The following is a 57671-nucleotide window of genomic DNA, read 5'->3' on the forward strand; positions in this document are numbered from 1 at the left end:
GTGGTCACCATGACGCCGCTGCCGACGCCGGCCCGGTCGCTCGGCACGTCCGCGAGGACGATGCGGAAGAGCACCGGCAACTGGAGGGCCTGGCCGACGCCGGCCAGGACGAGGCCGGGGGCGAGGGCCGGGATGCCGGTGTCCGGCCAGCCGCGGGCGACGGTCAGCAGGAAGACGCCGATGCCCAGGCCCTGGATCAGCGCGCCGACCGTGATCACCCGGCTGCCGTACCGGCCCACCAGGCGCGGGCCGGCCAGCGAGACCGCGAAGAACGCCACCGCCATGGGGACGAGGGCGAGCCCGGCGGCCACCGGCCCGTAGTCCATGCCCTGCTGGAGGGCGACCGCGATGACGAACATGAAGCCACCGAAGCCGATCGAGAAGGGCACCACCAGCACGAGGCCGCGGCTCAGGCCGGGCAGCGCGAACAGGCTCGGCGGTACCAGCGGCACCTCGCCGGCCCGGTCGGCCCGGCGTTCGACGGCGTAGAAGACGGCGGCGACCACGGGGAACGAGCCGAGCAGCAGCCACGTCCACAGCGGCCAGCCGGCCGCCCGGCCCTCGGTCAGCGGCAGCAGTAGGGTGATCAGGGAGAGGGCGAGCAGCAGGGTGCCGGGGATGTCCACGGTGGTGGGCCGGTCCGAGCGGGTCTCGGGCACCGTACGCACGGCCAGGGCGAGGCCGATCAGCGCGACCGGCACGTTCACCAGGAACACCATGCGCCAACCGGTGCCCCAGAGGTCGGCGGCGACCAGGACGCCGCCCAGGATCTGCCCGGCCACCATGGACAGCCCCGCCGTCGCCCCGTACAGGCCGATCGCGCGGGCGCGGCGCTGGCCGGCGGTGGTGGCGTGGATGGTGGCCAGCACCTGCGGCAGCATGAACGCGGCGGCGGCGCCCTGTGCCACCCGGGCCGCCACCAGGCTCCACGCGCTGGGGGCGAGGCCGCAGGCCAGCGAGGTGATACCGAAGGCCGCCATGCCCGCGATGAAGAGCCTGCGGCGGCCGAACATGTCGCCGAGCCGTCCGCCGAGCACCAGGAGCACCGCGTAGGCGACGCCGTATCCGGCGACGACGAGTTCGAGGACGGCGGGGCCGGCGTGCAGGTCGTGGTCCATCGCCGGCAGGGCGACGTTGACGATGAAGAAGTCGATCAGCGGCAGGGCCGCGCCGAGCAGCACGGTGAACAGCCCGAGCCCGCTGAGCGCGGCCGGGCCTGCGCCGGGGCCCGTGCCGGCCGGCCGTGGCGGGTCGGCCGTGGCGGACGCGGACGCGGAGGCGGAGGCGGGAACGGGGGAGATGAGGTTGGCGGATCGCACTCGGGTCAGGTTCACGGGTACGACGATCGCGCGGCCCGTAGCCAGGTACCAGAGTCTCCTTATCCTGGTATCGACAGTACCTGGAAAGTGGATCTCCCATCCCGCACCCTGGAGACATGATGACGACCGGGCGGGCCGAGCACCACGACGTACGGCGCGGCGAACTCGCGGCCTTCCTGCGGAGCAGGCGCGAGCGCGTCGTGCCCGAGCAGGTGGGGCTGCCGCGCGGCCGTCGGCGGCGCACTCCGGGGCTGCGCCGCGAGGAGGTGGCGCAGCTCTCGGCGGTGGGCGTGACCTGGTACACGTGGCTTGAGCAGGGACGCGACATCCACGTCTCGGCGCAGGTGCTCGACGCCATCGCGCGGGCGCTGCTGCTCGACCCCAACGAGCGCGAGCACCTGTTCACGCTCGCGGGGGTGGCCGACCCGGCGCCGGGGACCGAGTGCGCCACCGTCTCCGACCCGATCCGGACGTTGCTGCGGCAGCTCGAACCCATCCCGGCGTGCGTGCAGAACAGCCGCTACGACCTGCTGGCGTACAACCGTACGTACGGCAATCTCCTGTGTGACCTGGACTCCCTGGCCCCGCAGGAGCGCAACTGCATGTGGTTGGCCTTCACGCACCCGGGCTGGGAGCGGGGGCTGGTGGACCGGGAGGAGGTGATCCGGGCGATGGCGGCCAAGTTCCGTTCGGCGATGGCCGAGCACATCGCGGAGCCGGCCTGGAAGCACATGCTCGGGCGGCTCCAGGAGGCGTCACCCGAGTTCCGGGAGATCTGGGAGCGGCACGAGGTGATGCGCACGACGCCGGGCCGCACCAAGCGCTTCCTCAACACCCACGTGGGGCTGCTGCACCTCGACTACCAGATCATGTGGCTCGGCCCACGCCAGGGCCCGCGCATGATCACGTACGTGCCGGCCGACGCGGAGTCCCGGGCGCGGCTGGAGCGGCTCCACGAGCTGACGCTCGCGCGACAGGTCGCGACGGCCTGACCGGACGGATCGGCCCGACCGGCCTGTTCGCCCTCGGTGGCCCAAGCGGCCCGGGCCGCCCGGATGGCGGTGGCGCGGGGGAACCCGCGCGGTCGTCGGGCACGGACGCGGGCACCGCCGGCGGACCGGGGTCGGCGGGCGGGATGGTCGGGCGCCGCGGTGCCGCGCGCCGATGGGGGACAATAAGAGGTCTGCCATCCGCTGCCCGAGTACCCGCAGCGCCCCCGGCACCCTGAGCACCACGAGAACCGGAAGGACGCGTCCTAGATGACCGCCGAGACCCAGCCGCTGTACGTCGGTACGCACGCGGTGGTGCCCCCGGTGATCCTCGCCCCCATGGCGGGTATCACCAACGCGCCCTTCCGCACCCTGTGCCGGGAGTTCTCCGGCGGCAAGGGCCTGTTCGTCAGCGAGATGATCACCACGCGGGCGCTGGTCGAGCGGGACGCGAAGACGATGCGGCTGATCCACTTCGACGGCACCGAGAAGCCGCGGTCCATCCAGTTGTACGGCGTGGACCCGGCGACCGTCGGCAAGGCGGTCCGGATGATCGTGGACGAGGGGCTGGCCGACCACATCGACCTGAACTTCGGCTGCCCGGTGCCGAAGGTGACGCGCAAGGGCGGCGGCTCGGCGCTGCCGTACAAGCGCAACCTGTTGCGGGCGATCCTGCGCGAGGCCGTCGCCGGGGCCGGCGAGCTGCCGGTGACCATGAAGATGCGCAAGGGCATCGACGACGACCACCTGACCTACCTGGACGCCGGGCGGATCGCGGTGCAGGAGGGGGTGCGGGCCGTCGCGCTGCACGGCCGCACCGCCGCGCAGCACTACGGCGGCGAGGCCGACTGGTCGGCCATCGCGCGGCTCAAGGAGGCGGTGCCGGAGATCCCGGTGCTGGGCAACGGGGACATCTGGTCGGCGGATGACGCGCTGCGGATGATGCGGAAGACCGGCTGCGACGGGGTCGTCGTGGGGCGCGGCTGCCTGGGGCGGCCATGGCTGTTCGGCGACCTGGTGGCCGCCTTCGCCCAGCCGACGACACCCGGTGCCACCTTGGGCGGCGACGGCGCCGCGCAGGCGCCTTCCGAGGCCGGCGGCGGCGCCGCGTGGGCGGCCCTGACGCGGGGCCCGCGGGGGTCGGCCGCGCCCACGTTGCGCGAGGTCACGCGGGTGATGCTGCGCCATGCGGAGCTGCTGGGGGAGTGGCTTGAGGACGAGTCGCGCGGCGTCATCGACTTCCGTAAGCACGTGGCCTGGTACACCAAGGGCTTCTCGATCGGCTCGGAGCTGCGGAGGCGGCTCGCCGTCGCCTCCTCGCTGGCCGAGTTGGCCGCTCTGATGAGCGAAATGGACCTCGACCAGCCCTGGCCTGCGGGTGCGGACGGTCCCCGGGGCCGTACGTCTGGCCGAAACCGCGTGGTTCTGCCGGACGGGTGGCTCAATGATCCCTACGACCGGGCCGAAATCGGGGCCGAGGCCGAATTGGATACCTCCGGTGGCTGACGAGCCCCGGTTTGGGGGCGTGATTCTCGCCACGTGTGATCGGTAGTTTGCTCAAATGAGCATGCTCATTTGAAGATCCATTTACCCTTCTGAGCGCGCACACCTCTCCAATGCGTGGCACTGAGTGCCACCCCTGCTGTCTTCGACAGTCATACGGATGGCGGCTCTCCGCTTGTGGCTCCTCGCTGCCCGTGTCCAGAATCGATCCACGCGGGAGTCTTGTGTTCGGAACCTGAACGCGGAACCACGGCTTTCGGCATCCCGATGGATCACAGGTCTCGTGGTGTGGATCACTTTCGATCTCGTGGCGGCCGGCCAGTTACGGCCGAATGTCCGCCGAGTGGACGTACCCATGCACCTTCGATCTGGGTACGCTCCCCGCCGTCAGGGCAGCCGTCCTCCGGGCCCACATCCCGGGGGTACCTCAGCGAGGTGTCGAGAACCGTGTCGGAAAACAACGATCCCCAAGCACAGCCTGCTTCCCAGAAGTTCGTCTACGACTTCACCGAGGGCAACAGGGACCTGAAGGATCTGCTGGGCGGCAAGGGCGCGAACCTGGCCGAGATGACGAATCTCGGGCTGCCCGTCCCGCCCGGGTTCACCATCACCACCGAGGCGTGCAAGGTCTACCTCGACAGTGGCGAGGAGCCGGCGGCGCTGCGCGACGAGGTGAGTGCGCACCTGGCCGCCCTCGAGACCACCATGGGCAAGAAGCTGGGTCAGGCGGACGACCCGCTTCTGGTCTCCGTGCGCTCCGGCGCGAAGTTCTCGATGCCCGGGATGATGGACACCGTCCTCAACATCGGGCTCTCCGACGACTCCGTCGTGGGCCTCGCCGCGCAGGCCGGCGACGAGCGGTTCGCGTGGGACTCCTACCGCCGCCTCATCCAGATGTTCGGCAAGACCGTCCTCGGCGTGGACGGCGAGCTGTTCGAGGAGGCGCTGGAGAGCGCCAAGCACGCCAAGGGCGTCACCGTGGACGTCGACCTGGACGCCGGCGACCTCCGGAAGCTGGTGGACGAGTTCAAGGGCATCGTCGCCAAGGAGACCGGCCGCGACTTCCCGCAGGACGCCCGCGAGCAGATGGACCTGGCCGTGCGCGCGGTCTTCGACTCGTGGAACACCGACCGGGCCAAGCTCTACCGCCGCCAGGAGCGCATCCCCGGCGACCTCGGCACCGCCGTCAACGTCTGCTCCATGGTCTTCGGCAACCTGGGCCCCGACTCCGGCACCGGCGTCGCCTTCACCCGCGACCCCGCCAGCGGCCAGCAGGGCGTCTACGGCGACTACCTGCAGAACGCGCAGGGCGAGGACGTCGTGGCCGGCATCCGCAACACCGTGCCGCTCGCCGACCTGGAGGGCATCGACAAGCCCTCGTACGACGAGCTGATGCGGATCATGGAGACGCTGGAGACGCACTACAAGGACCTGTGCGACATCGAGTTCACCATCGAGCGCGGCAAGCTGTGGATGCTCCAGACCCGGGTCGGCAAGCGCACCGCGGGCGCCGCCTTCCGCATCGCCACCCAGCTCGTTGACCAGGGCCTGATCGACGAGGCCGAGGCGCTGCAGCGGGTCAACGGCGCCCAGCTCGCGCAGCTCATGTTCCCCCGCTTCGACGAGAGCGCCGCCGTGGAGAAGATCGGCCGGGGCATCGCCGCCTCGCCCGGCGCCGCCGTCGGCAAGGCCGTCTTCGACTCGTACACGGCCGTCAAGTGGTCGCGCTCGGGCGAGAAGGTCATCCTCATCCGCCGCGAGACCAACCCGGACGACCTCAACGGCATGATCGCCGCCGAGGGCATCCTCACCTCGCGCGGCGGCAAGACCTCGCACGCCGCCGTCGTCGCCCGCGGCATGGGCAAGACCTGTGTGTGCGGCGCCGAGGAGCTCGAGGTGGACACCAAGCGCCGGTGCCTGACCACCAAGGACGGCACGGTGGTGCAGGAGGGCGACGTCGTCTCCATCGACGGCTCGTCCGGCAAGGTCTACCTCGGCGAGGTGCCGGTCGTGCCCTCGCCCGTGGTCGAGTACTTCGAGGGCCGCATGCACGCCGGCGCCGACGACGCCGACGAGCTGGTCAAGGCCGTGCACCGGATCATGGCGTACGCGGACCGGGTGCGCCGGCTGCGGGTGCGGGCCAACGCGGACAACGCCGAGGACGCCGCCCGCGCCCGTCGCTTCGGCGCGCAGGGCATCGGCCTGTGCCGCACCGAGCACATGTTCCTCGGCGAGCGCCGCGAGATGGTCGAGCGGCTGATCCTCGCCGACACCGAGGCCGACCGCGACGCCGCGCTCGGCGGCCTGCTGCCGTTGCAGAAGGCCGACTTCACCGAGCTGTTCGAGGCGATGGACGGGCTGCCGGTGACGGTGCGGCTGCTCGACCCGCCGCTGCACGAGTTCCTGCCCGACATCACCGAGCTGTCGGTGCGCGTCGCGCTGGCCGAGGCCCGGCAGGACGCCAACGAGAATGACCTGCGCCTGCTCCAGGCCGTGCACAAGCTGCACGAGCAGAACCCGATGCTGGGCCTGCGCGGCGTGCGCCTGGGCCTGGTGATCCCCGGCCTGTTCGCGATGCAGGTACGGGCCATCGCCGAGGCCGCGGCCGAGCGCAAGAACGCCAAGGGCGACCCGCGCGCGGAGATCATGATCCCGCTGGTGGGCACCGTCCAGGAGCTGGAGATCGTGCGCGAGGAGGCCGAGCGGGTCATCGCCGAGGTGGAGCAGGCGCACGGGGTGAACCTCAGGCTGACCCTGGGCACCATGATCGAGCTGCCCCGGGCCGCGCTGACCGCGGGCCAGATCGCCGAGTCGGCCGACTTCTTCTCGTTCGGCACCAACGACCTCACGCAGACCGTGTGGGGCTTCTCCCGGGACGACGTGGAGGCCAGCTTCTTCACCGCGTACCTGGAGAAGGGCATCTTCGGCGTCAGCCCGTTCGAGACGATCGACCGCGACGGCGTGGGCTCGCTGGTGCGCTCCGCCGCCGAGGCCGGTCGCGCCACCCGCCCCGACCTCAAGCTCGGCGTGTGCGGCGAGCACGGCGGCGACCCCGACTCGGTGCACTTCTTCCACGAGGTGGGCCTGGACTACGTCTCCTGCTCCCCGTTCCGCATCCCGGTCGCCCGGCTTGAGGCCGGCCGGGCCGCCGCGGAGTCCGTCGGCAGCGACAGCCGCTGACCCCCTGAGCGGGCCCGTTCCGCGGGCCCAAGCCGTCGGCGGCCGGTGCACGAACACCGGCCGTCGACGGTCACCAGCGACGAGCACACGCACCACAACGTCCTCGCGGGCCAGGCCAGGCGAGGGCCACATACCACCGGAAGCCGTCCCCGTCGTAGCGGGGAACGCGTCGGGGACACCCACCCTCACCCCCCGGCGCTCGCTCTCCTCGCCGTAGGCGGACTACGGCGGGGGCACGGCTCCGGCATACGAAAGGGGGCGGCGCCTTGTGCGAGGCGCCGCCCCCTACTACTCCCCCCACGGGAGCCGTTGCCGCCGACCAGATGTGCGGCGGCAACTGATGCTCAACGGCCTTGCGGCGCCCGTTACCCCCCACGGGAACGAGCAATCCGGCCTGAGCACCCACCGGGAAAATGCCCCTGCCTTTTCCCACGTCCCAGCATTCCGGTTGGACATGTTGGAGCGCGACCCGTTTCAACTCTGGCCAAAAGGGCGTGGTAACTGCTCGTGTTGGGGTGCATACTCAGGGATTGGGGGAACTACGGATGCCACATGTGGGGGTTTAGTGCTGCGCGTCCATTTCACAAGCGTGGACCTGGCACGGCTGCGGATGGCCGCTCGCCCGGACGCACTCTGGGAAACTATTTTAAGTTTCCATCGACTTCGCGAGAAACAAGCGGAGAACATCTTCGGCGAATGGCGCTCGCAAACGCGGGCGCGGCTCCATTCCGAGCCCCGGTTGCTGGCACCCCTGGTGCCGCAGCGGGGCTATTTTCCCGACTTCCTGACGCCGTCCGAGGGCGTCATCGGCGTCGAGGAGGCGATGGAGGCGGTGCGGGCCACGCCGGCCGAGAGGTTACGTACCGAGATATCCCGGCTCCCGGCGGGCCGCGCCCTGCCGGCGTGGATGCGCCCGATGGCCGACGGCGAGGGCACCGACCGGGCCCTGGCCCGCCTCGTGGACACGCTGCGGGACTACCACCGGGCCGCCATCGCGCCGTACTGGCCGCACCTGCACGCCCGCATCGAGGCCGACCGCGCCGCCCGCGGCCGGGCCCTGCTGGACGGCGGCGTGGACGGGCTGCTGACCTCGCTGCCCGCCACCATGCGCTGGCGCCCGCCGGTGCTCGAAGTGGACTACCCCGTGGACCGGGACCTGTACCTGGACGGGCGTGGCCTGCTGTTGCTGCCCTCGTTCTTCTGCCGGCGCACGCCGGTCACCTTCCACAACCCGGCGCTCACCCCGGTGCTCGTCTACCCGCTCGACCACGCCGCGGGCCCTGCCCTGGTCACGCCCGCGCGCTCGCTGGTCAAGCTCGTCGGCTCCACCAGGTCGGCCGTGCTCCAGGGGATAGGCGCCGGCTGCACCACCAGCGAACTCGCCCGCCGGGTCGGCGTGTCGCTCGCCTCCGCCAGCCAGCACGCCACCGTACTGCGCGACGCCGGGCTGCTGGTGACGCTGCGACAGGGCAGCGCCGTGCTGCACACCCTGACCCCGCTGGGCATCGCCCTGCTGCGCGGCGGCAGCCCCGGGGAGCGGCCACCAGGGCCGGGGCCCGGCGGGCCCGGGGCCGGCGGGTCATGGGCCGGCCGGCCCGCCGCCGGGCACGCGACGGACCGACCCGAGCCCAGACCGGTGGCTACGAGCGGAACGGGCCCGTCACCTCGTACGTGATGCCGCCGGACGAGCTGCCCGTCGTGCCGCGCTGGCTGGAGAAGTAGAGCCGCTGCCCGTTGGGCGAGAAGGCCGGGCCGGTGATCTCCGAGCCCGACTGGCCGTTGATCCGCAGGAACGGCGCCACCACGTCGTCCGGCGTGATGATGCAGATCTCCATGTTGCCGCCGTCCTCGGCGATGAACAGGTCGCCGGACGAGGAGCCGGTGACGTTGTCCACGCCGGAGAGCGGGGCGGAGCCGCTGACCAGCGAGTCGTCGTAGGCCAACTCGTAGGTGTTGGTGGTCAGGTTGAGCTGCCACACGCGGTTGTCGCCCTTGGTGGTGAACCAGACGGTGTCGTTCGCGTAGTGGCAGCCCTCGCCGCCGTTGAACCGCTTGGCACCCGAGACCTGATCGCGCGTCACGGTCGGCGCCCCGTCCGGGTCGGGCACGTTGGCCCAGGTGAACGAGCCGGAGGTGGCCGTGCCCGCCTTCAGCACCTGGAGCGTGCCCGAGGACAGGTTGCCCCAGGTGGAGGGGACGAAGCGGTAGAAGCAGCCGTTGGACTCGTCCTCGGTCAGGTAGATCACCTTGCGCACCGGGTCGGCCGCCGCGGCCTCGTGCTTGAAGCGGCCCATCGCGTCGCGCCGGGTCGCCGCGTTCACGCCCCACGGGTCGGTCTCGTACACGTAACCCAGGCTGACCTCCTCGCAGGAGAGCCAGGTGTTCCACGGGGTCTTGCCGCCGGCGCAGTTCTGCCGGGTGTTGGACAGCACGCGGTGCGCGCCGGTGATGGTGCCGGAGGAGTTGAACTTCACGGCGCCCACGCCACCGTTCGGGCTTATCTCCGAGTTGGAGACGTAGATCCAGCCGGTGCCGTCCGCGAAGCAGGCGCCGCCGTCGGGGGCGTTGTGCCAGGTGTACGAGGTGCCGGCGACGGTCTGGCCGGAGCGGGCGATGATCCGGCTGGTGAAGCCGCTGGGCAACTGGATGCCCCGGGCGTCGGCGGCGCCGAGCGCCCCGTACGGGCCGGGGCCGGGCTGGGCCGGGGCGGCGTAGGCGGCCCCGCGCATCAGGGTGCCGCCGAAGGTCGCTACTGAGGTGCCGATGACTGCGCCGCGCAGGAAGGTGCGTCGTTCCACGGTCCACTCCAGAAAGGTGAAGACAACCGGCGGCCGGGTGGCCTGCCGGGCGGACTCCGCCCAGGTCACAGGGCGTCGCACCGGGCGGTGCCCGCAAGCCGCGGAGACTATAGGGCCGGTTTTGACGGGGCAGCAACAACTGGTGGCGCGGGGTGGGTGCCGCGATGGCTGAAGTTCGCCCGGCCTTCCCCGTCCCACCCCTTCCGGCGGCGCCACCGCGCCTCCCACCGCTCACGGCCCGCGATACGGCCTGGTGAGAGCGGTGCGCCGGGGCCGGTCCGGGGCGCGCGGCCCGCGCCGGACGGCGTCGGCGGCCGGGCCATGCCCTGTCCCAGCGGCGCGGCGCCCGGTCGGCGCGGCGCGAAGTCCGGGGGGCGCGGCGGTCGTTCGCGGGGGCGCGTGAGCGGCCGTCGCACCCCTCGCCGGCTGACTATCGCCCCTCGCGCTGGCCGAACCACCCCACCCCGGGCCGGCCGAACCACCGCACGCCCGACGCGGCCGCCGACGCGGGGCGTGGGCTGGTGAGGCGGGTGCGGAGCCGGCAGATGACGGCGTCGGTCTCGCGGTGCACGGCGTGGGCCACCACGCCACCGCGCCGGTTGTGCAGCAGCCGGTGCCACGGCCGGGCGGGCTCCACCTCGGGGATCAGCACGGTGATCCGCCAGTCCGGCCGGTCGGCACTCACCTCCCGTACGTAGGCGGCGACCGGCCGGCCCACCTCGCGCCGGGCCCAGTCCAGGGCCCCCAGCGGTACGCCGGGGCGCCACAACTCCCAGTCGCGACGCAGCGCCTCGACCGCCCGCCGGTCCTCGGCGTCGCCGTGGTGGACGGTCACCGCGACCACCTCGTCGCCCAGCGAGACGGCCGCGGCCAGTGCCTCGCTGGTCAGCGCCGACAGGCCGGAGACCGGCACCACGACCAGCGAGGGGGCGCGGTGCGGCGGATCGGGAATCCGGCCGAGGCCGAGCTGCCGCCCGATCCGCTCGTACGCGCGGCGCACCGCCTCGAAGGCGAGCACGATCAGCGGCAGCGCGACCACGACGAACCAGGCGCCGTCCGCGAACTTGGTCGCGGTGACCACGACCGCGCTCACGCCGGTCAACAGCGCGCCGAGGCCGTTCAGGACCATCCGCGCCCGGCGGCCGCGTATCCCGGGCCGGCGGTGCCAGTGCAGCACCATCCCGGCCTGCGCGAGGGTGAAGCCCACGAAGACGCCGATGGCGAACAGCGGCACCAGCGTGTTGGTGTCGCCGCCCGAGCCGACCAACAACAGCGCGGCGACGGCGGCCAGGGTGAGCACCCCGTACCGGTGCACCTGGCGGTCGGCCCGCAGGCCGAAGACGTGCGGCAGGTAGTTGTCCCTGGCCAGCAGCTTGAGCAGGACCGGGAGGCCGCCGAATGAGGTGTTGGCGGAGAGCGCCAGCAGGGTCATGGTGGCGAACTGCACGACGTAGAAGCCGAATCCGTGGCCCAGCGAGGCGTCCGTGAGCTGGGCGAGGACGGTCACGCCCGCCACCGGTCGCAGCTCGAACCGGGCGATCAGCACCGACAGGCCGATCAGCATCGCCCCGAGCACCACCCCGAGCACGACCTCGGCCCGCTGGGCCCGCCGCGCGGCGGGCGCGCGGAAGGACGGTACGGCGTTAGCGATGGCCTCGACGCCGGTCAGCGCGGAGCAGCCGGACGCGAACGCCTTGAGCAACAGCAGGACGCCGACGGTGGTCGCGTCGTCGGCGAGCACCGCCGCGTGCCCGGCGGACGCCTCCGTGGACAGCGGGGCGTCCCGGAGGAGACCGGCGGTGATCACGGTGAGCACGGCGCACACGAAGATCGCAGTCGGCACCAGGAAGGCGCGCGCCGAGTCCACGACGCCGCGCAGGTTCACGCCGGTGACCAGCGCCAACACCCCGAGGCACAGCCACAGCCGGTCGTCGTGCAACCCGGGGTAGGCCGAGGTCAGCGCGGCGACACCGGCGGTCACGGCGACCGCGGCGTTCAGGACGTAGTCCAGGACGAGCGAGGCGGCGGCCACCAGCGAGGCGCGCCGGCCCAGATGACGCCTGGCCACCGCGTACGCCCCGCCGCCGTCCGGGAAGGCCGCGATGACCTGCCGGTAGGAGGCGACGAGCACGGCCAGCAGGGCCGCGATGGCCAGGGTGACGGGCACGGTGTACCCGAGCCCGCGCGCCCCCGCGGCGGCCAGCACCAGGACGATGGCCTCCGGTCCGTACGCCACCGAAGCCATGGCGTCCAGCGACAGGGCGGCCAGGCCGGTCAGCGCGGTGAGGCGGTGCCGGTCGGCGGGGTCGGCCCCGGCGTCGTCCTCGGCCCGGAAGGTTTCGGCGGCCGGCGCGGGCGCGGTGGTACTCGGGGGGCTGACGGCGGCGCGAGCCGCGCCGGGCGCCCCCGTCCTCCTGGCGTCACTGAACATGGCTGGTCTACCTCCGCTGGTGCCGTCGATGGGCGGGCACCAGCGTGAGTGCGGTCTCTCCCGCGCGCGCCCCGTCCTGGCACGCCCTTGTCGCCGCGCGCCCCGATCCTCACGCGACCTTGACGCCCGCGCTGACCAGGCACGATGTGGCCGATGGCGACGCTCCGCGCGGCCGGGGTCAGCGGCGCGTCAAGGTGCGCCGCGCGCGCGTCAGCACCCCGTCAACACCCCGCTCCACTCGCCCGCCACCGCCCTACGGTCGCCGTATGCGAAGGCGACGAGAGGGCGACGGGCCGCCGGGCGAGGGGCCCACCACGCGCCGGCGACGAGGGGGCGCGGGGGTGGTGCGGCAGCGCACGGCGAGCGGGGGGAGCCCGCGCCCGCGCGCGCCGGTGGCCTCCGGCGCGGCTGCCCCGGCGACGCCCGCCCCGGCCCCTGGCCGTCCGGGCGTGCCCCACGCGGGGCGGGACCCGCGGCGGCCAACCCCCGTGCCGCGCCCGGCCGCCGCGCCGGCCGGGGGCGGGGCGCCGCCCGCGCGGCACGTGACCCGGGGCGCGCACTGGCGCGGCGAACTGCGGTTCGCCGTGGGGCTGGCCCTCCCGCTCCTCGCCGCGCTGCTGCTCGTCGACCTCGCCAACGGAACGCTGGACGCGGCGCGCGGCCTGTGCTGGACGGGCCTGTCCCTGCTGCTCCTGGCCGTCCTGGTGCCGCCTCGGGTCACCGCGGGCGAGGGCTGGCTGGCCACGCGCGGGGTGTGGCGCACCCGGTCGGTCCGTACCGATCTGCTGGTGACGGTGCGCCTGGTGGGCGGGGTGACGCCGCGTCTGTTGCTGCGCGACGCGCGCGGGGCGACGGTCTGGGTCGACCCGCGCGCGCTGGTCACCGACCCGGCGCTGTGGCTCCAGGTGGAGCGCGGCGCGCGCACGGCACAGCGCCGGCGCGTGTTGCGCGGCGGTGCCTGGCTGCTGGCCGAGTTGGGGCGGCGTGCCGCCGAGCACCGGCCGCGCGCACCCGGGCCGGGGAGCGCGCGGCCCTGACACCGCGCCGCCGCGGTCGGGGGCGCGGTGCCGGGCGCGTACGGGGCGGGCCGGGCCGGTGGCCGGGGAGTCAGTCGCGGTCGACGTGTTCGCCGACGACCTTCCCGGTCACCGCGTCCACGGCGAAGGTGGTCTTGTTCCAGTCGCGCGGCGTGACGACGTCCACGGACCAGACGAGGGCCCCGGCGTCGTCGTCGCCGAGTTCGACGGAGGTGACCGTGCCCGGCTTGGCGTCGGTGGCGGCCTTGGCCGCCTGTTCGGGCGTGCGCCGGGCCTTGCTGAGCTGGGCCGCCAACTCCCGCTTGTCGTCGCCGTCCTGGTCGGCCTCGGCCGTGGTGTCCAGCACCTTGCCGGAGCCGGCGTCGACGCGTACCCGGTGCGCGGTGCCGTCCTTGGTGGCGACCTTGGCGATCCACTCGGCGCGCCGCGCCCGCGGGCTCGCCGTCCCGCTCGGGCCGGCCGCGCGGGCGTCGGCCGCGCCCGCGTCGCCCGGGGCGTCGTCCGTCCCCTTGTCGTCGCGGTCGCCGCCCGTGCCCTTGAGCTCCAGGTCGACCAGGCGTCCGCCGGGCACCTTGGCCACCGCCGTCCTGGCCGCCTTGGCGTGGTCGACCCGGGCGAGCGGGAGCAGCGCCTTGCGTTCGGCCTGGTCGTCGGTGAGCCGGCCGGAGGCCGACGGGCTGTCGCCCGGCTGGCTCGGGCTCGATGGGGCCTTGGACGCCTTCGTGGCGCTGGCCGTCGGGGACGCCTGGTCGCCGCCGTCGCCGTCGCCGCCGTCGTCTCCGCAGCCGGCCAGCAGCGCGACGCAGGCCGCCAGGCAGGTCGCGGTCAGGGCGAGGCGGGCGGGCCGGGGGCGCCGGTCCGGGGTGGGCAGGGGGCTGTACGCACGACTCATGTGTTCACCCCTCACCGGTCGTCGGCCCGAACAGTCGGCCCGCGCGCGGATTCGCCCGATCGGACGCCGAAGGCACCCGGCGCGCGCCGGCGCGCACACGCTCGCGGCGCCGCCATGGACCATGGCGGCGCCGCGTGCCGTGCTGGCTGTGCTGGTTGTTCCGGTGGTGCTGGTTGTTCTGGTGGTGCTGTTGCCACTACCCGTGCCTGGTGTCCGTGCCGCTCAGCCGCTTGTCAGCCGGCCCGCCGCGCGGGGTGTCGGGTCAACACGGGGTGTCAGGTCAGCATCGGGTGTCAGGTCACCTTCAGCGTCACGTCGTCCACGACGAAGCTGGTCTGCAGGTAGGCGTCCTCCACCGAGGTGAACGTCACCGTGATCCGCTGGCCCGCGTACTGGCTCAGGTCCACCGAACGCTCCTGGTAGCCGCTGGCCGCGTCGGTGTTGTCCAGCGTCTCCACCGTGGTGCCGTTGACCTTGATGGTGAACTGGTCGTACGGCGTGTTCTCCGTCTCGTCGGTGTCCACGTGCAGCCAGTAGCCCAGCGTCGCCGACGTGCAGCCGGTGGGCACGGTCACCGTCTGGCTGATGGTGTCGCTGGTGGCGTTGCCGTAGCCGCCGAGCCAGGCGTACCGGGTGCCGGTGTGCGCGGTCTGGCCCGCCTGCGAGCCGATCGCCCCGGTGGAGCCGGTCCACGGCGCGCTGCCGTTCTCGAAGCCGCCGTTGACGATGAGCTGCTCGTCGCAGCCCGGGGTGCCGCTGCCGACGGTCAGCGTGTAGGTGGCGCTGTGCGTCGCCGTGCCGGTGCCCGTGATGGTGATCGGGTAGGTGCCGGCCGGGGTCTGTGCCGACGTGGCGATCTTCACCGCGGCCTTGCCGCCCGAGGTGACGGTCTCCGGGTCAAACGTGGCCTGCGCCCCGCTCGGCAGCCCGGCGGCCGACAGGCGCACCGACTGGGCCGAGCCGTTCGTGGTCGCGGTGATGACGGTGGCGCTGGCGGTGGCACCCGGCTCCACGGTGCCCGAGCCGGGCTCGACCGACAGCGAGAAGTCGTCGACCGGGGCGGTTTCGGAGACGGCCTGCTTCCACAGCGTGTAGGCGATGCCGTCCACGCCGCGGTTGAGCGCCGTGGCGTTGATGTTGTTCGTGGTGTCGCACGCCTGGTGGTAGCAGGGGTCGTACGCGCCACCCGAGGTGCCGCCCCACTTGGCCGCCTGGGCCGCGGTCTTGCGGTAGCTGGCGCCGGTCGCGTAGCCGGAGCTGGCGATGCCCGCCTGCTCGAAGGAGTAGTCGTCCGAGCGGCCCGCGCCCTCGGTGTTCTCCTCCGGCTGGAGCTGGAGCGAGTCCCAGTACTCCTTCATCGGCTTGGCGGCGGCGGAGGTGATGTGGTTGATGAAGTAGCCGCCGTTGACCGAGCCGATCATGTCGAAGTTGTAGTACGCCTTGATCTGCGACCGCTGCGTCGAGGAGAGCGAGCGCACGTAGAAGTCCGAGCCGTTGAGGCCCTGCTCCTCGTCCGTCCACCAGCCGAAGCGGACCCGGTTCTTCATGTTCGGGTTCTTCTCGGCCAGCGCCAGGGCCGTCTCAAGCAGCGCGGCCGAGCCCGAGGCGTTGTCGTTGATGCCGGGGCCGGCACCCACGCTGTCCAGGTGCGCGCCGAACATGTACGTGTTGGCCGCGTCGCCCTTGGGCCACTCGGCGATCAGGTTCGGGCCCGCGCCGGAGGTGCACCCGGAGGTGCAGGGCTGCTCGGTGACGGTGTAGCCCGCCGCCTGGAGCTTGCCCTTCACGTACGCGACGGAGTCCCGGTAGCCCTGGCTGGTCGAGCGGCGGTTGCCGCCGTTGCGGCTGGCGATGGACTGGAACTCGGTCAGGTGCGCCCGGACCTTGGCCACGTCGATGTCCGGGGCGCCGGTGCCGGGCCCGCTGCCGCCGACGGTCAGCGTGTACTGCGCGGTGTGCGTCGCGGTGCCCTTGGCCGTGATGGTGATCGGGTACGTGCCCGGGGCGGTGCTGGTGGAGGTCGTCACCTTCATGGTGGAGCTGGCGCCGGAGGTCACCGTGGCCGGGGTGAAGGTCACGCTCGCGCCGGCCGGGGCGCCGGTCGCCGACAGGGTGACGGACTGGGCCTCACCGCTGGTGGTCGAGGTGCCGATGGTCGCCGTGGCGGCCGAACCCGGGTCCACGCTGCCCGCCGACGGGCTCACGGACACCGCGAAGTCGCCGCCCTGGCTGGTGCAGGTCGGGTCGCCGGGCTGGGCCGGGACGCTGATCGCGTCCCAGGCGGCCTGGGTCTTGCGGAACAGGTCACAGGAGGCGTCGAGGCCCTTCGCCGCGGTCAGCGTCGCGGTGCGGTAGCGCTTGTGGGTCATGCCGCTGGTCTTGAGCAGCATGCCGCCGTAGAAGACCTTGCCGGCCGTCTGGATGCCGACGCCGGTGACCGTGGAGTTGTTGCAGGTCGGGCTGGTCGGCTTGGAGCCACCGGGGTTGGAGCCCTCGGAGAGCAGGTAGAACCAGTGGTTGAGCGGGCCGGCCGCCGCGTGCACCTCGGTGTTGGGGATCGAGGAGCTGTAACACCGCGGGTGGTTGCTCACCTTCTGCGGGTCGTACATGTTGCGGATCGGGCCGCTGCCGCTGAGGTTGATCATCTCGCCGACGAGGTAGTCGCCGGGCGTGTCGTACGGGGCGGGCTCGTTGGCGTACGCCTCGGTCAGGGCGCCGAAGATGTCGCCGGTGGCCTCGCCGAGGCCGTTCTCGTTGTTGGCGCCGCCCGGCGTGAACTGGTCGATGCCGTGGCCGTACTCGTGGCCGATGACGTCCATCGCCGAGATCCACTCGTTGGCCCGGTTGTGGCCGATGGTGATCCGCGAACCGTCCCAGTACGCGTTCATCTCGTTGAGCCCCACGCGCACCGGCCAGCTTCCGCCGTTGCCGTTGTGCCCGTTACGGCCCAACCAGTCCTTCAGCATGTCCCACTCTTTTTGAGCCCCCCACATCGCGTCGACGCAGCCGGTCTCCTTGCTGGTGGGGTTCCCGTTGCCCCAGCTGTCGCTGGACTTGGTCATGACGCTGCCGCCGCTGTAGTCGGCGCAGCTCAGACCGGGCCGCTTCGGGTCCTTGAGCTGGAACTGGCTGCCGCTGGCGGTGGTGTCGATGGTCAGCGGGTTGGGGCCGTTCCACTTGCTGTTGCCGGTGCCGGCGCGTACGTCGTCGTACGAGTCGACGACCTTGCCGCTGATCGCGTCGACGAACACGTGCAGCCGGCTGGGGGAGGTCGCGGTCGCGCCGCTGAGGACGGTCTCCCAGGCCAGGTGCGCCTTGTTGTCCTTGACCCGGACCACGAGCCGGCGCGACTCGCGCTTGTCCACCTTCTTGAGCCGCGCGCGGCTGGTCTTCTCCGCCGCCGCCGCGGTGATCTTCGCCGTGGTGGAGACGTTGATCCGCGCCTTGGTGGCCGACTGGGTGCCGCGCACCTTGCCCTGCGCGTCCGCGAGGACGACGGCGTCCCCGCCGACCACGGGCAGCCCGTGGTAGGTGCGCTCGTACGCGACCGAGTACAGGCCGCGCAGCCACGGCGTGACGCCGCGCCGCTCGTACTGCTCGTTCGGGCCCTTGGCCAGCGCGTCCAGGCCGCTCGCGGTGGCCTGGTCGGCGGCGGCGACGGCCCGGTCGGCCGGCTTGGGCTTGGCGGTGGCGGTCCGCGGGTTCTCCGCGGGTGCCGCCGTCGCCGTGGATACGGCGGGCAGCGCGGCTATGCCGAGGGTGACGGCCAAAGACACGCCGACCACCGTGATTCTTCGTAGCACGTTGGCTCCTTGGGGATCGCGAGCTGCACGATTCGTGGGGTTCTGTTGAGCCGCCCGGTCAGGGCCACGCGCAGGGCGTACGCCGACCGCCAGGGGCCCGGCCGCATCGCGTCGCACACAACATGTCCATGACTAAGCCGCCGCACCGTCACACCTGGGGGCGTGCGGCGTCAACGGATCGCCGGGCCGGCGGGGCTTCTGGCAACAACCGGAAAGGTCCGCCCGATATCCGGACGCGGCGGGGCGGGGCGTCCGCCGAGCGCGCCACGACGTGCCCGCGCGGCCCCGCCCGGCGCCGGTGAGGCCCCGCGACCTGGAGGCCGGGCCGCGCACCGCTGGGGCGTGGGCCGTGCGGCGATGGGGCGGAGGCCGTGTGGCGACGGGGTACGGGCCGTGCGGCGGTCGGGCGTGGGGCGTGCGCGGGCGCGCGCGGGTCCGGCCGCCGGGCCGAGGCGGGACGCCACGCCGTGACAGGGGCGGGCCTGGCGGGGGCGAGCCTGGCAGGGCTGGCCCCGCCAGCGGGCACCCCGCCGCCAGGCGACTCCAGGTCCGGCTCCGGCCCCGGGTGGTCAGCCCTCCAGGGCGCGCAGCCGGTCGCCGAACTCGCGTACCGCGTGCAGGTCGCCCCAGCGCCCGACGAGGCGGGCCGCCAGGCCGCGCAGCTCGCGGGAGATGGTCATCTGCCGGGCGCGGCCCGCCTGTTCGAGGACCGGGCCGACCAGGGCGAGGGCGCCGTCCGGGTCGCCGGCGCACGCGTGGCAGTCGGCCAGGCGCACCGTCAACAGCAGGCGTGCCAGGGCCATCCGGGGCGGCAGGTGCGCGAGCGAACTGGCCGTCGCCCGCGCCGCGTCCCGGGCGGTGGCCGGGTCGTCGGTGGTGGCCGCCAGGTCGCGCAGCGCCCCGCCCACCGCCGACTCGACCCGTAACAACCCCTCCGCGCCGCACAGCCACGGCGCCTCGGCCTCGTCCCGCGCGTCCAGTGCGGCGAGTCTGCGGCGGGCGAGCGCGGCCTGTCGTCTGGTCTCCGCGCCGTCGCCGAGGACGGCGTACGCCCGCGCCTGGTAGGCGTGCGTCAGTGTCATCACCCAGCCGCGGCCGGAGTCGACGGCGGCGATGTTCTGGGCGTAGCCCAGGGCGGCCGTCGGGTCGCCGTCGACCCGCGCCAGGGTGCTCAGGTCGCTGGGCAGGATGCCGCGGGCCACGACGTCGTCGGTGCTCTGCGCCCAGCGAAGGCCGTGGCAGAACCAGGCCATGGCGATGGCGCTCTGCCCGCGCTCCATCCGCAGCCGGCCCGCCAACTGCGCGTAGTCGGCGGCCAGTCGGAGCTGCGCGGTGGGGAAGGTGCCCGTGACGTGCACCGCCTCGGCCCAGGCCACCACGGAGCGCAGTACCCGTTCCACGGTGCTCACCAGGGTCGCCGTCGGCGTCGCGGTCGTGCTCAGCCGTACCTGCGCGCTGAGCAGACCCGCCAGGCCGTGCACGGTGTCCGGGTCCGAGGCCACCGGCAGCCGGTCCTCGGCGGCCCGCTGCACCCGCGCGAGCAGCGCGCGGGTCTCACCGAGCGCGGGCACCGCGCAGTCCACCCGCTCGTGCAGCGGACAGCGCGGCCCCTGTACGGAGAGCCGGGTCGGCCAGTCGTCCACGGCCAGCGGCCCCAGCAGACGCGGCTGCCGCCCGCCGGGCACCGGCCAGAACAGCGACGCCGCGTCCCAGGGCGAGCCGCCCGGCCAGCTCATCGGCGAGCCGTGCGCGCCGGCCGCGATCGCCGACAGCTCGCCCCCGGCGCCGAGCACCGCGTCGAGCCGGCGCACCAGGCTCGCCGGCAGCTCCCGCTTCCCGCTCTCCCACTTGCTGACCACGCTGTGGTGGTAGCCGAGGCGCAGTCCGAGTTGGTGCTGGGTCAGCCCCGCGCGCCGCCGGCAGTGCCGAAGCTGTCGTCCGAACTCGGTCCACACTCCCGACACCGGGGCGTCCTTGACGGGCATGGCCAACTCCTGTCCGTGACTGCGCGCCCATCGCCCGCTGGCGACGGCGGCTTTCGCAGGGCCCACCTACCGGATGCTGCTGCGTCGGCTGAGCCCGGAGATTAACGGTTCAGGGATTGCGGCGTATATGCGCTTTACCCAAAGCTGACGTGTTGCCCCGAGCTTGACGTGCGGGCGACCCCGTGGCGGCCGGGAACCGGCCGTCAGCCCGCCCCGCCGCCCGTGAGCCGGACCGGGAGGGTGTGCGTGCTGTTGCCGATGAAGCTCGGGTGCGGCGGCAACTCGGCCTCCGGCACCGCCAGGGCGAGGTCCGGGAACCGCTCGTAGAGCATGCTCAGCGCGAGGGTCGCCTCCATCCGGGCCAGCGGGGCGCCCAAGCAGTAGTGCGGGCCGTGGCTGAACGCCAGGTTCCGCACGTCGGTCTCGCGCGTGACGTCGAACCGGTCGGCGCTTCGCCCGTACGCCAGCGGATCGCGCCCCGCCGCCGTGTACGAGGCGAGCACCGGGGCGCCGCGCGGGATGACCGTGTCGCCGACGGTCAGGTCGGTGGTCGGGTAGCGGAACGGGAAGTAGCTGACCGGACTGTCGTAGCGCAGCGTCTCCTCGACCACCGCGTCCCAGCCGACCTCGCCGGCGAGCACGCGGGCCAACTGGTCGCGGTGGGCGCACAACGCCCGTACCGCGTTGGTGATCAGGTGCAGGTTGGTCTCGTGCCCGGCGATGACGACCAGCAGCAGCGTGGCGGCCAACTCCTCCTCGCTGAGCCGGTCCCCGTCCTCCTCCCGGGCCGCGATCAGCGCGCTGGTCAGGTCGTCCCCGGGGTCGGCCCGCCGGTCGGCGGCCACCCGGGACAGGACCGCGTACATCTCCTCGGTGGCGGCGCGGGCCCGCCGCGGGGCGGTGGCGGTGCTGACGATGTCGTGCGACAGCTCGTGCAGCCGCCGCTCGTACGCCGGCGCCACGCCGAGCAGTTCGCAGATCACGCCGAGCGGCAGCGGCAGGGCGAAGCGCTCGCGCAGGTCCACCACGCCGTCCGGGTCCCGGGCCGCCGCGTCGGCCACCTGGTCGAGCAGCGCCCGGGTGCGCTCCCGCACGCGCGGGCGCAGCGCCTCCACCCGGCGCGGCGTGAACGCCCTGCTGACCAGGGCGCGCAACCGGCGGTGCTCGTCGCCGTCCGCGGTGGTCATGCCCCGGACGGTGGCGAACGCGGTCAGCGGCCAGCCCGCGGGCAGGTCGCCGGCGTGCAGCGCGGCGAAGTGGCGGGAATCCTTGGCGACGGCGGGGTCCTGGAGGAACTCCGCCAGCTCCGCGTGCCGCACGACGGCGTACGCGCACACCTCACCCGGCAGTACGAGCGGGACCGCCGCGCCGCGCTCGCGCAGGGCGGCGTTGACGGCGTGCTGGTCGACCCCGTGCGGGTCGAGCCGGTGTGGGAGGCTGACAGGGCAGCGCTGGGGGTCGCTCATCGACCATCTCCCCGTGGAGGGCGGACCGTTGCGGGTCAGGGTAGCCACGGAATAGCAGATTCCCCCGGGGGCGGGAAGGCGCCGAAGCTCAGAACTACCTCAACAATCAGCCAGTTCGCGGACGGGCCGGGGTTCGGTTTCCTAGGCTCGTGATCATGACCGCTACACCGGCGCCCGGGCCCCTCCGCAAGCGACGGCCCGCCGCGAGCCCCCACCCGCCGGCAGGCGCGCCGGACCCGGCACACCACCACGCGCCGGCCGGCCCCCACGCCACCGCGCCCACGCCGCCCCGGCCCACACCGGCCCCCTCCACCTCGGCCCCGTCCACCTCGATCCCGTCGCTGCCGCGTGCCGCCGCGCCGCTGCCCGACGAGGACCCGCGACACTACCTGGAGCACGGCGCCCGGCTGCTCCGCGAGTGCCTGCCCGCCGCCACGTTGGAGCGCCTCGCGCGCTGGCGCGCCGCCCCCACGCCGTGGCTGGAACTGACGGGGTTGCCGCGGCCCGAGACCGAGGTACCGACCCCGCGCACCGGCTTCTGCGACGAGTCGCTGCTGACCGTCCCCAACCTGGTCCACTTCGGGCTGCTGCACCTGCTCGGCCTGGAGCCGATCGCCTACCGCTGGGAGAACCACGGCCGCCTCTTCCGCAACGTCGCCCCGAGCCCCGGCGCCGCCCGGAGCCAGACCTCCTGGGGCTACGCCACCGGCCTGGACTGGCACACCGACGACTCCGTGCTCGACCACCGCGCGGACGGCGCGGCAGCGGAATCCATTCCGCACTTCCTCTCCTTCTACGGCATGCGCAACACCGAGCGCGTCCCGACCTGGCTGCTCCCCGTCGACGAGGTCCTCGCCGGCCTGCCCGCCGCCACCGCCGACGCGCTGCGCCTACCGGACTTCGACGTCACCGCCCCCGAGTCGTACGCCCCCACCCACGCCGACACCGCCGGCAGGCCGCCGCTGCGCACCGGCGTGCCCCTGCTGTGGACGCTGCCGGGCGGAGCGGTCGGCCTGCGGTACGGGCCGGGGCGGGTCACCGGGCGTACGCCGGCGGCGCGCGAGGCGCTGGCGCGGTTCGAGGCCCGGATCGCCGCCTGCGAGGGCGAGCCGGTGATGGTGGAGGCGGGCGGCTTCCAGATCTTCGACAACCGTAGGGTGATGCACCGGCGGCTCCCGTTCGAGCCCGCCGCCGCGGACCGCGCACGCTGGCTGCGCCGCTGCTACGCGCGGAGCACCGCGGCGGCCTGACCCGGCGCCACCGGGGCCACGCCGCACGGGCCGGCGGCCCGCGGCCGGGAAAGGGGCGGCCGCGGCCCGATGCGACGGCCTGAGAGGCGACGATGCACGACATATCCCTGCTGACGCTGGCCCTGCTGTGCCTGGCGGCGGCCATGGCGGGCTGGATCGACGCGGTGGTCGGCGGCGGCGGGCTGCTCCAACTCCCCGCACTGCTCGTCGGCCTGCCGCACGTGCCGGCGGCGCACGTCCTCGGCACGAACAAGGCGGTCGCGGTCGTCGGCACGTCGGCCGCCGCGATCACCTACACGCGCAAGGCCCCGGTGGACGTGCCCACGGCCATCCGCATCGGCGTCGCCGCGGTCGCCGGCTCCTTCGGCGGCGCGTTCTTCGCCGCCGGCATCAACAGCGCCGTCCTGCGCCCGCTGATCATGGTGGTGCTGCTGGCGGTGCTGGCCTTCGTCCTGCTGCGCCCCACGTTCGGCGCGAGCCCCGGCGCGGGCCCGGTCACCCGCAACCGCGTACTGACCGCCATCCTCGTCGCGGGCCTCGGCATCGGCTTCTACGACGGCCTGATCGGCCCCGGCACCGGCACGTTCCTGGTCATCGCCTTCGCCGCGATCCTGCACATGGACCTGGTCACGGCGTCGGCCACCACGAAGGTCGTCAACACCTGCACCAACCTCGGCGCGTTGGCCATGTTCACCGCCCAGGGCGCCGTCCTGTGGTCCATCGCCGCACCCATGGCCCTGTTCAACCTGGCCGGCGGCATGCTGGGCGCCCACATGGCCCTCAAACGGGGGAGCGGCTTCGTGCGCGTGGTGCTGGTCGTGGTCGTCGTCACCCTGGTCTGCAAGCTGGGTTACGACCAGTGGGTGGCCTGAGCCCGCTTCGGTCCCTCGCCGGGCGAGACGATTCTTCGCGATCTTGGCGTGCAAGTTCCCGCAAGTCGGTGGCAGTGACGCTGAGTTGTCGGCAAGTGTGGTCTCGGTAATCACCGATCGAGCGGGAGGCTTGCGCGATGACTGGCGTTCCCACCTTCCAGGAACTGTTCACCGCCTGCCGGGAGTCCGCACTCCACTTGGAGATGCGCGACGGATACATGCGCAGCGACGCGAACTTCCGGGCGTGGCAGAAAGGGGAGTACGGCGCGAAGGAAGCCACCGACCCCACGCGTCCCTGGCTGAACCTCATGCGTGAGGTGACGGGGCGCGGTGTGGCCGTGCGCAGGGCCCGCATCGTGTCGGAGCCACTGAGTGACTACGTGCGCTACGAGTACGACGTGACGGCGGGCAACGTGGCCGGCGGTGAGCAGGTCCGCTGGCTGCCCAGGCGCCGGGCAACGGATCTGGCCCTGCCCGGCAACGACTTCTGGCTGTTCGACGGGGAAACGCTGCTGATCAACCACTTCGATGGGGAGGGCGAGCTGACTCCGCAGGGCGACAAGGAGCTGATCACCGACCCCGCGGTGATCAAGTTGTGCGCGTCGGCATTCGGAGCTGTGTGGGATCGGGCTACGCCACATGAAGATTACCGACCAGCCTGATTCGTGTGCTCGTCCGGGAAACTGATGCCGTGCCTTCGCCGTCATCCAGTGCCCAGGAAGCCAGAAGAGCCCTTGGCCAGCGCCTCCGGGAGATCCGGAAGGAAACTTCGCTCACCGCGAGAGCGCTGGCCAAGCGTGCCGGTTGGCACGAGTCGAAATGCTCCCGTCTTGAGAACGGGAAGACCCGGCCCTCTGAGGAAGATCTGCGCGTATGGACACTGCACTGCGGAGCGCTTGATCAACTCGATGATCTCATCGCCTTTGTCCGCAACATGGATGGCATGTACGTCGAGTGGCACCGCGTCATGCGCGGTGGTCTGCGCAGGCTGCAGGAGAGTGACGTATCGCTCTACGAGGTGACCCGGAGATACGAGCCAGGCGTCATCCCGGGGCTGCTGCAGACTCCTGGCTATGCGGCTGCGCTGATGGGCGACATCATTGACTTCCATCAACTGCCGGATGAACACCAAGGCCGCGGTCGCCGTTCGGATGGAGCGTCAACGTGTCCTTTGCCGCGGTGACCACACCTTCGCGATGGTGCTTGAAGAATCCGCGTTGCGGACCCGCATCGGGGGAGCTGAAGTCATGGCGGCGCAGCTCGGTCATCTGTTGGTTGCGGCGTCGTTGCCGCGCGTCAGTCTGGGGATTATCCCGGCGAGCGTCGATCGGCGCATGTGTCCGGCAGAAGGGTTCTGGGTATTTGACGACGACCGCGTGAAGGTTGAGCTCGTATCGGCTGAAGTGACCGTTACGCAGCCTCAAGAAATCGAGCTGTACGCAAGGACTTTTGCGGGAATGAGTGCACTGGCGGTTCATGGTGGGCCCGCCCGGAATCTCATTACTTCGGCAATCAATTCGCTGTAGTTGAGACGAGGCGCTACGTGAAAGACGAAACTTATGTCCCTTGGTCGCTCATGACGCAGTCGGGCCTGCGCCCGCTGCAAGACGCCATGAACCAAAAGGAGCGGAGCACGAAAGTGTTTCGCTGCTACCAGTCACATCTCGTGCCTGGCCTGCTGCAGACTCCCGCCTATGCCGCCGCCGTGATGGGAGCGATCATCGCCTTCGAAGCGATGCCCGACGACACGGAGGAGGCCGTCGCGGCCCGGATGCGGCGCCAACACGTGCTCCACGAAGACGGCCTTACCTTCATGTTGGTGATCGAGGAGTGGGTGTTGCGAGCGCAGATCGGGGGTGCCACGGTCATGGGCGAGCAACTGGATCGACTTGACCAGGTAATGGCTATGCCTCGCGTGTCGCTCGGAGTGATCCCCATGAACGCCACTCGTCCGATGCGCCCGGTTGCTGGGTTTTGGATCTTCGACGATGCCGAGGTGACGCACGAGTTGTGCGCGGGCAGCGTCAGGATCACCACCCCCGCCGAGATCGACATCTACGCCCGCACCCACGCCGAACTCGCCGGGATGGCGGTCTACGGCGAGCAGGCCCGTGCGCTGATCGAGGACGCCCGCGCCGCGCTCGGGTGAAGCGCGCGCAAGTTCGCGCACATCCGTGGAGGGCCGCTGACCCCGCTTCGTAGCTTCCTGCTCAGCGCGGCGCTGCCGAGCGTCGCCGAACAGGAAGGACGAAGCCGATGGCCTCAGTCGACCTCTACGAACTCGACCTCGGCGACGCGCGGTTCAGCCCGCCCCTCGCGTGCGGTGGCAACCCGCCGGACGCCCCGGAGACCTGCGTGACGCTCGCGCCGATCCCGGGCGTGGCCGGGGCGTACGCGCTCGGCGACAGCAAGCGGCCCGGCGCAGAGCCGTTGCGGTTCACCGGGGCGGAGTTGCGGCGAGCGGGGATCGATCCGGCGCGGTTTCGCCCCTCCGCGTGAGCGGTGGCCGGCCGCCGCACTTCCACGCGTACTCCTGGATCGGGCCCAAGCCCGACGTCGACCGGGAGCGCGACCGGCGGCCCGAGAGCCCCGGGTTCGCGGCCTCGGAGTTGCCGCCGCTCCAGGTGGCGCACTGGCTGCGCAAGCCGGGGCGGTTCGTGCGGGCCACGTACGAGGGACCGGGAGAGGCGGCGGCGTGGCTGGCCGAGCGGGTGGGGGAGAGCGTGGCCGCCGAGCGGCTACGCCCGCCCCTTGACGCTCAGGTCGCGCTGGCCGTCCAGACGCTGGGCTGGGGTGGCGACATCGGCTGGGGCGCCTATCTGACCGGGACGCGGTTCCTGTCACTCGCGGTCGTCGCCTGCCCCAACCGGGCCGATCCCAGCGCCCGCTGCCCGCTTCGTTAGCCCAGCGACGTGGGCCGGCGGCCTCGGCCGGGGACCGCCCCGCACGTGTGCGGGGCGGTCACGGAGCGGCATGCTCCGCCACAAGCGGCTGAAACGGAGGTAATCGGTCCGCGCGCGAGTAAAAGGATCAGCCGCGTGGCACTACTTTCCGTAGTTGATCGCTCGCGCGGCGACCGGCCGGGTCGGAACTCCGATCGGCCGAGTTGACGTGCGCAAGACCGTTCTTCCTGGAGGTGTGTGGTGACCTTGGCGCCCCAAGGCCCGTCCGGTCTAGCTGGCGATACGGATCAAGCCGCCGTAGCGTACGACCGCTTTGATTACACGCCGTATCCGAAAAGCGTATTGCGGGCCCGTAAGCGCGCCGCGCGGCTCGTCGCGGAGTGGGGGCTGCCGGACCTCGCCGACGACGTGGCGTTGGTCGTCTCGGAGCTGGCGAGCAACGCCGTGCTGCACGGCGCGTTGCGCGGCCGGCTGTTCCGCGTGCAGCTCACGCTCACCGAGGCGGTGCTACGGATCGCCGTCAGCGACCCGAAGGGCGAGCGGTTGCCGCGGACCAGGCAGCCCGGGCCCGACGACAAGTTCGGGCGGGGACTGCTCATCGTGGACGCGCTCGCGGCCCGGTGGGGCGTGCGGGAGCGCACGATCGGCAAGGACGTGTGGGCGGAGTTCGACGTGGCACGGGGCGCGCGACCCCGCGGCTAGACCACGGCAACGGGCCCCCGCCGAGCGGCGGGGGCCCGCCCCTTTCCCCGCCGCGTCCCGCCCGGACGCGCGGGCGCGGCCCCCGGCGCCGCGCCGGGCGGGCGTGCGGGGACCGGGTCACGCCGCGGGCTTGGCCCATGCGCCGGAGGCGGCCGTCGCCTCGATGTAGCCGGCGATGTCGCGCGGCTCGCGCCCGAGCACACGCTGGACGCCGTCCGAGAGATGGGCGTTCCCGCCGTTCCGGATCACCGCGAACAGCCGACTCAGCACCTCGACGAAGTGCGGCTCCACCCCCGCCCGCACCGACTCGGCGGTGAACCGCTCCTCGTCGAGCGCGGTGTAGTGGATCTCCCGGCCGGTGGCCTTGGCGATCTCCGCGACGACCTCCCCGAACGTCAGCAGCCGTGGCCCCGACAACTCGTACGTCTGCCCCGCGTGCCCGTCCTCGGTCAGCACCGCCACCGCCACGTCGGCGATGTCCTCCACGTCGATGAACGGCTCCCGGCCGTCCCCGGTCGACAACCGCACCTCACCGGCCAGGACCGCCGGCAGGAAGAAGTCCTCGCTGAAGTTCTGCGCGAACCAACTCGGCCGCAGCACCGTCCACTCGGCCACCCCGGACTCCCGGACCGCCCGCTCGCCGTCGATCACCGCCTCCTCCTCGCGCGCCGACAGCAGCACGATGCGCCGCACCCCGGCGGCCACGGCGCGCGCCGCGAACGCCCGTACCGCGTTGGCCGACTCCGGGCTCGTCAGCTCGCCGGGCGGCACGAGGTACACCGCGCCCACCCCCGCGAGGGCCGGGTCCCAGGTCTCCTCCTCCTCCCAGACGAAGCGCTGCCGCCCGCCCTCGGCGGACCGTGACGCCACCCGTACGGTCAGGCCACGCTCCCGCAGTCGCTCCACCACGCGGCGACCGGTCTTGCCGGTACCGCCCAACACCAGAAAGTCGCTGTCCCGCAGCAGACCGTTGTCCGTCATGCCGCCCAGTCAACCGGCGCGCGGGACGGGCGACCATGGTCGAAAGGCTCGCCGGCATGTCCGTTCGTCCACCCCGCGCGCGGAAATCCGTCCGCACCGCGCACAGACGTGCGTTTACGCTGACGCCATGGACGCGCTCGCTGATCTCCTGAACGAGGCACGGGCCCGCGGGGCTCTCTTCCACCAGTCCATCCTGGCCCCGCCCTGGTCGTTGCGGTTTCTGCACGGCGCGCCCCTCGCGCTGGTCACCATGGTGCGCGGCGACGCCTGGATCACGCCCGGCGGCGCGGCCCCGGTGGCGCTGCGGGCCGGCGACATCGCGATCGTGCGCGGCCCGCAGCCGTACACGGTCTCCGACCGCCCCGGCGTCCCGCCCCAGGTGTTGATCCACAACGACGACCACTGCACCACGCCGGCCGGCGAGGACGTCAGCCAGGCGCTGACGCTGGGGCTGCGGACGTACGGCAACAGCCGGGCGGGGGAGGGGCTGTTGCTCAGCGGCGCGTACCAACTCCCCAGCGACGTGGGCGAGCGGCTGCTCGCCGCGCTGCCCCCGCTGCTCGTCCTCGCCGAGGAGTGCTGGGACTGCCCGCTGATGCCGTTCGTCGCGGAGGAGGTCGCGCGCGACGAACCGGGCCAACAGGTCGTCCTGGACCGGATGCTCGACCTGTTGCTCATCTCCACGCTGCGGGCCTGGTTCGCCCGCCCGGAGGCCGAGGCGCCCGCCTGGTACCGGGCGTACGGCGATCCGGTGGTGGGGCGCGCGCTGCACCTGCTGCACGACAACCCGGCGCACCCGTGGACCGTCGTCGAACTCGCCGCCAAGACCGGCGTCTCGCGCGCCGCCCTCGCCCGTCGCTTCACCGGACTCGTCGGCGAGCCGCCGATGACGTACCTGACCGGCTGGCGCATGGCGCTCGCCGCGGACCTGCTGCGCGAGCCGGACATGACGGTGGAGCGCGCGGCGCGCCGGGTCGGGTACGCCAACGCCTTCGCGCTCAGCGTGGCGTTCAAGCGGGTACGCGGCGTGAGCCCGAGCGCCCACCGGGCCCGCGCCCAGCGCGCCCAGCCCGCGCCGCCACCGCGTACCACCCCGGCAGCCCTGCCCGGGGTCGCGTCCCCGGCCCCGAGGTCCCCGGCCCCGAGAACACCGGCGCCGACCTCGCCCGTCTGACCCGCGCCGCCCGCACCGGCACCGGTACCGCGCCCCGCCACCTGGGCCCGCGCGCGCCACCTGGGCCCGCGCCCGCCCCGTGCTCCCGTGCGCCCCTCCGTGCCGCTCGGCCGGCCGGCGGCTTCGCGCGGGCGTGCGCGGGTGGTTACAGCCAGCCTCGCCGGGCCGCCTGGAGACCCGCCTGGAAGCGGGTCTGGGCGCCCATCAGGGCCATGAGCTGGGCGACGCGGCGGGTCATGGTGCGCTGCGTGATGCCCAGCGTGCGCATGATCGACGCGTCCTTCATGCCGCTGGCCAGCATGCTCAGCAGCTCGCGGTCCCGCTCGTCCAGCGGGCTGTCGGGCGGGGCGCTGACGCCGATCGGCGCGGCCCGCTCCCACATCAGGTCGAAGCACGTGACGATGGCCGTCAACAGCGGCGACGGGCGCACCACGATCGCGGCCGAGGACTCGCTCGCCTCCAGGACCAGCGGGATCACGGCGCTGGCGCGGTCCGCGATCAGCATCTTGAGCCGGGCCACGGGCAGGCTCCGCGCCTGCTCGCCCTTGGCCACGCAGGACCAGACGAACTCCATCCGGCCCGGCATCTCCAGCGCCGCCGCGTCGTAGATGACCCGACACTCGACGCCGCGCCGCAGCAACTGGTCCTCGATGGGGTTCTCGTTGGCCGTCGCGCTGAAGTACGGCGGGCAGTCGACCACCAGCATCTCCCGCTCCGCGCCGAGCTGGAGCTGCTCGACCCGGTCCCGCATCGCGAGCGGGCCCTCGACCAGCTCGATCAGGTCCCCGGGGCTGCTCGCGGTCGCCCCCTGGTAGCGCACGGCCAGCTCCCGCAGGTGCCCGCGCAACTCATCGAGCTCCTGCTGCCGCCGCTCGGCGAGGGCGTCGAAGGCCGCGCCGGGTGGGGCGGCGGTGTAGCGGGCGGGCCGGCCCCCGATCCGGGCGATCAGTCCCGACTCGACCAGTCGCCGCAGGGCGGGACGGACCTGGGCCGGGGTCGCCCCGACGGCGTCGGCGAGTTGGGTCGTGGTGCAGCGAGGGGTGGACAGCACATGCAGATACAGGGCGCTCTCGGTGGCGCCGAGACCCACGGGTTCCAGCAGCGCATCCGGCATCGGCCCAGCATAGAAAGGGCGAGCGCGGGCGGCTAGTTGTGGCCATCGGCCACCTTTCGGCATTCCGGCCGATGGGTATCCACGCTACGGTGCACCAGATTCCACCTGCCCGATTCATCCTGGCCAACGAAGTCTGGGCCAACCATTTGGCCACTGGTCTGGACCGATGACGCGGAGCCACTCGCACCACCCGATGACGTTCGACCCGACACCCGCGAGCCGCCCGCCAGACGCCTGGCGGACGCCGACCGTACGCGGGAAGGACGCGTGAGGGACCTGATGCCGATGTGGACCACGTGGGGGACGTGAAGGATGTGAACCCGGCGTTATGACCGCCACGACAGCGCCCAGCCTCGCGCAACGGCGCTTCACCCTGCCCACCGTCCCCGCCTCCGTGCCCCTCGCGCGGCGCGAGGCGCGGAAGCTGCTGGCCGCCTGGCTGACCGAGGCGGAGGAGACGCTGGCCGACGCCGCGCTGCTCACCCTCAGCGAACTGGTCACCAACAGCGTCCGGCACGCCGCGATCACCTCGCCGCTGTCCGACATCGCCCTCACCCTCACGCCCGACGTGCTGATCATCGCCGTGCACGACCGGCACCCCGCCATCCCCGCGCCGCGCTCGAAGGCCCATGCCGACGGCAGCGGCGGCCGGGGCCTGGCGATCGTCGCCGCCCTGGCCGAGGAGGCGGGCGGCGAACTGCGCGTGGTGGCCGACGAGGACGCGCTCGGCAAGACGAGCACGGTCCGCCTGCCGCGCTAGACCTCCCACGTCACACGCCCACCCGGCGGCCGGCCGCCACGCCCGCGCCCCGTGCGCCGCCGCGGCAGGGTCCGACCGCCGCGCTCAGTCCCGCGTCGCGGCCTCCTCGGCGACCCCGGCCAACTGGTCGAAGGTGCGCGCGAGCACCGCCCGCCGCCGCTCCTTGAACCCCTCCGACGGGCCCAGCCCGTCGATGGTCCGCTCCCAGACGGCTATGAAGTGGTCCTTCCACCCCTCGATCACTTCGGGAGCTGGCAGGCGCCGGGCCCCGTAACCGGCCCGCGTGAGGACGTACAGCAGCTCCAGGTCGCACGGCACCGTGTTACCCCGGTACTCGTCCGGCTCCAGCTCCACGGGATCGCCGGCCATCGCGTCGGCCACCTCGCCGACGAGCCGGTCGATGACCTCCGACAGATGGTCGGCCGACGTGTCGTTCTCGAAGTTCCCACTGCCCCACGTGCCCATGAGGGCCCTCCCCGTTCGAGCCGTCCGTGCCCCGGTACGACTCCAGCTCACCACGGGGGTCTGACAATCCCGCGCTCGGTCAGGGTCCGAGCGCGCACTCCGGGGTCGCGGTCACCGCCGTCAGCAGGACCACCGAGTCCTCCACGGCGAGCAGCGAGTTCCGTTCGTGCGGGATGGCCTGCATCTGGCCGGCGATCAGATCGCAGTCACCGCTCTCGTTGCCCGTCAGCCGCACGTGGCCGTGCAACACCTGGAGGCTGGCCGCGGGCGGGGCGTTGTGCTCGTCCAACTCCGTGCCGGTGACCAGCGCGATCAGGCTCTGCCGCAGCGGTCCGTCGTGCAGGAACAGGTGCGCGCTGCGCCCGTGCGACTCCATCCGTGCCCGGTCGAGATGGTCACGGGCCAGTGCGGTGAGGTCGTCCATGGACCGTCCTTTCGCTGCGCTGCGCGTACCGCTTTGGTGGTATTTGACCGTACCGCGAGCCCGAATGACCCGCGCGGCTACCGTGGTACCCCGCGTGTGCGCCCGCATGCCATGTTTCCGGCCGCCGCTCTTCGGGAGTGCGGCCGAGGGGCGGCGGGTAGCCGGACCGTCAGCCCGAGCCGAAGGAGCCGTACCCGTGGCCCACCACCCCACCGATCCCGCGGCGACGCCCGTCGCCACGCCCGCCGCCGCACCCGACTCCGCCGCCGTCCTCACCGTCCTGACCACCACCGACGCCGGCGAGAAGGCCGACGCCCTGGCGCGCGGCGCGGTGGCGGCTCGGGTGGCGGCCTGCGCGCAGATCAGCGGGCCGGTCACCTCCGTCTACCGGTGGCGGGGCGAGGTGGTCACCGAGCGGGAGTGGCAGGTGCACTTCAAGACGACGGCCGCGCGGTTCGAGGCGCTGGCCGAGTACCTGCGGGCCGAACACGACTACGAGACGCCGGAGATCATCGCGACCCCGGTCACCCACGGCGACCCGACCTACCTGGCCTGGGTCGTCGACGAGACCCGCCCCGAGTAGCCGCCCGATGACCGACCCGCCGCGCCCGCGGGCCGCGCCCCCGCTCCCCGCGCCCGCCGCCGGGTCGCCGGAGCGGCTGCCGTTCTTCGTGTACGGCACGCTGCGGCCCGGCGGCCGGCACCACGCCTGGGCGCTGCGGGGCCGCACGCGCGCACAGGAGCCGGCGCGGATGCCGGGCCTGGCGCTGTACGAGGGGCCGGGGTACCCCTACGCCGTCGAGACCGGGACGATCCGGAGCGAGACCGCCGCCCACGCCGCACCGCCGGCCGACCGGACCGAAGCGGGCCGAGAGCACGGCGACCGTACCGACGCCGGCCGGCCCCACGTCGACCAGGCCCACGTCGACCAGGCCCACGCCGACCGGACCGACGCCGACCGGCCCCACGCCGACCGAGACCACGGCGCCTGGGTTCACGGCGACCTGGTCTGGCCCACCGACGCCGCCTACCCCGACGTGCTCCGCACGCTGGACGCCCTGGAGGAGTACCGGCCGGGCCATCCCGACAACCTGTACGAGCGCGTCGTGCGGCACGCGCGGCGCGCCGGCGGTGAGTCGGTGCGGGCCTGGGTCTACCTCGCCGGGCCCGCCCTCGCGGCCCGGGTGCGCGCCGCGGGCCCGGCCATAGCCGGCGGCGACTGGCACCGCCGTGACGTTACGCTGGGAGCTTCTTTCCGCAGCTCAGAGCGAGATTAGGTGCCATGCCCGACCCGTCCGACCCCACCGCCTGGCCCGCCGGCCCCGCCCGAGCTGCCCAGGCTGGCGGCTGCGCCCCGCACGCGTCCGCCCTCCCCACCGCGGAGCTTCACCTCCACATCGAGGGCACGTTGGAGCCGGAGCTGGCCTTCGCGCTGGCCCGGCGCAACGGCGTCGCGCTGCCGTACGCCTCCGAGGACGAGCTGCGCGCCGCGTACTCCTTCACCGACCTCCAGTCCTTCCTCAACCTCTACTACGCCCTGATGGACGTCCTGCGCACCGAGGAGGACTTCGCCGAGCTGGCGCACGCCTACCTCGCGCGGGCCCGGGCGCAGGGGGTGCGGCACGCCGAGATCTTCTTCGACCCGCAGGCCCACGTTGCGCGCGGGGTGCCGATCGGCACGGTCATCGACGGCCTCGCCCGCGCGCTGGACCAGGCGCCCGGGACGTACGGCATCACCACCCGCCTCATCATGTGCTTCCTGCGCGACGAGAGCGCCGAGTCGGCGCTGGCCACCTTCGAGGCGGCCCGCCCCTGGCTGGGGAGGATCACCGCGGTCGGGCTCGACTCGGCCGAGGTGGGCAACCCGCCGTCGAAGTTCCGCGAGGTCTTCGAGCGGGCCCGTGCCGCCGGGCTGAAATGCGTGGCGCACGCGGGCGAGGAGGGCCCGCCCGGCTACGTGTGGGAGGCGCTCGACATCCTCGGCGTGGATCGGATCGACCACGGCGTGCGCTGCCTGGAGGACGAGGCGCTGGTGGCCCGGCTGGTCGCGGACCAGACGCCGCTGACCGTGTGCCCGCTGTCCAACGTGCGGCTGCGGGTGTACGAGGACCTGGCCGACCACCCGTTGCCCGCCATGCTCGCGGCCGGCCTGCGGGTGTGCGTCAACTCCGACGACCCGGCGTACTTCGGCGGCTACGTCGGCGACAACTACACCGCCGTCCGGGAGGCGCTCGGCCTGGACCCCACGGCGCTGCGCACGCTCGCGCGCAACTCCTTCCTCGCCGCCTTCCTGGACGAGGAGACCCGGGCCGGCTACCTGGCCGAGGTGGACGCGCACGAGTTCTGAGGCGCGTCGGTTGACTTCAACAATGGTTCAACTCCTACCGTCGTCGTCATGGAGTTCTCACACAGCGACGAAGAGTTGGTCAAGCAGCCGATCGGCTACTGGAGTTGGGCCGCGAGCCAGGCGGTCGTCACGTACATCAGGGCGGGCCTGTCGGGGGTCGGGCTCACCCAGCCGCAGTGGTGGACGCTGCACCAGGTGGCCGAGCACCCGGCCGGGCGCACCCGCGAGGAGATCACGGCCGTGCTCCAGGGATACCTGGACATCGGCGCCGACCTGGAACCGGAGATCGACGCGACCCTGGAGCGCGGCCTGCTCGAATCCGACGACGAGGAGCGGCTGCACTTCACCGAGGCGGGCGAGGCGCTGTACGCGCAGGCCGCCGAGATCCAGCGGGCCAGCAGGGAGACCGTGCACGAGGGCGTCACCGACGCGGAGTTCCTGACCACCATGAAGGTGCTCCAGCGGATGATCCACAACACGGGGGGTGAGGCGTGGCACCACTGACCGGCGCCCGCGACGCGCCCGCGCCCGCCACCCGCCCCGGGGCGCCACACCCCGGGGCCCGGCGGCGCGGGGCGCGCCCGATCAGGGCCACCCGCCCCCCGGCGGCTACCGTCGGGGTATGAACGGCACACCACCGCCTTCCACCGGGCGACCCGGGCGACCCGGGCGATCTGAGCAATCTGGGCAGTCGGGGCCATGCGGCCAGCCCGGACGGATAACCCCGGCGGGCCGGCCCACCCCGGGCGGTCCACCACCCCAGCCTCCCGCGTCGACCGCCGCCGACCGGACCTGCGGGGTGGCGGAGCCGGGCGTGCCCGGCTACTCGGGCGCCGACCTGGAACGCTGGGAGCCCGAGCCCGACAAGCGCCCCGGCCGCACCGCCTTCCAACGCGACCGAGCCCGACTGCTGCACTCCGCCGCGCTGCGCCGGCTCGCCGGCAAGACCCAGGTGGTCACGCCCGGCGTGAGCGGCCAGGCGTGGGACGCGAGCCCCCGCACCCGGCTCACCCACTCCCTGGAGTGCGCCCAGGTGGGCCGCGAACTCGGCGCCGCGCTCGGCTGCGACCCCGACCTGGTCGAGGTCGCCTGCCTGGCACACGACCTCGGCCACCCCCCGTTCGGACACAACGGCGAACGCGCGCTCGACGAGGTCGCCGCGGACTGCGGCGGCTTCGAGGGCAACGCCCAGTCGCTGCGCCTGCTCACCCGCATCGAGCCCAAGCGCTTCCGGACCGACCCCGAGACGGGCGAGCCGACCAGCGTCGGCCTCAACCTCACCCGCGCCGCCCTGGACGCCGCCACCAAGTACCCCTGGCCACGCGGCGGCCACCCCACCGACCCCACCTCGCCCAAGTTCGGCGTCTACGAGGACGACCTGCCGGTCTTCCACTGGCTGCGGCAGGGCGCCCCACCGGCCGGCACCTGCTTCGAGGCCCAGGTCATGGACTGGGCCGACGACGTCGCGTACTCCGTGCACGACGTCGAGGACGGCCTGCACGCCGGGCACCTGGACCCGGCGATGCTGCTCGCCGAGCCCGAGCGGCGCGAGGTCTTCGCCGTCGCCGCCAGCCGCTACGCCCCCGGGGCCGACCCGGCGGAACTGGCCGAGGCCCTCGACCGGCTGCTCGACCAGGAGTGGTGGCCGCACGGATACGACGGCTCCGCCCTCGCCCAGGCCCGCCTCAAGGACGCCACCAGCCAACTCATCGGCCGCTTCTGCCAGGCCGCCGAGGAGGCCACCCGCGCCGCGTACGGCACGGGCCGGCTCACCCGGTACGCGGCCAGGCTCGTCGTGCCAGGACCCGTCCGCCTGGAGTGCGCCGTCCTCAAGGCGGTGGCCGACCGGTACGTGATGCAGCGCGCCGACCAGGAGCGGCTGCGCGCCGAGCAGCGCGTCGTCATCGCCGAACTGGCCGACGCGCTGATCGCGCGCGCCCCGCACGGGCTCGACCCGCAGTTCCGCGCGCTGTTCGCGACCGCCGCCGCCGACGGCGACGATGCCGCCAGGCTGCGCGTCATCGTGGACCAGATCGCCTCGCTCACCGACGCCTCCGCCCGCTCGCTGCGCGCCCGCCTGACCGCGCCCCGCTGAGCCGCCCGCCGCCCGGCCCGGCCGGCACCGCCTCGCGCGGCGGTGCCGCGCCGGCCTGGCCTCCGGCTGGCCCGTCCGGCGTAGTGCCCCTTCCCGCGGGCCGCTCGGTGCGGGACCCTCCTCCCTGTGGTGGGACGGCCGGGGTGTACACCAGACGTTCATGCTGGGTGTACGCGCGGGCACACATCCGCACAGGCGAACCGGGGCACCCCGGGCGCAGGCGTACCGCGCGCGAGCGAGGAGGCGACAAGTGGTCGACGCACATCGGACGTTCGTCATCGTCGGAGGAGGGCTTGCGGGGGCGAAGGCCGCCGAGACGCTCCGGGCCGAGGGCTTCACCGGCCGGGTGATCCTCATCTGTGACGAACGCGACCACCCCTACGAACGCCCGCCACTGTCCAAGGGGTTCCTCAGCGGCAGCCAGGAGCGCGACAGCGTCTTCGTCCACGAGCCGGGTTGGTACGCGCAGGCCCACATCGAACTCCACCTCGGCCAGCCCGCCGTGCGACTCGACCGGGAGGCCAAGTCCGTACGCCTGGGCGACGGCACCCGCATCCACTACGACCGGCTGCTGCTGGCCACCGGCGCCGAACCGCGCCGCCTGGAGATCCCCGGCACCGACCTGGCCGGCGTGCACCACCTGCGCCGCCTCGCCCACGCCGAGCGGCTGCGCGGCGTGCTGGCCTCGCTCGGGCGCGACAACGGGCACCTGGTCATCGCCGGGGCCGGCTGGATCGGCCTCGAAGTCGCCGCCGCCGCCCGTGGCTACGGCGCCGAGGTGACCATCGTGGAGCCCGAGCAAGGGCCGCTGCACACCGTCGTCGGGCCCGAACTCGGCGCGCTCTTCACCGACCTGCACGGCTCGCACGGCGTCCGCTTCCACTTCGGCGCCCGGCTCACCGAGATCACCGGCCAGGACGGCATGGTGCTGGCCGTGCAGACCGACGACGGCGAGGAGCACCCCGCGCACGCCGTGCTCGCCGCGATCGGCGCCGCGCCCCGCACCGCGCTCGCGGAGGCCGCGGGGCTGGAGATCGCCCCGCGCACCGGCCCGGCCCGCGGTGGCATCGTCGTCGACGCCGGCCTGCGCACCAGCGACCCGGACATCTTCGCCGCCGGCGACGCCGCCGCCTTCCCGCTGCCCCAGCTCTCCGCCGGGCTGCCCGCGGGCGAGCGGCTGCGCGTCGAGCACTGGGCCAACGCGCTCAACGGCGGCCCGGTCGCCGCCCGCGCCATGCTCGGCCAGGACGTGACGTACGACCGGGTGCCGTACTTCTTCTCCGACCAGTACGACGTGGGCCTGGAGTACTCGGGCTACGCGCCGCCCGGCAGCTACGCGCAGGTGGTGTGCCGGGGGGACGTCGGCAAGCGCGAGTTCATCGGCTTCTGGCTGGACGTCCGGGGGCGGCTGCTGGCCGGGATGAACGTCAACGTGTGGGACGTCACCGAACCGATCCAGGCCCTCATCCGCTCCGGCGCGCCGCTCGACCCGGAGGCCCTGGCCGACCCCTCGGTCCCGCTGGCCTCGCTGCTGCCGTAGGGCGCGGCCGGCCGCCCGGGCCCGCTCCCGTAGCGTGGCCGTATGCCGATCGTCACGTCCGTGGTCCCGGTGGCGGAGATCTTCGACCTGCGCTGGTCGGTCCTCCGCCCCGGGCAGCCCCGCGCGAGCGCCGTCTTCCCCGAGGACGACGCGCCCGGCGTCTTCCACCTCGCCGCCTACCCGGACGCCGACGCCACGGCGCGCCCGCTGGCCTGCGCGACGTTCTTCCCCGACCCGCTGCCGCCGGCCGCGGCCGACCTGGCCGGGCCCCGGGGCAGCGCCGGGAGCGCCTACCGGTTCCGCGGCATGGCCAGCACCCCCGCCGCCCGGGGCCAGGGCTACGGGGTGGCCGTGCTGCGCGCCGGGCTGGCCGAGGCAGCGGCCCGTGGCGCCCGCTGGACCTGGTGCAACGGGCGCACCTCGGCCCGTGGCTTCTACGAGCGCCACGGCTTCGCGGCCGTGGGGGAGGAGTTCGACGTCCCCACCATCGGCCCGCACCTGATCTTCGTCATCGAGTCCCCGTGACCGTGCTGGCGGTCCCGGCGGTCCTGGCGGACGGGAGTGTCGGGGGCCACCCGTAGAATTCACGCGTGGCAGGACGGATCAATGACGACGACGTGAAGGCGGTCCGGGACGCGGTCCCGATCGACGCCGTCGTGTCCGAGTACCTCCAGTTGCGCAACGGGGGCGGCGGCAACCTCAAGGGCCTGTGCCCCTTCCACGACGAGAAGTCCCCGTCCTTCCAGGTCAGCCCCAGCAAGGGCCTCTTCTACTGCTTCGGCTGCCAAGAGGGCGGCGACACGGTCGACTTCATCATGAAGATCGACCACCTGTCCTTCGCCGAGACCATCGAGCGCCTCGCCGGCGTCGCCGGCATCACGCTCCGCTACGAGCAGGGCGGGTACACCCCCGGCCGCCAGCAGGGCGAGCGCACCCGCCTGGTCGAGGCGCACAAGGTGGCCGCGCAGTTCTACGTCGAACAGCTCGCCAGCCCCGAGGCCGAGATCGGCCGCGCCTTCCTCGCCCAGCGCGGCTTCGACCAGGCCGCCGCCGAGCACTTCGGCGTCGGCTACAGCCCCGCCGGCTGGGACCACCTGATCCGCTACCTGCGCGGCCGGGGCTTCAGCGACAAGGAGCTTCTGCTGTCCGGGCTGGCCCAGGAGGGCCGCCGAGGGCCCATCGACCGCTTCCGGGGCCGCCTGATGTGGCCCATCCGCGACATCACCGGCGAGGTCATCGGCTTCGGCGCCCGCAAGCTGCGCGACGACGACAACGGCCCGAAGTACCTGAACACCCCCGAGACCCCGCTCTACCGCAAGTCCCAGGTGCTCTACGGCATCGACCTCGCCAAGAAGGAGATCGCCAAGACCAACCGGGCGGTCGTCGTCGAGGGCTACACCGACGTCATGGCCTGCCACCTGGCCGGCGTCACCACCGCCATCGCCACCTGCGGCACCGCCTTCGCCGGCGAGCACATCAAGATCCTGCGCCGGTTGCTGATGGACAACTCGGGCTCCGAGGTCGTCTTCACCTTCGACGGCGACGCCGCCGGCCAGAAGGCGGCGCTGCGCGCCTTCGAGGACGACCAGAAGTTCGCGGCCGAGACCTCGATCGCCATCACCCCGGGCGGCATGGATCCCTGCGAGCTGCGGCTCGCGCAGGGCGACGCGGCGGTGGCCGACCTGGTGGACAGCCGCACCCCGCTGTTCGCCTTCGCCATCCGGCACGTCGTCGGCCGGCACAACCTGGACACCGCCGAGGGCCGCGCCGCGGCGCTCGAAGCCGCGGCGCCCATCGTCGCCAACATCAAGAACAGCTCCATCCAGCACGAGTACGCGGTGACGCTGGCCGGCATGCTGGGCATCCTAGACACCCAGTTCGTGGTCCGCCGCGTCTCCCAACTCGCCCGCTGGAACCGCGAGCGCGGCCAGCGCGGTGGCCCCTCCGGCGCCCGTGGCAACGGCTCGTACGGCCGTGGCGACGGCCCGGCGGGGCGTGGCGAGCCGCACGGGCCGGCGGGGCAGCGGAGCGCCGCGCCGCCCGGGCTGCGCGGCCCCGCGCTCAACCTGCGCAGCCCCGCCCACCGCGTCGAGCGCGAGCTGCTCAAGCTCGCCCTCCAGCGCCCCGAACTGGTGGCCCCGGCCTTCGACGCGTACGGCGCCGACGAGTTCACCGCCCCGCCGTACGCGGTGGTCCGCGAGGTCATCGAGCAGGCCGGCGGGGTCTCCATGGCCGACGCGGACTACGTGGCGCGGGTGCGCGAGGCCGCGCCCGACGACACGGTGCGCGCGCTGGTCACCGAGTTGACCGTGGAGCCGCTGCACACCCGCCGCGACGCCGACGAGGTGTACGCGGGCGTGCAGCTCGTCGCCGTCCGGCTGGCCGCCGTCAACCAGCGGATCACCGAGATCCGTGGCACCCTCCAGCGCCTGGGCCAGCAGGCGGACCCGGCCCACCTGGCCGCCGTGCAGAACGAGCTGTGGGTCCTCCAGCAGTACGGGCAGTCGCTGCGCGAGCGCGGCGCCGCCGCGCTGTAGCCGTCCGGTCACGCACCGGACGCAGAAAGTGCCCGCACGCCCCTCGTGGCGGAAGTGTGTCGTGCCCCACACTGGAGCCGGTGCCTGAGCTTTCGGAGCGCGGCGGTGGTGGCCGGACGGGCACACGTTCCCCCGCGCGTCCACTCACGACGTACGGGACGGGTGGCGGTCAGCCCGCGGCCGCCCCGCTGCCGAACGCCGCCCCCGATCCGGCGGCGATCACCCTGGAGGTCGCCCGCGTGCAGACCCGGACCCGCACCGCCGCGGCGAGCGTCGTGCCGCCGCAGAGCCTGCCGCCCCGCCACCCGGAGGACACGACCGAGCCCGCCGCGCCAGAGCCCGCCACTCCGGAGCCCGCCACGCCGGAGTCCGTCGCGGCGGATGCCGCCCAGCCCGCCGCGCGGGAGGAGCCGGAGCCTGCCGTCGCCGTGCCCGCGCCGCGGCTGGACGCCACCGGCCCCTCGTCCGACCTCTTCCGCCAGTACCTGCGCGAGATCGGCCGCATCCCGTTGCTGTCGGCGGCCGAGGAGGTGGAGCTGGCCCGCCGCGTGGAGGCCGGCCTGTTCGCCGAGGAGAAGCTGGCCGGCGCCGTCGACCTGGACTCCCAACTCGCCCTGGACCTGGACCGGTTGGTGGTGCTCGGCCGCATGGCCAAGCGCCGTCTGATCGAGGCGAACCTACGGCTGGTGGTCTCGGTGGCCAAGCGGTACATGGGGCGCGGCCTGACCATGCTCGACCTCGTCCAGGAGGGCAACCTCGGGCTGATCCGCGCGGTGGAGAAGTTCGACTACGCCCGTGGCTACAAGTTCTCCACGTACGCGACCTGGTGGATTCGCCAGGCCATGTCCCGCGCCCTCGCCGACCAGGCCCGCACCATCCGGGTGCCGGTGCACGTCGTCGAGCTGATCAACCGGGTGGTACGGGTGCAGCGCCGGATGCTCCAGGAGCGCGGCCAGGAGCCCACCGCGGCCGAGGTCGCCGAGCACCTCGGGGTGCCGGAGGAGCGCGTCAGCGAGGTGCGGCGGCTGGCCCAGGAACCCATCTCGCTGCACACGCCGGTCGGCGAGGAGGACGACGTGGCGCTCGGCGACCTCATCGAGGACGGCGACGCCACCTCGCCGGTGGAGTCCGCCGCCTTCCTGCTGCTGCGCGAGCACCTGGAGGCGGTCCTGTCCACCCTCGGCGAGCGCGAACGCAAGGTCGTCCAACTGCGCTACGGCCTCACCGACGGCCGCCCGCGCACCCTGGAGGAGATCGGCCGCATCTTCGGCGTCACCCGCGAGCGCATCCGCCAGATCGAGTCCAAGACCCTGGGCAAGCTCCGCGACCACGCCTTCGCCGACCAACTCCGCGGCTACCTGGACTGACGCCGCCCCGCCGACACCTCACCGGCGGGCCGGCACCCGCCTCAGGCGTTGGGGTTCCAGCCGAACGCCTCCGGGTGGATCTGGTCGCGGACCGCGCCGAACTGCTGCCGCACCGACTGGCCCACTGTCAGCTCGTCGCCCGGCTCGAAGACCTGGCTCGCCGCGGCCGGCCAGTGCGGCGGCGTGTGCGGCGCCAGGGTGCCGTGCGCGACGCCGAGCGCCCACGCGGCCTGCCGGGCCGCACCGATGGCCGCGTAGTCCGCCGGCTCGGGCACCACGATCTGCGCGCCCAGCAGCGACGGCGCGATGGCCTGCACCGCCGGCAACCCGGCCGCGGGCCCCAACAGGAACACCCGCCGCACCTCGACGCCCCGCCCGCGCAACACGTCCAACGCGTCCGCGAGCCCGCACAGCATGCCCTCGAACGACGCCCGGGCCAGGTGCTCGGGCCTCATGCTCTCCCGACGCAGACCCGACAGCGTGCCCGCCGCGTGCGGCAGGTGCGGGGTGCGCTCGCCCTCCAGGTACGGCAGCAACACCAGGCCGTGCGAGCCGGGCGTGGACTTCACCGCCAGCTCGGACAGCCCCTCCAGGTCCGTACCCAGCAGCTCGGCGGTGCCGCGCAGCGCCCGGACCGCGTTGAGCGTGTGCACCACGGGCAGGTGCATGCCGGTGGCGTCCGCGTACGAGGTGATGGTGCCGGTCGGGTCGGCGAGGGCCTCGTGGTGCACGGCGAACACCGAGCCCGAGGCGCCGAGCGAGACCACCGCGTCACCCAGGGAGACCCCGAGCCCGAAGGCGGCGGCCATGGTCTCGCCGGTGCCGGCCGAGATCAGCAGCCCCTCGGGCGTGTGCCCGGCGGGCTCGGCGGGGGCGATGACCTCCGGCAGCCGGACGGGATGGCCGAGGGCCAGCTCGGCGAGGTCCGGCCGGTACTGGCCCGACGCGGCGGACCAGTAGCCCGTGCCGGACGCGGCACCGCGGTCGGTCGTGCGCCGGCCGGGCCGCCCGAGGAGCTGCCACACCAGCCAGTCGTGCGGCTGGAGCACCTCGGCCGCCCGCCGCGCCGCCTCCGGCTCCGCGCGCGCCAGCCAGCGCAGCTTCGCCACCGCCTGCCCGGCGTGCGGCACGGAACCGACCGCCTCGGCCCAGGCCGGCCGGCCGCCCAGCGCGTCCACCAGGTCGGCGGCGGCGGTCTGCGCACGCTTGTCGTTGCCCAACATCGCGGGCCGTACGAGCACCCCACCCGCGTCCAGGACCAGCAACCCGTTCTGCTGGGCGGAGACGCCGATGGCCTGCACCCCCTCCAGCAGCCCGCCGTCCGCGGCCTCCCCCAACGAGAGCAACCACGCCTGCGGGTCCACATCGACCCCGGTGGCGGGGTGCGGCGCGTAACCCTGCTTGAGCACGGCGCCCGTGTCCGTGTCGCAGACGACGACGCGCGTGCTCTCCGACGAACTGTCCAACCCGGCGACTATCCCCATGGGCCCCGATAATGCCTCATCGCCCGCCACCCACCGCGCCACGGTCGACCACACGCCCCCCGGCGCCGCCCCGCGCGCCGCCCTGACCTGCCCGGATCGCCGACCGCCGGGCGCGGGCCGGCCACGGGCCGGACGCATGCCGGCCGGGGGCGGGCCGTGCCACGGGCCGGACGCATGCCGCCGGGGGCGGGAGGGGGCCCGCGAGAGCGGCCGGTGAGGGCGCCGGGTGAGGGAGGACACGAGGGCGGCCGGCGAGGATGGTCCGCGACAGCGGCCGAAGCGGGCGGCTGGCGAAGGCTTGGAGAGAGCACGACGGGCGGGCCCGGGGGATCTGCCCCGGGCCCGCCCTCCGCCGATGAGCGGCTGCCCTAGGTGTTGCTCGTGCCCCAGTCGTCCCCCGCGCCGTTGCGCTGCTCGCGCAGGGACTGGACGCGGGCCGACACCGAGTCGGGGAGCCGGTCGCCGAACCTCGCGCTCACGACGTCGAACGCCTTACCGGCCGCCTCGCGCCCGCTGTGCGCGGCGGCCTCGGCCGTATTGCGGACCGCCGGGTTCTGGGAGACCCGCTGCGCTTTCTTGCGCAACTGCTCGTACCGTTCGCGCCCGGCCCGTGCGCCGAGCACGTAGCCGACGGCGACTCCGGTGATGAACGTCAGCCGGTAGCGCATCACTCCACCTTTCCTGGCTTCTCCGCTGCCCCTTGAGCGAGCGGAACACAACAGCCCCGCTGGGTTGTGCTGCCCGCCTACCCGCCAGGGCTGGTGATCATCCTCCGATCACTCCCTGATCATCCAGGGGGAACCGATTGGCGAAGCACCCCCCTGCTTGCGCTAATGTATGTGTCGCAGCGAGCGCGCGCCCCCCGGGAAGCCGGAGGGAGGCGCAATCGAGGCACACGGAGCAATCCCCTGTAGCTCAATTGGCAGAGCAGCCGGCTGTTAACCGGCAGGTTACTGGTTCGAGTCCAGTCGGGGGAGCTCGGTCCCCTGTAGCTCAATTGGCAGAGCATTCGGCTGTTAACCGGAGGGTTACTGGTTCGAGTCCAGTCGGGGGAGCTGAAGAAAGAGCCCCGTAAGGGGCTTTTTTCATGCCCGTTTCAGGCCCCCGGCACGGATTCCTCCGCCCCGGGAACCGCTCACCGGTGCTCCACAGTCCTCATCATTGCGCGATGCGGACCCTCAGGGGCAGCAGATCGTATGAGCGGCTATGCTGCGGCAGACGACGCGCACAGTTGTGCGCGACGCGCCGTTACGGGGCGGTAGCTCAGCCGGTTAGAGCAGCGGACTCATAATCCGTCGGTCGTGGGTTCGAGTCCCACCCGCCCCACTCGGCGCTTCCTGTGCAGGATCGTTCTGAGCTGCGGGAACGTGGGCTGCGCGGCGGGTTTCCGTGCGGTTCTCGCCGCGCGCCGTGCGGTACCGAACCGCTGTCGCCTTGTGGCAGCGCACTACAGGTGCGTCTGACCTGGCCTTTTGTGGCGATCACTTGAGAAAGTGTTGGGGAATACTCCCACGGTCCATCTGCACGCCCTAAGACCTTGGCGCCGTCCTCGGGTGGTGCACAATCCAGGCAAGGCCTGCTGGACGTTGCCCTCGCGGTCGCGCTGGGCGGGGACTGCCTCGCGGATCCTGCCATGCTGCGGGCCGAGCCAGCCGTGTTCGGTCCGGTGGCCTCCGACCCGACGGTCTCCCTTCTCATCGCTCTCGCGGCGGCCGGGCCGAAGGCCCTGCACGCGATCCGGGCCGCGCGGGCCGAAGCGCGCGAGCACGTCTGGGATCTGGCCAAGGACGCGGCCCCGGACGCCACAGGTCAGGTGATCGTGGACCTGGGCAGGGCGCTGGTGCTGGCCCATTCCGAGAAGCAGGGTGCCATCGCAACCTGGAAGAAGTGCCTCGGACATCATCCGTTGATGGCCTTCGTCGACACGGAAGCGGTGGCAGCGGGGAGCCGGTGGCCGGCCTGCTCAGGCCGGGCAACGCAGACAGCAACACCGCCGCCGATCAAATCACCACGGCCGTCCCGATCGCCGCCCTCGAACTACGACACCGTCAACGCGTACGGGCCGAGGACCGCATGAGGCTGACCCCGTGGAATGGACACCCTGACAATGGATCTTGATGGTCCAGGGAGGGATGTCCAGGTGGGACGCAGGTCTCCATATTCGGAGGAGTTCAGGAAGGGTGCGGTCGCGCTCTTTCGAGCTGCGGATGGGAAGCGGACGTACGCGGCGGTGGCGGCGGATCTCGGCATCACTGCGGAGTCGCTGCGGACGTGGGTCCGCAAGGACGCGGCCCGAGCGGTGCCCGGACGCCGTGACGCGGGCGGGAGCGGGGCGGACGAGCTGAACCGGTTGCGGGCGGAGAACGCCCGGCTGCTCAAGGCTGAGCAGGAGTGGCGCCTGGAGCGCGAGATCCTGCGCCGGGCAGCCGCCTATTTCGCTCGAGAGATGAAGTGAGATTCCGCCGCTGGGACTTCATCTCCGAGAACCGCGCCGATTTCGGCGTCCAGCGGATCTGCCGGGTGCTCGGAACGTCCCGCGCCGGCTACTACCGGTACCTGGCCACCGCACAGGAACGTGCGGAACGCCGGGCCGAAGAGAAGCGGACCGTGGCCGAGATACGCGCCATCCATGCCGAACACCAAGGGGCATAGGGTGCGCCGCGCGTCCATGCCGAGCTGCGGGTGAGGGGGCGGAGTATCAATCGAAAGCAGGTGACTCGGCTGATGCGGGTCAACGACATCGTCGGCCGGCACCTACGGAGAAACAAGCGGACGACGATCGCGGACAGGGCCGCGCCGCCCGTGCCGGACCTGGTGATGCGCGACTTCACCGTGGACACGTTGAACACCAGGTGGTGCGGCGACATCACCTACCTAGCTGTCCTGTCCGGGGAGGTTGTGGACAGGTGAGCCAGGTCTCGGTTGTGGGTTGTTGAATGGGTGAGGGCCTTCCGGTTCGGTGTGGACTGCGACGTCTACACCAACAGAAAGGCCCTCGTGCCCCACCGTAATGCACCCCTGACCGAGACCGGACGCCTGCGCCTGGCCCGCTGCGTGGTCGAGGACGGCTGGCCGCTTGGGCGGGCCGCCGAACGCTTCCAGGTCTCACCCACCACCGCCCAGCGATGGGCCGACCGCTACCGCACGCACGGAGAAGCGGGCATGGCGGACCGCTCCAGCCGGCCCCACCACAGCCCTGGCCGCACCCCGTCCCGCACCGAGCGACGGGTCATCAAGGTCCGCCTGCTGCGCCGATGGGGACCGGCCCGCATCGCGCACTTCCTGCACCTGGTGCCCTCGACCGTGCACCGCGTCCTGACCCGCTACCGCCTGGCCCGCCTGTCCCATCTCGACCGGACCACAGGCCGCATCGTGCGCCGCTACGAACGCGAGCGGCCCGGTGAGCTCGTCCACGTCGACATCAAGAAGCTGGGCAACACCCCCGACGGCGGCGGGCACAAGGCCCACGGCAGGGCCCAGGGCAGCCGCAACAGCTCCGCCCACCGCGACCCCACCCGGCCCCGCAGGCGCCATGGCCGCCCGAACCTGGGCTACAGCTACCTGCACACCGCCCTCGACGACCACTCCCGCCTCGCCTACAGCGAGATCCACACGGATGAGAAGAAGGAGACCGCTACCGGCTTCTGGCAGCGCGCCCACACCTTCTTCCACCAGGCCGGGATCACCGTGGAGCGGGTACTGACCGACAACGGTTCCTGCTACCGCTCACGCGACTGGCGCGACGAGCTGGCCCGGGCCGGCATCACCCACAAGCGCACCCGGCCCTACCGACCCCAGACCAACGGCAAAGTCGAACGCTTCCGCCGCACGCTGCTGGACGAGTGGGCCTACGCCCGCCCCTACCACTCAGAGCAGGAACGACGCGACGCCTTCCCCGGCTGGCTGCACACCTACAATCACCACCGCGGACACACCGCACTCAAAGGCCAACCACCCACCAGCCGCGTCCCCAACCTCACGGGTCAGTACACCTAGCCGTCGGTTCGACGTAGCTCTACCTCGCCACGGTGATCGACATTTGATCGAGGAAGGTCGTGGGTGGTCGATCGCGAACCACATGCGGACCTCGCTGGTCACCGACGCGATCGAGATGGCCGCGGCTTCCCGCGGTGGCCGGGTCACCGGCGTCGTTTTCTACGCCGACAGGGGCACCCAGTACAACGCGGCCGCCTTCGCTGATGTCTGCCTGCGGCACGGTATCCGCTGCAGCATGGGCCGGGTCGGCTCAAGTTACGATAATGCCCTCGCCGAGTCGTTCTTCCAGGGCCTCAAACGCGAACTGCTGCACGGACGCCGCTGGACCTCGAAGGCACAGACCCGGCTCGAGCTGTTCCGCTGGCTGTCGTACGACACCCGGCGTCGTCGCCACTCCGCACTCGGCTACCGAACACCGGCCGAGTTCGAACAACAACTGATCACGACACGTACGCTGTCGCTTGTCACATGAAACCCGGTGTCCACTCCCAGGGGCAACCTCAACGCCGACCTCAACCCCGACCGCGGCCTCACCCTCACCCCACCGTGCCTCACCACACCCCGCCACTCATCTACGATGTGACGGCGGAACCGTGCATGAGCCAGCTCCCGACTGAGTGGCACGTTCACATGGCCGGTGCACCTGGGCACGGTAGTGGTCAGTCGGCATCCGCGCTCGACTCGTCAGACCCGTGGCAGGGCAAGGAGTGTTCATGCGGCCTCCCGTGATCGAGGCGATCAAAATTGAGAACTACCGAGTTCTCCAGAACGTGGAAATCAAGAAACTCAAGCCCTTCACGGTGCTCGTGGGTCCCAATGGCAGCGGGAAGTCGACGCTTTTCGACGTCTTCGCCTTTCTGGAGACCTGCTTCACTCGCGGTGTCCGCAGCGCCTGGGATCGCCGGGGCGGGGCACGAGAGCTGCGTTCGCGTGGCGCGGACGGGCCAGTGGCCATCCAGATCTCCTACCGTGAACACCCGAAGGAGAAGCTGCTGACCTATCGGCTGGAACTGTCGGAGTCCAAGGGCCGTCCGATGGTCAGTCGCGAGCAGTTGCGCTGGACGCGGGGCGCGGCCCAGGGAAGGCCCAGCCATATCCTCGACTTCCATTCCGGCCATGGCTATGTGATGGACGAGGAGACCGGAGCGAAAGCAGTAGAGGACCTGGACAGTCCTGACACCCTTGCGGTGAACGCGCTGGGTCAGTTCCGGTCGCATCCACGTGTCATGGCTCTGCGCCGCTTCATCTCCGGATGGTACCTCTCCTACCTCTCCGTCGCCGAGGAACGTAAATCGCCCGCCGCTGGCCCCCAGGAACGGCTCTCCCAGTCGGGCGATAACATCAGCAACGTCCTCCAGTACCTCAAGGAAAACCATCCGAGCCGGCTGGCCACCGTCATCGAGGCACTGACCGAGACCGTCCCCACACTGGAGAGCATCGGCTACGAGAGCTCGCCGGACGGCCGACTCATCTTGTTCATCAAGGACGCTCCTTTCGAGAAGCCGGTGCTTGCCAGTAACGCCTCGGACGGCACGCTTAAACTCCTCTCCTACCTCACCCTCCTCTATGACCCCGATCCGGCGCCCTTCATCGGCATCGAGGAACCGGAGAACCACCTCTACCCCACAGTCCTGCCCGGCCTCGCCCAGCAGTGTCGGATGTCCAGCGGTAAGTCGCAGGTCGTGGTGACCACGCACTCACATGAGTTCATCAACTCCTGCAAGGTCGACGAAGTGGTGGCGCTCTACCGTGACGAGTCCGGCTACACACGAGTGATCCGCCCGAACGAACTCCCAACGATCGTCGACATGATGGACAACGGAGCACAGTTGGGAAACCTCTGGCAAGAGGGCTACTTTGACAGCCTGCCCGAGCCGAGGACGTCCGTGAACGACCCGGGGGCTGAGGAGTGAAGCGCACCAAGGACCGGCGGGCGCAGAAAGCGGACTCGCGTCCGAGGGTCGAGCTGGAGGTGCTGGTCGAGGAGGAGTCCGCGAGCGAAGCCCTCAAGCCGTTACTCGCCAGAGTTCTCCAGGGCAGCGATGTGCAGTTGCGGATACGAAGGTTCCAAGGGAAGCCCGACCTGCTGAAGAAGCTGCCGGACCGGCTGCTCGGTTGCGCTGCCGCCCGCCGCCGCGGTAGCGATGTCCGGGTGGTCGTGCTGGTGGACCGGGACAACGACGACTGCGCCACGCTCAAGAAGGATCTGGACCGCTTCGCACGACAGGCCGGCCTCACGCCGCGTGTGGACGCGTATAACGCTGGGTGCTTCGACGTACTGAACCGGATCGCGATACGTGAGTTGGAGAGCTGGTACTTCGGCGACTGGGACGCCGTGCGCAAGGCGTTCCCCAAGGTTGCCAAGGAGGCACCTAGGGCATACCGGGCCAACCCGGATCTGCCTGCGGGCAAGGCATCCGACGTCTTCGAGAAGATACTGAGTTCCAGTGGCGTGAGGATCGCCTCCAAGCCGGAATGGGGACGTCGGATCGGACCCAGGCTGAGTGTCGAGGAGAACAGGTCTCCCAGCTTCCACGCCTTCCTCAGTGGCGTACGGGCACTCATCGCCTAGCCTTAGCTTGACTCTGTCGGGGATCTTGGGTTTGCCGAGGTCAGGTGCCCAGGGTTCGCCAGGACTTCGACCGGGGTATCTCGCGCTGATCGAGGTAGTCCTGGAAGGCCGTGGGTCGGCGGGGTGTGGAAGGTGCCTCGGCCGGTGACTTCCGCTGAGGCGCTCGATGTTGACGGCAATGGCCGTCAGGACATGCCATCCCCGCCCTGAGCGAAGCCTTCAAGGACCCTCGGCGGAAGCTGCCCGACCTGTGGGGATGGCACGAAGCGGAGAGAATGTATTGGCTGATCGAGGTCAAGGGCGACAACGTCGGCGTCGGCACGCTCCGCAAGGGGTGGGCACAACTGGAGGCCGGCAGCAAGATACTCGGCTCGTACGCCCACCGCACCGTCCTGGTCAGAGCGTCCGTACGGCCCGGAGATGACCTCTTCCTTACCATCGACCACGACCTGCACCCCGGCCAGCCGTCGCTCAGCCCGGACGGGCCTGGCACCGACGACGAGGCTGCGGCGAGCCCAGGCAGCCTCGAAGACCACCTCGGCGACAACGACGACGCGCTCATCGGCGCGGCCCGCGCCCAGATGCTCGCCTACCTGGCGCTGCGCTCTGCTCCCGCCTCTCATCTGCGCACGGTGCCGGTACCGGCCGACCGCGCTGCCCGCCAACGGCGCTCCGGGTTGACCACCCCCCTCGAGGACGACGGCCTCACCCTCGCCTTGCGGGCCGACGCCCGCGGAGCAGCGCCCCACGTCGAGCAGCACGCCCTGCGCGCGGGCATCCGCACCATGGGGCTCGACGACTTCCTCACCTGTCGAATCCCCGGAACCGAGGTCCACCTCGCCATGTCCGGGAAGCTGTTCGCCGCTTGCGAACGCCTTCACGAGGAAGACCTCGCCATCGCCAGGCGCACCCCGGGGCTACGCGCCGAGGATCAGATGGCCGTCGACCAGGGGCTCAGCGAGGACGCTCAGGAAGTACAGCGACTCACCCAGCGGCGGATCTTCCACGAGCAGCAGGAGGCTCGTCCCCAGCTGCGCCCTCTTATCCGGGACGCCTACGAGCGGGGTGCGATGATCGACTGGAGCGACCTGCTGCACCGCCCGCAGGAACCGGAGCTCGATCTAGAGGGCGACAAGGGTCTCCTCGAGGCGGCGACGCCTGAGACATATCTAGCCGTCAGCCGCTACGACCTGCCCCCGATCCGCGCCTAAGCTGGCAGCGGGCCGAGATCGGTACCCGCGCGGTCTGCGTTCCGCAGCATGTGCGCGCCGAGGACCGCGTGGGCGAAAGCGCTGTCACAACGTTCTATGTCAGGCGAGGATGAGTGGCCCGCCGGTCAGATATGAGGCCAGCGAGTCGGTCGTCTGCAACCGCGCCGGCGGGTGCAGAGCCAGCCCAAGGGCGCCAGTGGCGAGGTGACCGACCTCGTCAGGGTCCAGGGAGCCCAGGCTGCCGGTCAGTTCAACCGCGCGGGGGGCCACCCGGGAGATGGTGTCCTGCACGCCGTAGCGTACATACAGCGAGTCGGCGAACGTCGACTCGTCCGGGCCGCTGTCATCGATCCGACGGGCGATGTTCTCCGCAGACGACATCGCGCCCTCGATCTCCACGACCGACCGAACCCTTTCGGACTCGGGCACCTGGTCATCGGCCAGCACCCGCTCGATGGTCTGACGGTGCCAGACCGCAGCGGCTCAGGACATTCGTGGCGGACGTCTTGCTGATGGGGCACAACGACAGCGGCGACCAGGGTGCATAGGCATGGTGGTCCGCTTCAAAATGAGGCGGACCACCACATGCGCCATCGACGGGCCTTAGCCAACAACGCCTTCGTGCGGGGATTCGCTTCGTAGGTGTTCGCCGATTGCCGGCTCCGGGGCCCCGGGCCGACGCCGTCGACGGACCAACCACCCTGCCGCCGCCACGAGGGCCGCAGCAATCACGGCCCCGATCACCTCTACCAAGACCTCCTTGCCCATGGCCTGCCAGGAGAATGCCAAGCCCAACACCGGACCTCCCACCGCTCGACAACGCGTCGTAGACCAGCGTGCGATGGCGGTCGGCTCCCCAGACGTCGATGGACGCTTGATGGCAGCGTCAGACAAGATTGGACGGAATCGGACGCTATGACGCGGGGGACAAACGAGATGGCCCACCTGAGAAGGCCTGACCTGCCTCAAGGACCTCTGAAGGAGCTGAACTCAGCTCTGCACAATCTGCATCTAAGAGCTGGACTGCCATCCATTCGCGACCTGGTGATCAGAATCGGTGTTGGCGTAGCCAGTAGGAGCCGGGTCCATGACGCCTTCAGCAGCACCCGTGTTCCGACATGGGGCCTCCTGCAAGTCCTGGCAGCCGCCCTCGTCGAGACCGCACCAGGGGCCGACCTTGTGGCCGAGGAGGCGCGACTGCACTCCCTCTGGTTAGCCGTCACTGCAACAGATTCGGATCCAGCACTGCAGGGGGAGCCCATCACGATGGGTCAGAATGAACACTCCCTTCCCCGTGTGGAGCCGATTCTGGTTATGCGCGTTGCCTGGGCGTCGCCGCCCTCTATGGTCGACGTGCCGCGGAGGCGAGCTCTGCGGCGATGTGTCACCGCGGCGCTGGAAGACACCGGATACCTCACCCCCACATATCGCCGCGACGGAGGCGCAGGCTGCACTGTCGCGCTCTTGGCTACGCATGAAAGGCCAAGCCTTACCGCCTCGGTATTTCTTGACGCTGTGGACTACGGATTCGCCGAACAGGGGCTGGAACTGCGGTTCTTGGCGCACTTGGCTCAACCAACCGGCCAGCAGCCGCAGAGCGTAAACGAGACCGTGGCGGATCTTGATACGTACTGTGGGGCCGCCCGGGTGAAAGACTGCTGGGATCTGGTGCGCATGGAGGACGCCTATATCGACTCGCGGCCGACTGCCGCGATTGTGCATGGGATTGATCCCAATGCGCACCACGACCTTCGGGGTGTCTGGAGCAAGGCAGATCTGGAAGTTCCCTGGCGTAAAGGGGCGGAAATCGAAACCTTCTGGTACCGCACGAATAGTAGTGCTCCCTTCTAGGTACACACTCCTGCAGGTCAGCATGATCGGTGGTCTCAGGTGACGGCCAGCTGAACCACGACGGGCCGCGTTACTCGGAGCCCAGGCTCGAGGGCTCGGGATGTCACTGGTCCAGTAAGGCACTCCGCTGCGCCCGGATATTCGCGTCCCGGCTCCCTGCCTACGCAGATGAGGCTCGCTACCCACGTGCTCTCAGGCGGCCAGCCTGCCGTTGTCCCCTCAGGAGACGCGCAAGGGACGGAAGGATCGGGAAAGGCCCGGATTCGACCGGTCAGACACGGCAGACCGAGAGGCCGGGTAGAGCGCCTGACCTGCAGCAACGGGAAGACCGCTGCAAGATCGGGAAGGCTCGAAAAGGACTCACAATCCGTCGGTCGTGGGTTCGAGCCCTAACCGCCCCACTCGGCCCTGTGAAGGATCGTTCTGCGCTGCGGGAATGCGAGTGTGAGGGGCGCCACTTCAGGTGGTGCCCACGGTTCAGGTGTGGTGGAGCCGCTGGCTCGCCGAGGTGGCCCACACCCCCGGCGGGTCTTTCTGACTCGGCAAGCTATCCGGCAGGCTTCGTGGCGGCGTCGAGCCCAGCGTTTACAGATCGTCGGGCAAAAGCCGGAAAGCCTTGTGGCCGGTCAAGGGTCGGGCCATGCGGAAGTGGTGGCCCGTGGTGGACATGGCGTCGGTTCGGTACGCGGCGGCCAGGACCATGCTCGTCGCATCGGCCAATCCAATGCCCTTTCCGCCGTCAGCGTCTGCCTACCCTTCGGCGACAGCGATCGCCGCGCTCAGGTGCTCGGCGACTAGGGAACCTCGTATCGGTAGCGCGCGCCGCTGGTTAGAGACGCGCGGACCCGACCGCACGGTCACGCCGCCGTATTCTCGCCAGGGGACACGGAACGCGAAGGGCGATGCGGATGGCGGGCGGCGGGGCGGGTCTGGTGGGGGAGCCCGTGGAGGGGCGGGTGTCGTTGAGCGCGCGGGCGCGGGAGGCGGTGCGGCAGCGCATCGTGGACCGGCGCTACGCGATGGGCTCGCGGCTCGTCGAGCGCGAGGTGGCCGAGGAACTGCGGATGTCGCGGGTGCCCGTGCGTGAGGCATTGCGCGCCCTCGTCTCCGAGGGGCTGCTCGAACTGTCGCCGCACAGCGGGGTGCGGGTGCGCACGCTGGAGCCGGTCGACGTGCGGCACCTGTACGAGGTGTGGGAGCCGCTGGCCGTGCAGGCGTCGCGGCTGGCGGCGCGACGCGTGGCCGCGACCAAGGAGCCGGAGGGGCTCGCCGCGCTGCGCGCGTTGCTGGAGCGGGCCGAGAGCGCGGCGGCCGGGGAGGCCGACCGGGAGGTCGGCGCGCACACCGCGTTCCACGAGCAGATCGTGGCGCTCGCCGGCAACCCCCTGTTGGCGCGGACCATGGAGCAGTTGAGCTGGCAGCTCCAGTTGTTGTTCGGGCTGCGCGAGGAGCCGGCCCAGATGCGGGCGCAGCACGCCGAGATGTTCCGGCACATCGCCGCGGGGGACGAGGAACTGGCGGCGGCCAGCACGCTGCTGCACGTGCGGGACAGTCGCACGGTGGCCCTGCGCTCACTCTTCGGCGACACGTAGCCACCCACCGGCCGTGTATACCGAGGGCACGCGGGTTGCTGCCCGGCGGGTCGGCAGGTGGGGATTCGAGTCGGATCGCTCGCCTGGAACGGCGGGCAATGGGGAGATTTCGTCGCGAAGGGGACCGGCGAGTCCGGGGTGATCTTGTCCCGCTCCGGGGCTTGGTATACAAAATCTGGAGGCGGGGTCCGGGCCCCGCGCGGTGTCGCGCCGCATGCCGCCGCCCCCTCGACCCAAGGAGACCGGTCATGGTTCCCCCTCCGCTGTCCCGCCGTCACGCCCTCGCCAGCGCCGCGCTCGCGGGCGCCGGCACCGCGCTCTCCGCGTCCGCCGGTCAGGCGTCCGCTTCCGACGCGCCCACCTCGCAGGCGGCGGCCGGCCACGGCAGCCGCGGGCGTCCCGGGAAGGCGGTCGTCTTCCGTGACGTACGGCCGTTGGGGGCGAGGACTCCCGTGGACCTGACGGTGGTCGACGGACGCTTCACCGACGGCCCCGCGCCCGCGGGCGCGCGGATCATCGACGGCGGCGGTCGTATCGCGCTGGCCGGCCTCGTCGACGCCCACATCCACCCGGACAAGACGACCTGGGGCGGCGACTGGGTCTCGCGCCAGCCGGCCTCGGGTATCGCCGAGTACTGCGAGCAGGACGTCGCGTTGTTCCACGGCCAGCGTCGCCCGGTGGCGGAGCGCGCCCACGCCCTGCTGGCCCACGCGGTGACGCGGGGCACCCGCGCGATGCGGGCGCATGCCGACGTGGCCCCGGCCTACGGCCTGCGGGGGCTCGAAGGCGTCGCCGAGGCCCGCGAGCGGCTCGCGCACGCGCTCGACGTACAGGTCGTGGCCTTCCCGCAGCACGGGGTGGTACGCACCCCCGGCACGGCGAAGCTCCTTGAGGAGGCGGCGCGCAGCGGCCTGGCCGATCTGGTCGGCGGCATCGACCCGATCAGCTTCGACCACGCGCTCGACGAACAACTCGATCTCGTCTTCGGTCTCGCCGACCGCTACGGCGTGGGGGTCGACATCCATCTGCACGACCGGGACGAGGAGGGCGTCCGGGTGCTGCGCGGCATCATCGAGCGCACCAGGGCGCTGTCGCTGCGCGGCAAGGTGACCGTCAGCCACGTCTTCTGCCTGCCGTTCCTCGACAGGGGCGAGTTGGAGACCATGGCGAGGGACCTGGCGGAGCAGGACGTCGCCCTGACGACCGTCGCCCCGAGCGGCTCCCTGGTCCTGCCCCTGGCGACGCTGCGCGAGCACGGGGTGCGCGTGGGCCTGGGCTCGGACGGGGTGCGCGACGCGTGGAGTCCCTTCGGCAACGCCGACATGCTGCACCGCACGCACATCCTGGGCTGGGTCACCGGGGTGCGCCTCGACGACGAACTGGTGGGATGCCACACGCTTGGCACGCACGGCGGCGCCGACGTGCTGGGCCTGGACCGGGTGGAGTTCAAGCCGGGCGACCCGGCGGACTTCAACCTGCTGCGCGGCGAGTGCGTACCGCAGGTCGTGGTGGACATGCCGCGCCGGGACATGGTCGTCCACGGCGGCCAGGTCGTCGCCCGCGACGGCGAACTCGTCTGAGGGGACCGCCCGCGCGGCGGGCTCGGACGGCGCGGGCGGGCCGGCCGCGCCGTCAGGAGAGCAACCGTTGTTCCTTCGCCACGGCTACCGCTCCCGCGCGGGTCTCCACGCCCAGCTTGTCGTAGATGCGGCCGAGGTGGGTCTTCACCGTGGCTTCGGAGACGAACAGGGCGCGGGCGATCTCCCGGTTGCCGAGCCCGCGCGCCAACTGGCGCAGGATGTCCAGCTCGCGGGCGGTGAGCGTGGGCCCGGGCGCCCGCATCCGGGCCATCACCCGGCTGGCCACCGGTGGCGAGAGCGCGGTGCGCCCCCGCGCCGCGGCGTGGATCGCGGCGAACAACTCCTCGGGCCGCTCCGCCTTCAGCAGGTAGCCGGTGGCGCCGGCCTCGATGGCGCGCGTGATGTCGGCGTCCGTGTCGTACGTCGTCAGCACGAGCACCCGCACCCCGGTTCCGGAGATCTGCCGGGTGGCCTCGATGCCGTCCATGCCGGGGCCGAGTTGGAGGTCCATCAGGACGACGTCGGGGGTGAGCTTCGCGGCGAGCGCGACCGCTTCCGCGCCACCGCCCGCCTCTCCGACGACCTCGATGTCGGGGGCGCTGCCGAGCAGGGCCAGCAGGCCCGCCCGTACGACGAGGTGGTCGTCGCAGACCAGGAGACGGACCGGGGCGTTCATGGGTTCTCCAACGGGATCGCGGCGGACAGGACGGTGCCCTCGCCGGGTGCCGACTCGATGGTCAGGGTGCCGCCCAACTGCCGTACCCGGGCGTTGATCGCGGGCAGTCCGTGGCCGCGCATGCCCGCGGCGGACACGGCGGCCGGGTCGAAGCCCCGGCCGTCGTCCGCGACGTCGAGGGCGACCAGGTCACCGAGGTGGGTGAGGGTGAGTTGGGCGGTGTGGGCACCGGAGTGCTCGCGTACGTTGGCGAGGGCGCCCTGTGCGATCCGTAGCAGCGCCGACTCCACCCGAGCGGGCAGTTCGGTCTCGGTCCCCTCGACCCGGCAGCGTACGGTCAGCTCCTCGGTGGACTCGCGTGCGGCGAGCAGCCGCAGCGCCGCCGGGAGGGAACCGCCCTCGTTGAGGTCGGCGGGGGCCAGGTCGTGGACGAAGCGGCGGGCCTCGGCCAGGTTGTGCTCCGCGATGCCCGCCGCCGCGCGCAGGTGGCCCCGGGCGGTGGCGGGGTCGGTGTCCCAGATCCGCTCCGCCGCCTGGAACAGCATGCGCTGGCTGGACAGGCCCTGCGCGAGGGTGTCGTGGATGTCCATGGCGAGCCGCTGCCGCTCGGCGAGCATGCCCTCGCGCCGTTCGGTGGCGGCCAGGTCACGGCGGGTGCGGACCAGGTCCGCGATCAGGGCTTGCTGCCGGGCGGCCTGCCGGTCCATGTGGACGAAGACCGCGATCGCCAGCGCGGCCACGGCGGGCGGGGCGATCAGCAGGTTGGGGTCCAGGC

General features: G+C 72.2%; 47 protein-coding genes, 3 tRNA genes and 4 pseudogenes (2 of these 54 running past the window's edge). 38 read left to right on the top strand and 16 right to left on the bottom strand.

Translation table 11 applies throughout. The annotated features are described in order from the left end of the window. Window positions 1-1301 carry the 5' portion of an MFS transporter gene (locus H7H31_RS24965; protein ID WP_372456002.1) on the bottom strand. It extends 169 nt beyond the left edge of the window, so the window shows 1301 of its 1470 coding nt (coding positions 1-1301); it begins with the start codon at window positions 1299-1301; its stop codon lies off the left edge, out of view. Window positions 1302-1435: 134 nt separating this feature from the next. On the opposite strand from H7H31_RS24965, the gene H7H31_RS24970 reads away from it, so the two are divergent. From H7H31_RS24970 to H7H31_RS24985, 4 genes are all read left to right on the top strand, one after another. Further along, window positions 1436-2311, top strand: a complete 876-nt coding sequence (locus H7H31_RS24970; RefSeq protein ID WP_187063801.1) for a helix-turn-helix transcriptional regulator — start codon at window positions 1436-1438, stop codon at window positions 2309-2311. Window positions 2312-2578: 267 nt separating this feature from the next. Then, window positions 2579-3814: a tRNA dihydrouridine synthase DusB gene (gene dusB, locus H7H31_RS24975; RefSeq protein ID WP_187063802.1), complete on the top strand. Its 1236-nt coding sequence runs from the start codon at window positions 2579-2581 to the stop codon at window positions 3812-3814. A 444-nt stretch (window positions 3815-4258) separates the two neighbouring features. Further along, entirely contained in the window at window positions 4259-6991 is a 2733-nt protein-coding gene (gene ppdK / locus H7H31_RS24980; protein ID WP_187063803.1) for a pyruvate, phosphate dikinase, read from the top strand. Window positions 6992-7556: 565 nt separating this feature from the next. Next, complete coding sequence (locus H7H31_RS24985; RefSeq protein WP_187063804.1) at window positions 7557-8666, top strand: ArsR/SmtB family transcription factor; 1110 nt, start codon at window positions 7557-7559, stop codon at window positions 8664-8666. On the opposite strand, the gene H7H31_RS24990 is transcribed toward H7H31_RS24985, so the two are convergent. Together H7H31_RS24990 and H7H31_RS24995 are read right to left on the bottom strand one after the other, a co-directional pair. Continuing rightward, window positions 8632-9789 (bottom strand): alkaline phosphatase PhoX, encoded by a 1158-nt coding sequence (locus H7H31_RS24990; protein ID WP_187063805.1) that lies wholly within the window; start codon window positions 9787-9789, stop codon window positions 8632-8634. The genes H7H31_RS24985 and H7H31_RS24990 overlap by 35 nt on opposite strands. A gap of 430 nt (window positions 9790-10219) precedes the next feature. Further along, window positions 10220-12220: an APC family permease gene (locus H7H31_RS24995; protein ID WP_187063806.1), complete on the bottom strand. Its 2001-nt coding sequence runs from the start codon at window positions 12218-12220 to the stop codon at window positions 10220-10222. Window positions 12221-12762: 542 nt separating this feature from the next. Between H7H31_RS24995 and H7H31_RS25000 the strand changes: the two genes are divergently transcribed. Beyond that, complete coding sequence (locus H7H31_RS25000) at window positions 12763-13257, top strand: hypothetical protein (RefSeq protein ID WP_232110067.1); 495 nt, start codon at window positions 12763-12765, stop codon at window positions 13255-13257. Between the two features lie 70 nt (window positions 13258-13327). Here the strand turns inward: H7H31_RS25000 and H7H31_RS25005 are convergent, their stop codons facing one another. The 4 genes from H7H31_RS25005 to H7H31_RS25020 form a co-directional block, all read right to left on the bottom strand. Beyond that, the gene (locus H7H31_RS25005) at window positions 13328-14149 is read right to left on the bottom strand and encodes a PepSY domain-containing protein (RefSeq protein WP_187118089.1); all 822 of its coding nucleotides are present in this window, start codon (window positions 14147-14149) and stop codon (window positions 13328-13330) included. Window positions 14150-14442: 293 nt separating this feature from the next. Continuing rightward, window positions 14443-17952 carry a M28 family peptidase gene (locus H7H31_RS25010; protein WP_187060902.1) on the bottom strand — a complete coding sequence of 1170 codons (3510 nt, stop codon included), beginning with the start codon at window positions 17950-17952 and terminating at the stop codon, window positions 14443-14445. Window positions 17953-18521: 569 nt separating this feature from the next. Further along, on the bottom strand, window positions 18522-19937 hold the full coding sequence (locus H7H31_RS25015) for a helix-turn-helix domain-containing protein (protein WP_187060903.1): 1416 nt from the start codon (window positions 19935-19937) through the stop codon (window positions 18522-18524). Between the two features lie 203 nt (window positions 19938-20140). Continuing rightward, the gene (locus tag H7H31_RS25020; RefSeq protein ID WP_187060904.1) at window positions 20141-21403 is read right to left on the bottom strand and encodes a cytochrome P450 family protein; all 1263 of its coding nucleotides are present in this window, start codon (window positions 21401-21403) and stop codon (window positions 20141-20143) included. A gap of 155 nt (window positions 21404-21558) precedes the next feature. Between H7H31_RS25020 and H7H31_RS25025 the strand changes: the two genes are divergently transcribed. The 9 genes from H7H31_RS25025 to H7H31_RS25060 all read left to right on the top strand — a co-directional run bounded on the left by H7H31_RS25025 (window position 21559) and on the right by H7H31_RS25060 (window position 27130). Next, window positions 21559-22653 carry a TauD/TfdA family dioxygenase gene (locus H7H31_RS25025; RefSeq protein ID WP_232110068.1) on the top strand — a complete coding sequence of 365 codons (1095 nt, stop codon included), beginning with the start codon at window positions 21559-21561 and terminating at the stop codon, window positions 22651-22653. Window positions 22654-22745: 92 nt separating this feature from the next. Next, window positions 22746-23525 carry a sulfite exporter TauE/SafE family protein gene (locus H7H31_RS25030; RefSeq protein WP_187063455.1) on the top strand — a complete coding sequence of 260 codons (780 nt, stop codon included), beginning with the start codon at window positions 22746-22748 and terminating at the stop codon, window positions 23523-23525. 137 nt (window positions 23526-23662) lie between these two features. Further along, the gene (locus tag H7H31_RS25035; RefSeq protein WP_187063456.1) at window positions 23663-24187 is read left to right on the top strand and encodes a DUF6879 family protein; all 525 of its coding nucleotides are present in this window, start codon (window positions 23663-23665) and stop codon (window positions 24185-24187) included. Between the two features lie 29 nt (window positions 24188-24216). Next, a complete protein-coding gene (locus H7H31_RS34865) occupies window positions 24217-24708 on the top strand; it encodes a helix-turn-helix domain-containing protein (protein WP_315971649.1) in 492 nt (163 codons plus the stop codon). After that, window positions 24647-25051, top strand: a complete 405-nt coding sequence (locus tag H7H31_RS34870) for a DUF5753 domain-containing protein (protein WP_308284274.1) — start codon at window positions 24647-24649, stop codon at window positions 25049-25051. The genes H7H31_RS34865 and H7H31_RS34870 overlap by 62 nt, the downstream gene beginning before the upstream one ends. Before the next feature lie 17 nt (window positions 25052-25068). Then, window positions 25069-25674, top strand: a complete 606-nt coding sequence (locus tag H7H31_RS25045; RefSeq protein ID WP_187063457.1) for a DUF5753 domain-containing protein — start codon at window positions 25069-25071, stop codon at window positions 25672-25674. A 107-nt stretch (window positions 25675-25781) separates the two neighbouring features. Beyond that, entirely contained in the window at window positions 25782-26024 is a 243-nt protein-coding gene (locus tag H7H31_RS25050) for a DUF397 domain-containing protein (RefSeq protein ID WP_187063458.1), read from the top strand. After that, on the top strand, window positions 26021-26428 hold the full coding sequence (locus H7H31_RS25055; RefSeq protein ID WP_187063459.1) for a hypothetical protein: 408 nt from the start codon (window positions 26021-26023) through the stop codon (window positions 26426-26428). The genes H7H31_RS25050 and H7H31_RS25055 overlap by 4 nt, the downstream gene beginning before the upstream one ends. 342 nt (window positions 26429-26770) lie before the next feature. Next, window positions 26771-27130: an ATP-binding protein gene (locus tag H7H31_RS25060; protein WP_372454706.1), complete on the top strand. Its 360-nt coding sequence runs from the start codon at window positions 26771-26773 to the stop codon at window positions 27128-27130. A gap of 117 nt (window positions 27131-27247) precedes the next feature. Here the strand turns inward: H7H31_RS25060 and H7H31_RS25065 are convergent, their stop codons facing one another. Continuing rightward, the gene (locus H7H31_RS25065; protein ID WP_187063460.1) at window positions 27248-28111 is read right to left on the bottom strand and encodes an NAD(P)H-binding protein; all 864 of its coding nucleotides are present in this window, start codon (window positions 28109-28111) and stop codon (window positions 27248-27250) included. 127 nt (window positions 28112-28238) lie between these two features. Between H7H31_RS25065 and H7H31_RS25070 the strand changes: the two genes are divergently transcribed. Then, window positions 28239-29285 carry an AraC family transcriptional regulator gene (locus tag H7H31_RS25070; protein ID WP_187063461.1) on the top strand — a complete coding sequence of 349 codons (1047 nt, stop codon included), beginning with the start codon at window positions 28239-28241 and terminating at the stop codon, window positions 29283-29285. A gap of 145 nt (window positions 29286-29430) precedes the next feature. Here H7H31_RS25070 and H7H31_RS25075 read toward each other — a convergent pair whose 3' ends face one another. Further along, window positions 29431-30399, bottom strand: coding sequence for a helix-turn-helix transcriptional regulator (locus H7H31_RS25075; protein ID WP_187063462.1), 969 nt, complete (start codon window positions 30397-30399; stop codon window positions 29431-29433). A 328-nt stretch (window positions 30400-30727) separates the two neighbouring features. Between H7H31_RS25075 and H7H31_RS25080 the strand changes: the two genes are divergently transcribed. Continuing rightward, entirely contained in the window at window positions 30728-31159 is a 432-nt protein-coding gene (locus tag H7H31_RS25080) for an ATP-binding protein (RefSeq protein ID WP_187063463.1), read from the top strand. An 84-nt stretch (window positions 31160-31243) separates the two neighbouring features. Here H7H31_RS25080 and H7H31_RS25085 read toward each other — a convergent pair whose 3' ends face one another. After that, complete coding sequence (locus tag H7H31_RS25085) at window positions 31244-31624, bottom strand: DUF4259 domain-containing protein (protein WP_187063464.1); 381 nt, start codon at window positions 31622-31624, stop codon at window positions 31244-31246. 79 nt (window positions 31625-31703) lie between these two features. Then, the gene (locus tag H7H31_RS25090; protein ID WP_187063465.1) at window positions 31704-32048 is read right to left on the bottom strand and encodes a cupin domain-containing protein; all 345 of its coding nucleotides are present in this window, start codon (window positions 32046-32048) and stop codon (window positions 31704-31706) included. A 280-nt stretch (window positions 32049-32328) separates the two neighbouring features. Between H7H31_RS25090 and cutA the strand changes: the two genes are divergently transcribed. The 9 genes from cutA to H7H31_RS25135 all read left to right on the top strand — a co-directional run bounded on the left by cutA (window position 32329) and on the right by H7H31_RS25135 (window position 41934). Beyond that, window positions 32329-32631, top strand: a complete 303-nt coding sequence (gene cutA, locus H7H31_RS34345) for a divalent-cation tolerance protein CutA (protein WP_232110363.1) — start codon at window positions 32329-32331, stop codon at window positions 32629-32631. 7 nt (window positions 32632-32638) lie between these two features. Next, on the top strand, window positions 32639-33325 hold the full coding sequence (locus H7H31_RS25100; RefSeq protein WP_187063467.1) for a gamma-glutamylcyclotransferase family protein: 687 nt from the start codon (window positions 32639-32641) through the stop codon (window positions 33323-33325). A gap of 5 nt (window positions 33326-33330) precedes the next feature. Continuing rightward, window positions 33331-34395, top strand: a complete 1065-nt coding sequence (locus tag H7H31_RS25105; RefSeq protein ID WP_187063468.1) for an adenosine deaminase — start codon at window positions 33331-33333, stop codon at window positions 34393-34395. Window positions 34396-34443: 48 nt separating this feature from the next. Beyond that, window positions 34444-34899, top strand: coding sequence for a MarR family winged helix-turn-helix transcriptional regulator (locus H7H31_RS25110; RefSeq protein WP_187063469.1), 456 nt, complete (start codon window positions 34444-34446; stop codon window positions 34897-34899). A gap of 310 nt (window positions 34900-35209) precedes the next feature. Then, window positions 35210-36490: a deoxyguanosinetriphosphate triphosphohydrolase gene (locus H7H31_RS25115; RefSeq protein ID WP_232110069.1), complete on the top strand. Its 1281-nt coding sequence runs from the start codon at window positions 35210-35212 to the stop codon at window positions 36488-36490. A 250-nt stretch (window positions 36491-36740) separates the two neighbouring features. Beyond that, on the top strand, window positions 36741-38030 hold the full coding sequence (locus tag H7H31_RS25120; protein ID WP_187063471.1) for an NAD(P)/FAD-dependent oxidoreductase: 1290 nt from the start codon (window positions 36741-36743) through the stop codon (window positions 38028-38030). A gap of 42 nt (window positions 38031-38072) precedes the next feature. Beyond that, window positions 38073-38555, top strand: coding sequence for a GNAT family N-acetyltransferase (locus H7H31_RS25125; protein ID WP_187063472.1), 483 nt, complete (start codon window positions 38073-38075; stop codon window positions 38553-38555). A gap of 65 nt (window positions 38556-38620) precedes the next feature. Beyond that, window positions 38621-40567 carry a DNA primase gene (gene dnaG / locus H7H31_RS25130; protein WP_187063473.1) on the top strand — a complete coding sequence of 649 codons (1947 nt, stop codon included), beginning with the start codon at window positions 38621-38623 and terminating at the stop codon, window positions 40565-40567. 80 nt (window positions 40568-40647) lie between these two features. Next, a complete protein-coding gene (locus tag H7H31_RS25135; protein WP_187063474.1) occupies window positions 40648-41934 on the top strand; it encodes an RNA polymerase sigma factor in 1287 nt (428 codons plus the stop codon). A gap of 41 nt (window positions 41935-41975) precedes the next feature. Here H7H31_RS25135 and H7H31_RS25140 read toward each other — a convergent pair whose 3' ends face one another. Then, window positions 41976-43418: an FGGY family carbohydrate kinase gene (locus tag H7H31_RS25140; protein ID WP_187063475.1), complete on the bottom strand. Its 1443-nt coding sequence runs from the start codon at window positions 43416-43418 to the stop codon at window positions 41976-41978. A gap of 368 nt (window positions 43419-43786) precedes the next feature. Continuing rightward, complete coding sequence (locus H7H31_RS25145) at window positions 43787-44086, bottom strand: YtxH domain-containing protein (protein ID WP_187061509.1); 300 nt, start codon at window positions 44084-44086, stop codon at window positions 43787-43789. Window positions 44087-44322: 236 nt separating this feature from the next. Between H7H31_RS25145 and H7H31_RS25150 the strand changes: the two genes are divergently transcribed. The 10 genes and pseudogenes from H7H31_RS25150 (at window position 44323) to H7H31_RS25205 (ending at window position 51197) form a co-directional block, all read left to right on the top strand. After that, window positions 44323-44395 (top strand) — tRNA-Asn (locus H7H31_RS25150). A gap of 5 nt (window positions 44396-44400) precedes the next feature. Then, window positions 44401-44473: transfer RNA gene (locus H7H31_RS25155), tRNA-Asn, on the top strand. Window positions 44474-44670: 197 nt separating this feature from the next. After that, window positions 44671-44744, top strand: a tRNA-Ile gene (locus H7H31_RS25160). A 200-nt stretch (window positions 44745-44944) separates the two neighbouring features. Next, a pseudogene (locus H7H31_RS25165) lies at window positions 44945-45470 on the top strand (transposase); the annotation flags it as partial. 88 nt (window positions 45471-45558) lie between these two features. Further along, a pseudogene (locus tag H7H31_RS34350) lies at window positions 45559-46301 on the top strand (IS3 family transposase); the annotation flags it as partial. Window positions 46302-46415: 114 nt separating this feature from the next. Continuing rightward, the gene (locus tag H7H31_RS25185) at window positions 46416-47414 is read left to right on the top strand and encodes an IS481 family transposase (protein WP_187061513.1); all 999 of its coding nucleotides are present in this window, start codon (window positions 46416-46418) and stop codon (window positions 47412-47414) included. 17 nt (window positions 47415-47431) lie between these two features. Further along, window positions 47432-47886, top strand: a pseudogene (locus H7H31_RS25190) (integrase core domain-containing protein); the annotation flags it as partial. Between the two features lie 253 nt (window positions 47887-48139). Then, entirely contained in the window at window positions 48140-49327 is a 1188-nt protein-coding gene (locus tag H7H31_RS25195) for an AAA family ATPase (RefSeq protein ID WP_232110070.1), read from the top strand. Further along, complete coding sequence (locus tag H7H31_RS25200; RefSeq protein WP_187061516.1) at window positions 49324-49986, top strand: DUF4276 family protein; 663 nt, start codon at window positions 49324-49326, stop codon at window positions 49984-49986. Before H7H31_RS25195 ends, H7H31_RS25200 begins: the two co-directional genes overlap by 4 nt. Window positions 49987-50261: 275 nt before the next feature. After that, entirely contained in the window at window positions 50262-51197 is a 936-nt protein-coding gene (locus tag H7H31_RS25205; protein WP_232110071.1) for a hypothetical protein, read from the top strand. A gap of 99 nt (window positions 51198-51296) precedes the next feature. Here H7H31_RS25205 and H7H31_RS25210 read toward each other — a convergent pair. After that, window positions 51297-51662, bottom strand: a pseudogene (locus tag H7H31_RS25210) (acyl-CoA dehydrogenase); the annotation flags it as partial. 831 nt (window positions 51663-52493) lie between these two features. Here H7H31_RS25210 and H7H31_RS25215 point away from each other — a divergent pair. The 3 genes from H7H31_RS25215 to H7H31_RS25225 all read left to right on the top strand — a co-directional run bounded on the left by H7H31_RS25215 (window position 52494) and on the right by H7H31_RS25225 (window position 56220). Beyond that, complete coding sequence (locus H7H31_RS25215; protein ID WP_187061518.1) at window positions 52494-53048, top strand: hypothetical protein; 555 nt, start codon at window positions 52494-52496, stop codon at window positions 53046-53048. Window positions 53049-53956: 908 nt separating this feature from the next. Continuing rightward, window positions 53957-54640, top strand: coding sequence for a GntR family transcriptional regulator (locus H7H31_RS25220; RefSeq protein ID WP_372456001.1), 684 nt, complete (start codon window positions 53957-53959; stop codon window positions 54638-54640). Between the two features lie 248 nt (window positions 54641-54888). Further along, the gene (locus tag H7H31_RS25225) at window positions 54889-56220 is read left to right on the top strand and encodes an amidohydrolase (protein WP_187061020.1); all 1332 of its coding nucleotides are present in this window, start codon (window positions 54889-54891) and stop codon (window positions 56218-56220) included. A gap of 52 nt (window positions 56221-56272) precedes the next feature. On the opposite strand, the gene H7H31_RS25230 is transcribed toward H7H31_RS25225, so the two are convergent. Both H7H31_RS25230 and H7H31_RS25235 read right to left on the bottom strand, forming a co-directional pair. After that, on the bottom strand, window positions 56273-56896 hold the full coding sequence (locus tag H7H31_RS25230; protein WP_187061021.1) for a response regulator: 624 nt from the start codon (window positions 56894-56896) through the stop codon (window positions 56273-56275). Beyond that, window positions 56893-57671, bottom strand: the 3' portion of a protein-coding gene (locus H7H31_RS25235) for a sensor histidine kinase (RefSeq protein ID WP_187061027.1). It continues 346 nt past the right edge of the window; the window shows 779 of its 1125 coding nt (coding positions 347-1125); its start codon lies beyond the right edge, outside the window; it ends in the stop codon at window positions 56893-56895. Before H7H31_RS25235 ends, H7H31_RS25230 begins: the two co-directional genes overlap by 4 nt.

Source organism: Streptomyces buecherae, from assembly GCF_014295035.1.
GTDB classification, from domain to species: domain Bacteria; phylum Actinomycetota; class Actinomycetes; order Streptomycetales; family Streptomycetaceae; genus Streptomyces; species Streptomyces youssoufiensis.

Excerpts from the sequence above, each read along its gene's own strand:
- H7H31_RS25080 (WP_187063463.1), top strand. The coding sequence starts at position 30,728 with ATGACCGCCACGACAGCGCCCAGCCTCGCGCAACGGCGCTTCACCCTG.
- H7H31_RS25020 (WP_187060904.1), bottom strand. The coding sequence starts at position 21,403 with ATGAGCGACCCCCAGCGCTGCCCTGTCAGCCTCCCACACCGGCTCGAC.
- H7H31_RS25035 (WP_187063456.1), top strand. The coding sequence starts at position 23,663 with ATGACTGGCGTTCCCACCTTCCAGGAACTGTTCACCGCCTGCCGGGAG.
- H7H31_RS25065 (WP_187063460.1), bottom strand. The coding sequence starts at position 28,111 with ATGACGGACAACGGTCTGCTGCGGGACAGCGACTTTCTGGTGTTGGGC.
- H7H31_RS25105 (WP_187063468.1), top strand. The coding sequence starts at position 33,331 with ATGCCCGACCCGTCCGACCCCACCGCCTGGCCCGCCGGCCCCGCCCGA.
- H7H31_RS24995 (WP_187063806.1), bottom strand. The coding sequence starts at position 12,220 with ATGTTCAGTGACGCCAGGAGGACGGGGGCGCCCGGCGCGGCTCGCGCC.
- H7H31_RS25140 (WP_187063475.1), bottom strand. The coding sequence starts at position 43,418 with ATGGGGATAGTCGCCGGGTTGGACAGTTCGTCGGAGAGCACGCGCGTC.
- H7H31_RS25050 (WP_187063458.1), top strand. The coding sequence starts at position 25,782 with ATGGCCTCAGTCGACCTCTACGAACTCGACCTCGGCGACGCGCGGTTC.
- H7H31_RS25220 (WP_372456001.1), top strand. The coding sequence starts at position 53,957 with ATGGCGGGCGGCGGGGCGGGTCTGGTGGGGGAGCCCGTGGAGGGGCGG.
- H7H31_RS34870 (WP_308284274.1), top strand. The coding sequence starts at position 24,647 with ATGAACACCAAGGCCGCGGTCGCCGTTCGGATGGAGCGTCAACGTGTC.
- H7H31_RS25025 (WP_232110068.1), top strand. The coding sequence starts at position 21,559 with ATGACCGCTACACCGGCGCCCGGGCCCCTCCGCAAGCGACGGCCCGCC.
- H7H31_RS25145 (WP_187061509.1), bottom strand. The coding sequence starts at position 44,086 with ATGCGCTACCGGCTGACGTTCATCACCGGAGTCGCCGTCGGCTACGTG.
- H7H31_RS25100 (WP_187063467.1), top strand. The coding sequence starts at position 32,639 with ATGACCGACCCGCCGCGCCCGCGGGCCGCGCCCCCGCTCCCCGCGCCC.
- dusB (WP_187063802.1), top strand. The coding sequence starts at position 2,579 with ATGACCGCCGAGACCCAGCCGCTGTACGTCGGTACGCACGCGGTGGTG.
- H7H31_RS25225 (WP_187061020.1), top strand. The coding sequence starts at position 54,889 with ATGGTTCCCCCTCCGCTGTCCCGCCGTCACGCCCTCGCCAGCGCCGCG.
- H7H31_RS24970 (WP_187063801.1), top strand. The coding sequence starts at position 1,436 with ATGATGACGACCGGGCGGGCCGAGCACCACGACGTACGGCGCGGCGAA.
- H7H31_RS25030 (WP_187063455.1), top strand. The coding sequence starts at position 22,746 with ATGCACGACATATCCCTGCTGACGCTGGCCCTGCTGTGCCTGGCGGCG.
- H7H31_RS25005 (WP_187118089.1), bottom strand. The coding sequence starts at position 14,149 with ATGAGTCGTGCGTACAGCCCCCTGCCCACCCCGGACCGGCGCCCCCGG.
- H7H31_RS25085 (WP_187063464.1), bottom strand. The coding sequence starts at position 31,624 with ATGGGCACGTGGGGCAGTGGGAACTTCGAGAACGACACGTCGGCCGAC.
- H7H31_RS25070 (WP_187063461.1), top strand. The coding sequence starts at position 28,239 with ATGGACGCGCTCGCTGATCTCCTGAACGAGGCACGGGCCCGCGGGGCT.
- H7H31_RS25110 (WP_187063469.1), top strand. The coding sequence starts at position 34,444 with ATGGAGTTCTCACACAGCGACGAAGAGTTGGTCAAGCAGCCGATCGGC.
- H7H31_RS25075 (WP_187063462.1), bottom strand. The coding sequence starts at position 30,399 with ATGCCGGATGCGCTGCTGGAACCCGTGGGTCTCGGCGCCACCGAGAGC.
- H7H31_RS25230 (WP_187061021.1), bottom strand. The coding sequence starts at position 56,896 with ATGAACGCCCCGGTCCGTCTCCTGGTCTGCGACGACCACCTCGTCGTA.
- H7H31_RS25205 (WP_232110071.1), top strand. The coding sequence starts at position 50,262 with ATGTATTGGCTGATCGAGGTCAAGGGCGACAACGTCGGCGTCGGCACG.
- H7H31_RS25090 (WP_187063465.1), bottom strand. The coding sequence starts at position 32,048 with ATGGACGACCTCACCGCACTGGCCCGTGACCATCTCGACCGGGCACGG.
- H7H31_RS25015 (WP_187060903.1), bottom strand. The coding sequence starts at position 19,937 with ATGCCCGTCAAGGACGCCCCGGTGTCGGGAGTGTGGACCGAGTTCGGA.
- H7H31_RS25125 (WP_187063472.1), top strand. The coding sequence starts at position 38,073 with ATGCCGATCGTCACGTCCGTGGTCCCGGTGGCGGAGATCTTCGACCTG.